The 57,671-nt window shown below is 50.8% G+C and carries 56 protein-coding genes (1 of these 56 running past the window's edge); 24 read left to right on the top strand and 32 right to left on the bottom strand.

From position 1 onward, the window contains the following. The 6 genes from IEY39_RS25480 to IEY39_RS25455 form a co-directional block, all read left to right on the top strand. A protein-coding gene (locus tag IEY39_RS25480) for a SusE domain-containing protein (RefSeq protein ID WP_188937042.1) crosses the window boundary here: on the top strand, positions 1-581 show its 3' portion. 292 nt of this gene lie to the left of the window's left edge; only the last 581 of its 873 coding nucleotides appear in the window; its start codon lies beyond the left edge, outside the window; its stop codon occupies positions 579-581. 11 nt (positions 582-592) lie between these two features. Continuing rightward, positions 593-2,041: a SusE domain-containing protein gene (locus IEY39_RS25475; protein ID WP_188937041.1), complete on the top strand. Its 1,449-nt coding sequence runs from the start codon at positions 593-595 to the stop codon at positions 2,039-2,041. A gap of 18 nt (positions 2,042-2,059) precedes the next feature. After that, on the top strand, positions 2,060-4,951 hold the full coding sequence (locus IEY39_RS25470; protein ID WP_188937040.1) for an alpha-amylase family glycosyl hydrolase: 2,892 nt from the start codon (positions 2,060-2,062) through the stop codon (positions 4,949-4,951). A 72-nt stretch (positions 4,952-5,023) separates the two neighbouring features. Continuing rightward, positions 5,024-5,452, top strand: coding sequence for a helix-turn-helix domain-containing protein (locus tag IEY39_RS25465; RefSeq protein WP_188937039.1), 429 nt, complete (start codon positions 5,024-5,026; stop codon positions 5,450-5,452). A 59-nt stretch (positions 5,453-5,511) separates the two neighbouring features. Then, entirely contained in the window at positions 5,512-5,919 is a 408-nt protein-coding gene (locus tag IEY39_RS25460) for a VOC family protein (RefSeq protein ID WP_188937037.1), read from the top strand. A gap of 11 nt (positions 5,920-5,930) precedes the next feature. Then, a complete protein-coding gene (locus tag IEY39_RS25455) occupies positions 5,931-6,371 on the top strand; it encodes a DUF1569 domain-containing protein (protein WP_188937035.1) in 441 nt (146 codons plus the stop codon). Here the strand turns inward: IEY39_RS25455 and IEY39_RS25450 are convergent. Together IEY39_RS25450 and IEY39_RS25445 are read right to left on the bottom strand one after the other, a co-directional pair. After that, entirely contained in the window at positions 6,368-6,826 is a 459-nt protein-coding gene (locus tag IEY39_RS25450) for an SRPBCC domain-containing protein (RefSeq protein WP_188937033.1), read from the bottom strand. The two genes, IEY39_RS25455 and IEY39_RS25450, sit on opposite strands and share 4 nt — an antisense overlap. Further along, positions 6,810-7,163, bottom strand: a complete 354-nt coding sequence (locus IEY39_RS25445) for an ArsR/SmtB family transcription factor (protein ID WP_188937030.1) — start codon at positions 7,161-7,163, stop codon at positions 6,810-6,812. The genes IEY39_RS25450 and IEY39_RS25445 overlap by 17 nt, the downstream gene beginning before the upstream one ends. Before the next feature lie 230 nt (positions 7,164-7,393). Here IEY39_RS25445 and IEY39_RS25440 point away from each other — a divergent pair, with 230 nt between their 5' ends. After that, on the top strand, positions 7,394-8,272 hold the full coding sequence (locus IEY39_RS25440; protein WP_188937028.1) for an AraC family transcriptional regulator: 879 nt from the start codon (positions 7,394-7,396) through the stop codon (positions 8,270-8,272). Between the two features lie 15 nt (positions 8,273-8,287). Continuing rightward, positions 8,288-8,848 (top strand): DsbA family protein, encoded by a 561-nt coding sequence (locus IEY39_RS25435; RefSeq protein ID WP_188937026.1) that lies wholly within the window; start codon positions 8,288-8,290, stop codon positions 8,846-8,848. 75 nt (positions 8,849-8,923) lie between these two features. Here IEY39_RS25435 and IEY39_RS25430 read toward each other — a convergent pair whose 3' ends face one another. The 7 genes from IEY39_RS25430 to IEY39_RS25400 form a co-directional block, all read right to left on the bottom strand. Continuing rightward, positions 8,924-11,830 (bottom strand): TonB-dependent receptor, encoded by a 2,907-nt coding sequence (locus IEY39_RS25430; protein ID WP_188937024.1) that lies wholly within the window; start codon positions 11,828-11,830, stop codon positions 8,924-8,926. A gap of 224 nt (positions 11,831-12,054) precedes the next feature. After that, positions 12,055-12,915, bottom strand: coding sequence for an alpha/beta fold hydrolase (locus tag IEY39_RS25425; protein ID WP_188937023.1), 861 nt, complete (start codon positions 12,913-12,915; stop codon positions 12,055-12,057). 10 nt (positions 12,916-12,925) lie between these two features. Beyond that, the gene (locus tag IEY39_RS25420) at positions 12,926-13,786 is read right to left on the bottom strand and encodes an alpha/beta fold hydrolase (RefSeq protein ID WP_188937021.1); all 861 of its coding nucleotides are present in this window, start codon (positions 13,784-13,786) and stop codon (positions 12,926-12,928) included. 139 nt (positions 13,787-13,925) lie between these two features. Further along, complete coding sequence (locus IEY39_RS25415) at positions 13,926-14,474, bottom strand: TetR/AcrR family transcriptional regulator (RefSeq protein WP_188937019.1); 549 nt, start codon at positions 14,472-14,474, stop codon at positions 13,926-13,928. Between the two features lie 96 nt (positions 14,475-14,570). Next, positions 14,571-15,161, bottom strand: a complete 591-nt coding sequence (locus IEY39_RS25410; RefSeq protein ID WP_229689093.1) for a Crp/Fnr family transcriptional regulator — start codon at positions 15,159-15,161, stop codon at positions 14,571-14,573. A 108-nt stretch (positions 15,162-15,269) separates the two neighbouring features. After that, positions 15,270-15,995, bottom strand: coding sequence for a hydrolase (locus IEY39_RS25405; RefSeq protein WP_229689092.1), 726 nt, complete (start codon positions 15,993-15,995; stop codon positions 15,270-15,272). 33 nt (positions 15,996-16,028) lie between these two features. Then, on the bottom strand, positions 16,029-16,418 hold the full coding sequence (locus IEY39_RS25400; protein WP_188937017.1) for a nuclear transport factor 2 family protein: 390 nt from the start codon (positions 16,416-16,418) through the stop codon (positions 16,029-16,031). A 142-nt stretch (positions 16,419-16,560) separates the two neighbouring features. On the opposite strand from IEY39_RS25400, the gene IEY39_RS25395 reads away from it, so the two are divergent. Next, positions 16,561-17,499, top strand: coding sequence for a SphA family protein (locus tag IEY39_RS25395; protein WP_188937015.1), 939 nt, complete (start codon positions 16,561-16,563; stop codon positions 17,497-17,499). A gap of 24 nt (positions 17,500-17,523) precedes the next feature. Continuing rightward, complete coding sequence (locus tag IEY39_RS25390) at positions 17,524-18,777, top strand: epoxide hydrolase family protein (protein ID WP_188937013.1); 1,254 nt, start codon at positions 17,524-17,526, stop codon at positions 18,775-18,777. A 13-nt stretch (positions 18,778-18,790) separates the two neighbouring features. On the opposite strand, the gene IEY39_RS25385 is transcribed toward IEY39_RS25390, so the two are convergent. Then, positions 18,791-19,372: a Crp/Fnr family transcriptional regulator gene (locus IEY39_RS25385; RefSeq protein ID WP_188937011.1), complete on the bottom strand. Its 582-nt coding sequence runs from the start codon at positions 19,370-19,372 to the stop codon at positions 18,791-18,793. 75 nt (positions 19,373-19,447) lie between these two features. After that, positions 19,448-21,460 (bottom strand): alpha/beta fold hydrolase, encoded by a 2,013-nt coding sequence (locus tag IEY39_RS25380; protein ID WP_188937009.1) that lies wholly within the window; start codon positions 21,458-21,460, stop codon positions 19,448-19,450. A gap of 422 nt (positions 21,461-21,882) precedes the next feature. On the opposite strand from IEY39_RS25380, the gene IEY39_RS25375 reads away from it, so the two are divergent. From IEY39_RS25375 to IEY39_RS25315, 13 genes are all read left to right on the top strand, one after another. Then, positions 21,883-22,605 (top strand): polysaccharide biosynthesis/export family protein, encoded by a 723-nt coding sequence (locus IEY39_RS25375; RefSeq protein WP_229689091.1) that lies wholly within the window; start codon positions 21,883-21,885, stop codon positions 22,603-22,605. Beyond that, positions 22,602-24,965 carry a GumC family protein gene (locus tag IEY39_RS25370; protein ID WP_188937006.1) on the top strand — a complete coding sequence of 788 codons (2,364 nt, stop codon included), beginning with the start codon at positions 22,602-22,604 and terminating at the stop codon, positions 24,963-24,965. The genes IEY39_RS25375 and IEY39_RS25370 overlap by 4 nt, the downstream gene beginning before the upstream one ends. Positions 24,966-25,074: 109 nt before the next feature. Then, a complete protein-coding gene (locus IEY39_RS25365) occupies positions 25,075-25,611 on the top strand; it encodes a UpxY family transcription antiterminator (protein ID WP_188937004.1) in 537 nt (178 codons plus the stop codon). A 2-nt stretch (positions 25,612-25,613) separates the two neighbouring features. Then, positions 25,614-26,939 carry an O-antigen ligase family protein gene (locus IEY39_RS25360; RefSeq protein ID WP_188937002.1) on the top strand — a complete coding sequence of 442 codons (1,326 nt, stop codon included), beginning with the start codon at positions 25,614-25,616 and terminating at the stop codon, positions 26,937-26,939. A gap of 10 nt (positions 26,940-26,949) precedes the next feature. Next, positions 26,950-28,404 (top strand): lipopolysaccharide biosynthesis protein, encoded by a 1,455-nt coding sequence (locus IEY39_RS25355; protein ID WP_188937000.1) that lies wholly within the window; start codon positions 26,950-26,952, stop codon positions 28,402-28,404. Positions 28,405-28,418: 14 nt separating this feature from the next. After that, the gene (locus tag IEY39_RS25350; protein ID WP_188936998.1) at positions 28,419-29,522 is read left to right on the top strand and encodes a glycosyltransferase family 4 protein; all 1,104 of its coding nucleotides are present in this window, start codon (positions 28,419-28,421) and stop codon (positions 29,520-29,522) included. A gap of 21 nt (positions 29,523-29,543) precedes the next feature. After that, positions 29,544-30,128: a serine acetyltransferase gene (locus IEY39_RS25345; protein WP_188936997.1), complete on the top strand. Its 585-nt coding sequence runs from the start codon at positions 29,544-29,546 to the stop codon at positions 30,126-30,128. Further along, a complete protein-coding gene (locus tag IEY39_RS25340) occupies positions 30,073-31,161 on the top strand; it encodes a glycosyltransferase family 4 protein (RefSeq protein WP_188936995.1) in 1,089 nt (362 codons plus the stop codon). The genes IEY39_RS25345 and IEY39_RS25340 overlap by 56 nt, the downstream gene beginning before the upstream one ends. Positions 31,162-31,183: 22 nt before the next feature. Then, on the top strand, positions 31,184-31,741 hold the full coding sequence (locus IEY39_RS25335; protein WP_188936994.1) for an acyltransferase: 558 nt from the start codon (positions 31,184-31,186) through the stop codon (positions 31,739-31,741). Between the two features lie 19 nt (positions 31,742-31,760). Further along, the gene (locus IEY39_RS25330) at positions 31,761-32,537 is read left to right on the top strand and encodes a WecB/TagA/CpsF family glycosyltransferase (protein ID WP_188936992.1); all 777 of its coding nucleotides are present in this window, start codon (positions 31,761-31,763) and stop codon (positions 32,535-32,537) included. 27 nt (positions 32,538-32,564) lie between these two features. Further along, positions 32,565-33,959: an undecaprenyl-phosphate glucose phosphotransferase gene (locus tag IEY39_RS25325; RefSeq protein WP_188936990.1), complete on the top strand. Its 1,395-nt coding sequence runs from the start codon at positions 32,565-32,567 to the stop codon at positions 33,957-33,959. After that, positions 33,949-35,748, top strand: a complete 1,800-nt coding sequence (locus tag IEY39_RS25320; protein ID WP_188936986.1) for a right-handed parallel beta-helix repeat-containing protein — start codon at positions 33,949-33,951, stop codon at positions 35,746-35,748. The genes IEY39_RS25325 and IEY39_RS25320 overlap by 11 nt, the downstream gene beginning before the upstream one ends. Positions 35,749-35,814: 66 nt before the next feature. Next, positions 35,815-37,587 (top strand): T9SS type A sorting domain-containing protein, encoded by a 1,773-nt coding sequence (locus tag IEY39_RS25315; protein WP_188936985.1) that lies wholly within the window; start codon positions 35,815-35,817, stop codon positions 37,585-37,587. Positions 37,588-37,652: 65 nt separating this feature from the next. On the opposite strand, the gene IEY39_RS25310 is transcribed toward IEY39_RS25315, so the two are convergent. From IEY39_RS25310 to IEY39_RS25235, 16 genes are all read right to left on the bottom strand, one after another. Next, positions 37,653-39,857 carry a glycoside hydrolase family 44 protein gene (locus tag IEY39_RS25310; RefSeq protein ID WP_188936982.1) on the bottom strand — a complete coding sequence of 735 codons (2,205 nt, stop codon included), beginning with the start codon at positions 39,855-39,857 and terminating at the stop codon, positions 37,653-37,655. Between the two features lie 119 nt (positions 39,858-39,976). After that, positions 39,977-42,193: a T9SS type B sorting domain-containing protein gene (locus IEY39_RS25305; RefSeq protein WP_188936977.1), complete on the bottom strand. Its 2,217-nt coding sequence runs from the start codon at positions 42,191-42,193 to the stop codon at positions 39,977-39,979. 63 nt (positions 42,194-42,256) lie between these two features. Continuing rightward, on the bottom strand, positions 42,257-42,508 hold the full coding sequence (locus IEY39_RS25300; RefSeq protein ID WP_188936975.1) for a hypothetical protein: 252 nt from the start codon (positions 42,506-42,508) through the stop codon (positions 42,257-42,259). A 71-nt stretch (positions 42,509-42,579) separates the two neighbouring features. Then, the gene (locus tag IEY39_RS25295) at positions 42,580-42,861 is read right to left on the bottom strand and encodes a hypothetical protein (protein ID WP_229689090.1); all 282 of its coding nucleotides are present in this window, start codon (positions 42,859-42,861) and stop codon (positions 42,580-42,582) included. Continuing rightward, the gene (locus IEY39_RS25290) at positions 42,858-43,532 is read right to left on the bottom strand and encodes a hypothetical protein (protein WP_188936969.1); all 675 of its coding nucleotides are present in this window, start codon (positions 43,530-43,532) and stop codon (positions 42,858-42,860) included. The genes IEY39_RS25295 and IEY39_RS25290 overlap by 4 nt, the downstream gene beginning before the upstream one ends. A 7-nt stretch (positions 43,533-43,539) precedes the next feature. Continuing rightward, entirely contained in the window at positions 43,540-44,025 is a 486-nt protein-coding gene (locus tag IEY39_RS25285) for a DUF4138 domain-containing protein (RefSeq protein ID WP_188936968.1), read from the bottom strand. Then, positions 44,022-45,269 carry a conjugative transposon protein TraM gene (traM, locus tag IEY39_RS25280; protein ID WP_188936967.1) on the bottom strand — a complete coding sequence of 416 codons (1,248 nt, stop codon included), beginning with the start codon at positions 45,267-45,269 and terminating at the stop codon, positions 44,022-44,024. The genes IEY39_RS25285 and traM overlap by 4 nt, the downstream gene beginning before the upstream one ends. Before the next feature lie 34 nt (positions 45,270-45,303). Continuing rightward, positions 45,304-45,927: a conjugative transposon protein TraK gene (gene traK, locus IEY39_RS25275; RefSeq protein WP_188936966.1), complete on the bottom strand. Its 624-nt coding sequence runs from the start codon at positions 45,925-45,927 to the stop codon at positions 45,304-45,306. 12 nt (positions 45,928-45,939) lie between these two features. Then, a complete protein-coding gene (gene traJ / locus IEY39_RS25270) occupies positions 45,940-47,070 on the bottom strand; it encodes a conjugative transposon protein TraJ (RefSeq protein ID WP_188936965.1) in 1,131 nt (376 codons plus the stop codon). 5 nt (positions 47,071-47,075) lie between these two features. After that, positions 47,076-47,705: a TerB family tellurite resistance protein gene (locus IEY39_RS25265; protein ID WP_188936964.1), complete on the bottom strand. Its 630-nt coding sequence runs from the start codon at positions 47,703-47,705 to the stop codon at positions 47,076-47,078. After that, positions 47,702-48,286, bottom strand: coding sequence for a hypothetical protein (locus IEY39_RS25260; RefSeq protein ID WP_188936962.1), 585 nt, complete (start codon positions 48,284-48,286; stop codon positions 47,702-47,704). The genes IEY39_RS25265 and IEY39_RS25260 overlap by 4 nt, the downstream gene beginning before the upstream one ends. Further along, positions 48,283-48,942, bottom strand: coding sequence for a conjugal transfer protein TraI (locus tag IEY39_RS25255; RefSeq protein ID WP_188936960.1), 660 nt, complete (start codon positions 48,940-48,942; stop codon positions 48,283-48,285). Before IEY39_RS25255 ends, IEY39_RS25260 begins: the two co-directional genes overlap by 4 nt. Then, positions 48,939-51,410: a TraG family conjugative transposon ATPase gene (locus IEY39_RS25250; protein ID WP_188936958.1), complete on the bottom strand. Its 2,472-nt coding sequence runs from the start codon at positions 51,408-51,410 to the stop codon at positions 48,939-48,941. Before IEY39_RS25250 ends, IEY39_RS25255 begins: the two co-directional genes overlap by 4 nt. A 6-nt stretch (positions 51,411-51,416) precedes the next feature. Beyond that, a complete protein-coding gene (locus tag IEY39_RS25245) occupies positions 51,417-51,752 on the bottom strand; it encodes a DUF4133 domain-containing protein (RefSeq protein ID WP_188936956.1) in 336 nt (111 codons plus the stop codon). Further along, positions 51,749-52,093, bottom strand: coding sequence for a DUF4134 domain-containing protein (locus IEY39_RS25240; protein ID WP_444544443.1), 345 nt, complete (start codon positions 52,091-52,093; stop codon positions 51,749-51,751). Before IEY39_RS25240 ends, IEY39_RS25245 begins: the two co-directional genes overlap by 4 nt. 80 nt (positions 52,094-52,173) lie before the next feature. Then, the gene (locus IEY39_RS25235) at positions 52,174-52,557 is read right to left on the bottom strand and encodes a hypothetical protein (RefSeq protein WP_188936955.1); all 384 of its coding nucleotides are present in this window, start codon (positions 52,555-52,557) and stop codon (positions 52,174-52,176) included. Between the two features lie 89 nt (positions 52,558-52,646). On the opposite strand from IEY39_RS25235, the gene IEY39_RS25230 reads away from it, so the two are divergent. After that, entirely contained in the window at positions 52,647-54,209 is a 1,563-nt protein-coding gene (locus tag IEY39_RS25230; protein WP_188936954.1) for a hypothetical protein, read from the top strand. Positions 54,210-54,244: 35 nt separating this feature from the next. Here IEY39_RS25230 and IEY39_RS25225 read toward each other — a convergent pair whose 3' ends face one another. The 5 genes from IEY39_RS25225 to IEY39_RS25205 form a co-directional block, all read right to left on the bottom strand. Further along, positions 54,245-55,216, bottom strand: coding sequence for a hypothetical protein (locus IEY39_RS25225; RefSeq protein WP_188936952.1), 972 nt, complete (start codon positions 55,214-55,216; stop codon positions 54,245-54,247). Positions 55,217-55,236: 20 nt separating this feature from the next. Then, entirely contained in the window at positions 55,237-55,566 is a 330-nt protein-coding gene (locus IEY39_RS25220; protein WP_188936951.1) for a DUF6922 domain-containing protein, read from the bottom strand. Positions 55,567-55,656: 90 nt separating this feature from the next. Continuing rightward, entirely contained in the window at positions 55,657-56,439 is a 783-nt protein-coding gene (locus tag IEY39_RS25215; RefSeq protein ID WP_188936950.1) for a ceramidase domain-containing protein, read from the bottom strand. A gap of 78 nt (positions 56,440-56,517) precedes the next feature. Then, the gene (locus IEY39_RS25210) at positions 56,518-57,090 is read right to left on the bottom strand and encodes a hypothetical protein (RefSeq protein ID WP_188936949.1); all 573 of its coding nucleotides are present in this window, start codon (positions 57,088-57,090) and stop codon (positions 56,518-56,520) included. Between the two features lie 203 nt (positions 57,091-57,293). Further along, positions 57,294-57,671 (bottom strand): ABC transporter permease (locus IEY39_RS25205; protein WP_188936948.1); only part of this gene is annotated, 378 nt, incomplete at its 5' end.

Below are 57,671 nucleotides of genomic sequence, written 5' to 3'. Positions count from 1 at the left end.
TGCAGACAGTGCAGGTGAGTCCCGATCTTTCAAAGTCTTTTACGGTTGATGCGTTGAACAGCCTCGTCGCCAACGGGCTGCAATTAGCCTTCGACCAGCCCCACAACATCCAGGTGAGGGTAGTCTCACAGCTTGCGCCGTACACTTCCGGGTCGCCGACCATCGCCGCACTCAATTCCAATGCGCTGAATTATACCGTCACCCCCTATGCGCCCCCACCCGCTGTTACGCCACCTGCTTCCGGAACCCTTGTACTTGTCGGCGGCGATTCCAAACTGGGCGGCTGGGCCAATCCGGTGCCGGCTTCGCAGCAGTTTACCAAGATTAGCAATACCGACTATCAGCTGACGATAGCGCTCTCCGGTGGCGATCCGACAAATGGGTCGGACCAATACCTGATCCTGCCCGTCAACGGCAGCTGGAGCCACAAATATGCCTGCGCGAACACCGCCTCCCAGCCTTTTTCCGGCGGAACATTCGGCCTGGACAAAAGCGACAATTTCCCTGGACCGACCGCAGCGGGTACATATAAGTTTGATGTCAATTTCCAACTAGGTATAATCACCGTCACCAAACAGTAAACAAAAAGATTATGCAATCCACTATAAAGACATTATTCATTGGTTTCGCGCTCTGCCTCGCAGGGGTGGCCTGTACGAAGGTTGGCGATCTGCCCTCCCGTACATTTGCGAACGGGAAGGCGCCGGTGTTGACGGATTCGGCCAAGATCATGACTCCCCACCTCACCGACTCCAACAGCGTCGCCCTGACGCTTAGCTGGTCGAATCCCCAATACGCCACCGACTCGGCAACCCAGAAGTACATCATCGAGATCGATTCTTCCGGCCGCAACTTCGCAAAGGAAGCGACCATCGTCGTCAGCGGCGCGCTGCATTATGCTTTCACTGCAAAACAGTTTAACAGCATTTTATTGGGTTTCGGATTCGCGTATAATACGGCATACAAGGTGGATATTCGCATCACTTCATCCTATGCGAACAACAACCAGCAATTACAGTCCAATGTGGTGACGGTGAATTTTACCACGTATGTGGTGCCGCCCAAGGTTGCACCGCCCGCCTCCAAAATGCTGTTCCTGGTTGGTAGCGCGTCATCCGGCGGATGGAATAATCCCGTCCCGACGCCGGCCCAGCAGTTCACGCTGGTCGATTCCGTTCTGTACCAGGGCACCTTCTTCCTCAATGGCGGCCAGCAATACCTGCTGTTACCCGTCAACGGGGACTGGAGCCAGAAGTATGCAGTTCAGGACAATACCGTTGCCGGGCTTAGCGCGGGCGGTGCCTTTGGTTATTATTCGGGCGCTAACCCCTCGGTCTACAACTCGAATTTCCCCGCGCCGGCCAAGAGCGGTTTGTATACCATCACGGTCGATTTTCAGCAGGGGACATTTACGTGTACCCTGGTGAAACAATACGGCCTGCTCTGGGTACCGGGAGACTACCAGGGCTGGACACCCGCTTCGGCTGCGACATTGGGGTCACCCAAAAACGACGGCAACTATGATGGCTACGTCAATATCCCTGCGGGTGGAACCTATCAATTCAAGTTCACCGGCGAGGCGGATTGGAGTGGCGCTATCTACGGCGATACTGCTGCCAATGGGCACTCAGGGGTGCTCAGCCTGGGCGGCGGCAACAATTTGACAGTACCCGGTGCGGGGTATTACGAGATCACTGCCAACACCACTGCCGGGACATGGAAGGCGACAGCCACCACCTGGAGCCTCATCGGCAGTTTCGCGGCCAGCGGCTGGAGCAATGATGTCAACATGACCTATAACTCCGGTTCGAATTCCTGGACGGGGACGATCACGACGGCTACCGGCGATCAGTTCAAATTCAGGGCTAACCATGCCTGGACGATCAACCTGGGGGATGCCGGTGGCAGCAACGTGGGAAGCCTGTCCTATGGTGGGAACAATATCGGCGATGCAACGAAGAATTTCGCCGTCCCGCCGGGAACGCACACCATCACCTTGTATCTGGGCAACCCCGGGTACTATTCATATATGATAAAATAGCAGCACATTCTGACACACATGAGAGGATTTCTTCTGGCTGTGCTTTCCTGTTTTGCCGGTCACGTCGCGACGGCTCAATTGCTGACAACACAGCCCCTATTCCCGGTGGATACGAGTACGGTGACGATAACGGTTGACTGTTCAAAGGGCAACCAGGGTTTATTCGGGTACTCGTCCACGGGGGATGTTTATGTCCATGTTGGGGTGATCACCAGCCAGAGCACCGGCCCTTCCAATTGGCGCTATGTGCTCTTCACCTGGGGAACCACCAACCCCGCGGCCCACGCCACCTACCTGGGGAACAACCGGTACCAGTACACCATCAGCAACATCCGTAGCTTTTTTTCCGTGCCCGCGGGAGAGCAGATCCTCCGCATCGCCATCCTTTTCCGGAATGGAAGTGGCTCCCTGAAACAAGCCAACAGTGATGGGTCGGATATGTTCGTTCCGGTATACGATGGTTCATTGGCCACCCGCTTTCTCCAACCCCCTTTTCAACCGACCTACAACCCTATTCCGGAGCCGATTCACAAGACGGCAGGCGATTCGCTGCCAGTGATCTATGCCGCCAGCAAGCCCGCCAACCTGAGTCTGTACTTCAATGGGACGAAGATCGATTCGGTCACTGGCCAGGATTCGGAGGTGACGACCCTGCATCTCACCACCGCTGGCGCCCAACAACTCATCGCCCGGGCAAGCGATGGGACGACCACGCGCGCCGATACGCTTAGCTTTTATGTGTCGTCCGCCACCACTATCGCCAACCCTCCTTCAGGCACAAAAGATGGCATCAACTATCTTCCGGGAGATACTTCCGTCATTCTCTTATTGTATGCACCGCATAAGAATAAGATCGTTGTGGTCGGTGACTTTAACAACTGGACGCAGCAGACGGCATACCAGATGAACGAGACGCCCGACAGCAATTATTTCTGGCTGCGCATCGATCACCTCCAACCGGCAACCGAATACGCATACCAATATGTCATCGACGATTCCATCACCATAGCCGACTACAACACCGAAAAAGTCCTCGACAAGGCTGTAGACCCCGGCATCCCTGCATCTACCTATCCGGGGCTGCGCGCCTTTCCCGCAAATGCCGCCGGCAACCTGGCTTCGGTGATGCGTACGGCCCAGCCACAGTATAGCTGGAAGGTTACGTCCTTTCAGCGACCGGCCCCCGCCAGTCTACGCATCTATGAATTACTGGTAAGGGATTTCACTTCGGCAGGAACATACCAGGCCCTCATCGACACGCTGGCCTATCTGCAACGGCTTGGCGTCAACGCCATCGAGCTCATGCCCGTCGCCAATTTCGAAGGCGCATCCAGCTGGGGGTATAACCCGAATTTCTATTTCGCCCCGGACAAGGTGTACGGACCGGCGAATACCCTCAAAGCCCTCATCGACTCCTGTCACGGCCGTGGCATGGCGGTGATCATGGATATGGTGCTCAATCATTCCTTCGGCAGCTCGCCGATGGTGCAAATGTATTGGGACCGTATCAACAACATCCCGGCCGCAAACAGCCCCTGGTTCAGCCCCTATTATACCCATGACTTCGATGTGGGCTACCAGTTCAATAATGTAAGCCCGGCTACGGCTGCTTTCAGGGAAAGAGTTATTGCCTACTGGCTCACGAATTATCATATCGACGGCTATCGCTTCGACCTGGCCACCGGGTTTACAAAGATCAACTCCTGCAATGCCACCGGTGGCGCCTGCAATGACGCCTTGTGGAATGCCTACGATACGACCCGGATCAACATCTGGAACACGTTGTATGCCGCGCAACAGGCGGCCTCACCTGGCAGTTACTGTATTTTGGAAATGTTCTCCGCCAACAACGAACGGGCCGTATACGGCGCGGGCGGGATGATGGTTTGGAATAACATGAGCTATAATTATCAGCAGTCTACCATGGGCTACAACACCGGGTGGGATTTGAGTGGCGCTACAAGTGCTGCCACAGGCATCGCCCAGGCCGGCATGGTCAACTACCAGGAGAGCCACGACGAGGAAAGGTTGCAGTACAAGAATGAACAATACGGTAACAGCGGAGCTTCCTATAACATCAAGGACACCGCCACCGGCCTGCATCGCGACGAACTGGCGGCCGCATTCTGGGCGATGATCCCGGGACCCAAGATGTTATGGGAATTTGGAGAATTGGGATATGATTATTCCATTAATTGGTGCACTTCGGGAAACGTAGATCCTTCGGGGGGATGCCGCCTCTCGCCCAAGCCCGCTCGCTGGGACTATCTGGCAGATGCGCGAAGAAAGCACTTGCATGATGTATACGCCTCCTTGTTCCGGCTCAACGATAGTTTTCCTTCACTGGCTTCATCGGGTCAGGCGCAGTATTCCCTGTCAGGGGTCTTTCGGACGCTCCGGGTTTCGGGTAATGGGTTAAGCGTCGTAGTAGTTGGCAACTTCGATGTGGGGTCGCAGACCGGGCAGGTAACCTTTCCCCTCTCCGGCCAGTGGTACAATTATCTTGGCACGGACTCTATTCTCGCCACGGGCAGTGCCCAAAGCATTTCCTTGAATGCGGGTGAATATAGGGTGTATACGAGCAAAAATCTACATGATACGGCAAGCGGCGCTCCTGTGACCCCGATTCCCGGGGGCGCGGGGATTCGGGTCGATCCAAACCCTGCAACGGGCAGTGGGTCGGTGATCCGGTATTCCTTGCCTGTTGCCGCCGATGTGGCTATCTCGGTATACTCCATGATGGGAAACAGACTCGGCGCTGTCGACTTGGGTAGGATGCCGGCGGGTAGCTATACCCTTACACCCGCACAGTTGCCCGTGAATTTCAACACGCTTGCCCCGGGGATCTATGTGCTGCGCCTGGATTACGGCCAGCAGCATGTCCACAGCTCCTTTTTGGTGGTCCGGTGAGCCTTGGGTTACCCCCGGTTTGGGCTACCGCCCGGAAGAACTTTTTTGTACATTACATCGAAAATTGCCTCGATGGAAGGTCCGCAATACCCAAAGATGTACTTATACCGACGACTCGTCCAGGCAAAGCTTTTTATCGATACTCATTATGCCGAACCCATCGACCTGGATGCCATAGCCGACGAGGCCGCCTTTTCCAAATTTCACTTTATAAAACAATTCAAGCACATTTATCGCAAGACGCCCCACCAATACCTCATCGCCGTAAGAGTCGAAAAGGCGATGCAATTGTTGAACGATGGCCTCCCGGTTACCGAAGTCTGCTATAGCGTGGGGTTCGAAAGCCTGGGGTCCTTTAGTAGTCTTTTCAAGCGCGTTACAGGCATCACCCCCTCCACTTATCTCGCCCGGCAGCAGGCACTCAAAGCACACCAGGCAAGCGCTCCCCTCAACTATATCCCGGGCTGTTTCGCCGAAAAGAAAGGCTGGCTTAAAAAATGACAATTTTCGAGAAATGAGTTCCGCGCTGATTGCCGTCCTTTGGTGAACAAAGAAAAGGAATGATAACAAAATTGACACATGTCAACGTCTGGGTCATCAACCAGGACAGCGCCTACGACTTTTACACCAACAAATTGGGATTCAAAGTCAAACTCGATTTGCCGATGGGCCAGGATGGCCGTTGGCTTACCGTTACGCCACCGGGGCAGCCCGATCTCGAGCTCGTCCTGTTCCCTGTGTCGAGAAGCGTGTTCTCCGGGGAAACGATCGATTCCTTGAAACATCTGGTGCAGAGCGGGACGTTCGGCGTAGCCGTTCTTACCTGCGATGACATTTTCGCCACCTATGAAGAGCTGTCAGCCAAGGGAGTCGAATTTTCCAAACCTCCGACAAAGGAGTTCTATGGCACCGAGGCCATCTTCAAGGATGACTCCGGCAACTGGTACTCGCTCGCACAACTCACTTAACCACCATCATCATGAAAACGATTTTCGACAAGACTACCAGAGATCAACTGGTAGCCAGAATCGCTTTGCTCACGGACGACAACAAGGCGCAATGGGGCAAAATGAATGTTTACCAGATGGTGAAGCATTGCCGTCTGTTTGAAGAGATGATCCTTGGCAAGACAACCTACAAACGGGCATTTATTGGCCGGCTATTCGGCAAACTGGCGCTTAGAAATGTAATGAGCGAAGGGCCCCTGGCGCATAACACGCCTTCGCTACCTGAGCTTATCATCAAAGACAACGGGCAAATCGCGGTTGAAAAAGAACGATGGGTCGCGCTCATCGAAGAGCATGGCCATTCTTCCGGCGTCACGATCATTCATCCCTTTTTTGGCAGGATGACCCGTGAACAGGTCGGCATCATGGCCTACAAACATACCGACCACCATCTCCGGCAGTTCAATGTTTAATGGGAAGCTACAAAATTTTCCAATCTGTCGAAAGCAGACCCCCAGCCATTGTAAAAGCCCATTTTCTCCTGTTGTTTGCAATACTCTTCTGTCGGATGAATGACACTAAAAGTAAAATTGGTCTTATCGCCATTTTCTTCAAAAAGCGCCTGCAGGATCACCCCTTCCGTCATGGGTTTGAAGTTGGCCGAGGATACTACCTTCTCGAATTCGATGATCTCTGAATAGACGCCTTCAGAAATGAATTCATTTCCGTCCGGCATCAGCATTACATACTTCCAATGGCCGCCTGTTTTAAACTCATGTTGAATGACTTTCACCTCCATTCCCTTTGGGCCCCACCATTGAGCAACATGCTCAGGCCTGGTCCAGGCTTCCCAGACTGTTTTTACAGGAACATTAAAGGTCCGCTTCAAGGTCAAAATTCGTTTGCTGATGTCATTTGGATTTTCCATTTTTTTTGGTTTTTTTTATGTGTAACTGATTTACATATTCTTCAAAGGAGTCAATTCTTTCCTCCCATAACCCCTGGTACTGGGCGATCCAGTCGGCGATCTTCTTTAATTCTTTTGGTCGTATGGCACAAAAGGTTTCCCTGCCTTCTCTTTTTATCTCTATTATTCCACATTCATTCAATATTTTGATCTGCTGCGAAATAGCCGGGCGGCTGATATCAAAATGCTCCGCTATGGCGCCCAGGTTCATGGGTTGGCCCGAGAGAAGACTGATGATCTTTCTCCTTGTCGGATCGGCAATTGCTTGAAACACGTCTCTTCTGGATGCTGTAGTCATAATTAGTAAGCGTACGCTTACACAAATATATAGGTAAGCGTGCTCTTACCAAAATTTTTTTTGTTTTTTCTCCGGCAGGTACGCCTCGACGATATTTCGAAGTAATGGTTTAAAAAAAGCGATATTTCGTAAAATGACTGCAATCTCAGAAACGTGAACGATTAGTTTTCAAAAGATTATCTCCTGGCATATAATTGGAAAGGTATCTAATGGATTTAGAACCTTAGCATATGTCAATGACCTCATCAGCCACAGCACTCCAAAGCGAAGAAAAGGACACCCCGCTTAAAATTCAGACACTACAGGAGTTGTACGAACAAAGGGCCGGCGGGCAGGAGATGCCGCACCGGCATCAGGATACCGAGATCCTCTGGATCAGGAATGGTAAAGGCAGCCTGGAGATCGACTTGAAAAAATACAATATGGGGAGCAATACCTTGTATTGTATCAGCCCCGGACAGTTGCACCAGCTGGAGCCTGGTGAACAGGCAGAAGGTTATTTGATCTCCTTTCCGGAATACCTGGTCAATTCAAGCGGCGACGAAATGGAATTGGTCTACCGGTTCAACCTTTTCCACCTGCTGACAACAAGCCCCGGCATCAGCATGCAACCGGAGCTGGCTGACGAAATGGACGAGATCGTCAGGCGGTTGTATAAGGAGACGCATCACGGTAATGTCTTGAGCAGGGAAATCATCCGCCGGTATACCAGTATCTTCCTCATCTACATCGCCAGGCAGCTGGACGGCGCCATGCAACTGTCCTTACAATCGAGGAATGTGAAACTGGTAAGAAGTTTTATCGAGCTGCTGGAGAAGAACTACATGAACTGGAAACTGGTGAAGAACTATGCCGGCGAGCTTTCGGTGACTGCTAATTACCTCAATGAAGTTGTTAAAAAGATATCCGGCTTTTCCGCCGGGTATCATATCCGGCGGCGGGTGGTGCTGGAAGCCAAACGCCGTGCCGTCTATTCCAACGACAGCATGAAGCAGATAGCCCATTGGCTTGGCTTCGAGGACACCGCGCATTTCAGCAAATTCTTCAAGGCGGTGTACGGAAAGAATTTTAGCGATTTCAAGAAAGAAAATTATTCTCCTATCAGTTAACCAAAACCGAAAGCCATGGCTATTTCCAGGGATGCTCCTGTCATCCTCCCCAAAGACGTATTGATCGGCCATCCCAAAGCGCCCGTCACCCTGACAGAATTCGGCGACTATGAGTGCGAGAGCGCCCTGCACAATAACCTCGTCGTCCGGGAAGTCCTGCGATTGTATCCGGGTACATTCAATTTTAATTACCGTCATTTTCCACAGCTGCGTATTCATCAGCGGGCCCACAAAGCTGCCGAGGCGGCCATCGCAGCGGCGCAAGTAGGAAAGTTCCCGGAAATGCACGATCTGCTGTTGCACAACCGGAGAAATCTGGGAACGGCCAGTCTGGCTTTTTATGCCCGCGAACTGGGCATCGGCGGGCTTCATTTCCTGGATGCGCTGGTCACCGGACGCTTCGGTCAATATGTACAGGACGACTTAGCCGCAGGCATGCGATTGGGCATAAAACAAGCGCCGGCCTTTTTCATCAATGGAAAAAAACTGGAAGGCCGCCTCTCCGTTAAAAACATCTGCGATCAGGCCAAGACATTGTGCAGGCAGTTAAAGTTTCCGACAGGCTATTCTAAATAAGCATTTGGCAGGCGATCACTTCAGGCAGGGTTTTTTAAGTACGACCCGGCAATTGCCGGGTCGTTTTTTTTAGATCTACAGGTTCACAGCCAGCTTCGCAAAGGGCCGCATACCGTTATAGCCCATTTGCACGGCATCCCATGGTCCGCCTGTTTCGCCGTCAAATGATTGGGCATTGGCGCCGGGTACGATCCCCAGATCGGGATGCACATTGAAAATATTGTCCACTCCCCAGAAAAGGCTCACCTTTTTGGAGAATCGGTAGGAGAAGAACAGATCGGATACAACTTTGCCATGGTAGTCAAAGATCTCAGGCACCAGTGGCCCGGACTGGTCCGCCCCCAGGTTGACGACAGGCGTAATGCCTGTTCCGATGAGGTTGGGGTCGCCCTGCTTCCCCGTTCCCAGTAAGGAATTGTCGCCTGAATAGCCATACCCTTCCAGCTTGATCTGGCCGAAATAGGTGAAATGCGTGCCCACCGTGAATTTGTTCACATCGTATTGCAGGTTGAGGCTTACCTTGGCGGGCGGAGCCGAGGCTTTTACAAAATACTGTTCCCTTCCGCTGAAGAAGGTCTGCTGGTGCAGGTAGGTATCGTTCAGCTCGGCCGGGACATTCACCTTGTCGATATTCATGTGCTGGAGATTGCCGGCCAACAGGACACTGAGCTTGTTCCTGCCCCAGGTCTGAGACCAGTCGGCCACTACGTCCAGTCCGTAATTGGTGGTATTGACGGCATTGGCGAAGAATTGCGCACTATTCACCTGCAATGCCTGCAGTGCACTGGTCAATTTGGAATTTAGCGTATTGTCGGTCGCCTGGAAGGTACCGGACAGGACGACCCTGTTGGTGATCTTCACCCAGTATCCGTCCACGGTGAGGGTGAAATTATTCACCGGTTTCCAGGTGCCCCCCACGCTGGCATTCACCGATTTCTCCTGTTTCAGATCGGGAATCCCTGCCGCACGGGTGATGGGGCTATAGTTCGGGGCTATTTTCACCAGCGAAGGGACGCCTGCGATCACGTTACTTTCGGTATTGCTGAAGTTTATCTGCTGCAGCGAAGGCGCGCGGTAGCCGGTGCTCACCGATGCGCGGAGATTGACATGGTTCGGCAGCTTCACCCGGGTGGCGAATTTATAGGTATTGACGAATCCAAAATCCGAATAGTTCTCCAGCCGGACGGCTCCATCCACCAGCCAGGCTTTTGTAATGTCGATCGCCACGTCCCCGTAACCCGCTATGTTGCTACGGGTGGCCTTACGTACATCCGCCGGCTGGAAGCCGGGAAATCCCTGCGCGCCCGTAGCGGGATAGGTAGTGTCGCCATTCGGGTAAGCAACGGGTTGGGTACTGTAGTTCAGATAGGAGGCTTGTTCTCCTTTGTAGACACTATATTGCTCATACCGGTATTCACCGCCAAAGGCGAGAGTCATGCCTTCCGCAACGCTTTTGTATTGCCTTGAGACATCCAGGTTGATCGTATTCTGGAAAAAATAAAATCCACCGTCATCGAAATGGTTTCTGGTTGCGCCTGCCGCTCCCAGGGAGGCATTGAAAGTCCCGTCGCCGTAATAGTGGAAATTATTGCCTCCCGCAGTATTGCTGAGATCCCAGTCCCACTCGGCGATGTCGCCCTTGAGACCGAAGGACAAAGATGCATCCGTAATATGTACATCTTCTTTCGGGTTGTAATAAATATCACTGGCCGAATTGATGTTCACGGGATTGGTGTAGGAAATGGATGCGGGGCCGGCAAAATGCATGATACCCGGTACGAAGATCAGGTTTCCGTTGCCATCGTTGGGAAACCGCTCGGGGTGTCCGGTGAAATTCCTGGAGTAGGCGTAGACATTGGAATTTTTGTAATTGTATCCGCCAAAGGCATAGAAGGTGGTCCTGGTGCCGGCCAGGGGAATTTCTGAATTGATCATGATCCCACCCGATGTGACGGAACCATCGCCCATGGCCCTGCGTACATTGTTGACAGGGAGGGCCTTCGGATTGCTGAATATATTGGTGTCCGGCACCTGCCGGAAAGTCTTGCCCTGGCTCATGAAGTTGAGGGAATAATTGAGGAACCCATTTTGCCTGCCTAGGGAAAACCCATGGTTGAGACCAAAGGTGAATGTTTGCCCGTCAAACCAACTTCCGGTGACATACTGATTCGGCTGTACGCTGTTGAGGGAATTGTATTTATGATCATAATAGGCGGAATAACCAGCCGACACCGCAAGGTGATTCACATCCCTTTTCAGGATAATATTCATTACCCCTGCTATGGCGTCTGACCCATATTGTGCCGAGGCCCCGTCCCGCAAGATCTCGACCCGGTCGATCGATGCTTCCGGGATGGCATTCAGGTCGGTTCCGGAATTACCCCGGCCGCGTGTACCGAAGAGTGCTACAAAGGCCGTCTGATGGCGGCGTTTACCATTTACCAGCACCAGGGTTTGATCGGGCCCCAACCCCCGAAGAGTTGCCAGGTCGATGGCATCGGCGCCGTCACCGCCGCTTTGCTTATTGTAATTGAAAGAGGGGGCCGTCATATTCAGCAGGGAGGTCAGCTCCATTTTGCCTGTCGGCAGCCCCACCTGGTTTACTTTGATGACGTCCACCGGAACAGGGGTTTCCGTTTTGGCCCGCCCTGCGCCCCGGCTCCCGACGAAGACGATATCCTGCAAGCTGCTGGCGGCCGGTTGCAGGGCAAGCGTAACTTCCGATTGACCATTGAGCGGGAAGGATTGGGGGCTGTACCCGATGATGCTTATTTCCAGCACATCATTGGAGCCCGCTACCTGCACTTTAAAGATGCCATCATTGTCGGTGGAAGTGCCTGCCTTGCCGAGCCGGCTCTTTACACTGGCGCCTGCGAGCGGGGTCCCGGTCTTGGCGTCGACCACTTTACCGGTGACTATTTTCTGGGCAAATAACAGGTAGGAATTGAGGATAAGACATACCAGTAGCAGTGCTTTTCTCATACAGCAGATTTTCGTTACTTTAAGATAACCATATTATGGGACGTAAAAAACTAAATTACCCGGATCAGGGCTATGCCTGGCACCATCAAACAGAAGGCCTGAAGGAAGACCCCGCTATATAAGATTGCTATGAACTTGTTCGGTTGCGTTAGGACGCCCAGGGTTCTCACGACTCCGGGCATCCTGTTGCTCAGTAGCGGTAATGACAATTGTCATGAGAGGCTTTATGATAATGACTTCAGGAAGATGCGAATCCCTTCACCAATCTCCCGGACATGTGTTTCCAGTGCGAAGTGCCCGGTATCGTAAAATTTCACGATGGCCTTGGGAAGATCTTTTTTGAATGCCTCTGCACCTGGAGGTAAGAAGAATGGGTCCTTGTCGCCCCACACAGCCAGGAAGGGCGGTTGATATTTTTTGAAATACTGGTGAAAGGCAGGGTACAATGCGACATTACTGGCGTAATCCTTAAACAGATCGAGCTGCAGCTCGATATTGTCTGCGCGGTCGAGCAGAAGCTGATCGAGCATATAAGACTCCGGCGCCACAAGCGTCTTATCGCTCACCCCGGTGAAATATTGCCATTGGGTCATTGCGGCGGTGGTCATGGCCCTGAGATTATTACGATTCTCTTCGGACGGGTCTGCCCAGTATTTCTGTATAGGATTCCATCCATCGCTGAGGCCTTCTTCATAGGCATTGCCGTTTTGGGAGATGATAGCTGTGATCTTTTCAGAATTGGCCATTGCCAACCGGAATCCGACCGGGGCGCCATAATCGAATACCTGGATAGCGAATTTGTTCAGTCCGAGCAGGTCGATCAGCCCCTGCACATAGGAGGTGAGGTTGTCGAAGCTATACCGGAATTGGGTATGATGCGGCGCATCGGAAAAACCAAAACCGATGAGGTCTGGCGCGATGACATGGAATTCCTTAGCAAGCATCGGGATCAGGTTACGGTACATATGCGAGGAAGTAGGAAAGCCATGGAGTAGCAGGATCACAGGCGCCCCCGCGGGACCCGATTCCCGGTAAAAAACGTTCAGATCATTAACCTTGACGGTCCGATATTTTGGCGTATTCATATGTTTTGTTTTAATTGTTAAGGAATGCATGAATGTTCTTCGCGATCTCGAGGTGAAATTCTTCGAGGGCCAGATGACTCGTGTCGTACACATGTAGTTCTGCCCCCGGTACATCACGTTTGATGGCCTCGGCCGCGCTGACGGGGAAGAACACATCATTCCTGCCCCATACAAGTAGCATTCGCGGCTGGGTGGTTTTGAGCCATTGCTGCCATTTTGGGTATTCCGCCAGGTTGTTACGGTAATCGTAGAGCAGATCGAGCTGGATATCCTGCTGGCCGGGCCGGCTGAGATAATATAGCGCATCGTGGTAGTGATCGGGATTGACTGCCTGCTGATCTTTTGCCCCATTAAGAAAGAATAGCTTGATACCGTCGAGGGTCAGCAGTGGCTTGACCAGCTTCTCGGTCTCGGAGTTGCGGTTGCTGAGATAAGGGGCCGCATCGTGCATGGCCGGGCCAAGCCCCTCTTCATAAGCATTGGAATTTTGCAGGATAAAGCTGGCAAACAGCTTGGGCCGGCGTAATGCGATGCGAAAGGCGATAGGTCCGCCATAGCCGAGCGCATACACATGCGAGTGCTGAAGGCCCAGTTGATCCATGAAATGTTCGATCGTCACCGACAGATTGTGGAAGGAATAGTCATACCTGGTTTTGTCGGGCGCCTCACTGTTACCAAAGCCCGGAAAGTCAGGGGCGATGAGATGGAATTCTTCCTTAAGGTCGTTCATCAGCTCCTGGAATGCGCCGGAGGCATTGGGGACACCGTTGAGCAGAAGGATGGTTTGTCTGCCGGGTTCTCCGGCTTCCCGGTAAAAAATGCTGAGTCCATCGACCGGGATGTACTTGTAACGAAAAGTTTGCGTGTTCATCGTATTGTTGGTTTTTGCGTGAAAACAGACCGACTTGTTTTATTGACGATTCAAAGATAGGAGAGATTCTACAAAACAGACAAGTCTGTTTTCTTATTGATACAAATATTTTTTCTATGGTTGGGTAAAGTGTTGATAATTAGATCAATTTGGAAACGATTCGTTTTGCTGTCTCCACCGGCCAGACGGCGCGGTGAACTTTATTGGCGATGAGCGCCCCTTCAAACAACAGATAAATCTCGTCTGCAAGAGACTGTTTACCAATAGGTTCGAGCAATTGAGCAAATAGGTGGCGTACCCCGTTCTTCTGTTTTCGGATCTGTTGCATAACCCGTTCATTCTCCAGCGGTGTCTCGGAGATTATATTGAGGAACTGGCATCCATAATATTCCTTTCCCTGTACCAGGCCTATGAGGTAATCGAATACGGCCAAAACCTTCTCTTTTGGCGTACTCTTTTGATCCGCAGCATCTTGCAATGCTTTATCCGTTGCCGCACCTGTGGTTTCCAGATAGGTCATGAGGATATCTTCCTTTGTCCGGAAGGCCGTATAGACCGAGGATTTCACTACCCCGGACTCTTCGATGATCTGGTTGATGCCTGTATTGGCATAGCCCTGCTTATAGAAAAGCCGGGAGGCGGTGGCGATCACCGTATGTCTAATGGAGTTCTTTCTTTCAGCGGGCATGTGGCAAAATTACACAATTGCCCGGACAGACAAGTCTGTTTTCGCCTATTTTTCCTTTTTTCTCGCCCGCATCTTCTCTATGCCCAGCTTTTTTTATTACTTACTGGCGGCAGATTTTCGGACCCGGCTCAAGGTTTCCCGCGTAATGCCAAGAAAGGATGCGATCATATTCTTCGGGATACAAGCGGCAAAACCGGGATACACCTCCAAAAATGCCAGGTATCTCTCTTCTGCGCAATGACTGATAAAGGACAATATTCTTTGCTGTGCAGCCATAAAGCTTCTGTCAAGGATAGTACTGATCATCTCATTGAAAGCCGGGATCTCTTTCAACAACCTGGTGAAGTCCCGATCCCTGATCAGGATCACTTCACTTTTGATTACCGCATCGATATTGAATTTGGATGGTTTCCCCGATTTTAGACTCTCCCGGTCGCCGACCCACCAATTATTGACCCCGAATCCGACAATATGTTCCTTGCCCTGCTCGTCGATCGAATAGGTACGAAGGCAGCCTCTTACAATGAAAGCATGCAACTTCCATACATCGCCTTCCTGCAGCAGATACTGTTGTTTCCGTAATTTCTTATAGGTACATACCGATTCTATCCTCGCCAATTCCTCATCGGTGAGTTTTACATACCGCCTCGTGTATTTTTTGAATATTTCGAATATTGTGCTGTCCATATCTTTGCGGAAATAAAAGAAGCCTGGATGATCGATGCCACCCAAACTTCTTTCGCTGATTCTTCCAACAGGTGGAATACGAATTGCCAGCCTGACAATATAGCCTGCCTATTTCTTTTTCGACGCAGCCTCCGTTAACTGAGCTTCCCAAGCTATGTTGGTGCCGATATTACCCATATGTTCGATCAATATCGGTACAAGCTGACCTGCTGTTTCCGTCCTTGCCCAGTCACGTTGCAGTTCGGCCTGAAATACATTGAAAGTGATAGGCACCACTCCCCCCATGATCATGCGCTGGATGGCCATTTCGTGAGCCTCCACAGTTACACCGGCAGATGCATCGGTCACCACATAAACCTCATACCCCTCACCGGCGGCTTGTAAGGCAGGCATAGCTACACATACCTCCGTCCAAAGTCCGGCAATGACAATTTTCTTCCTGCCGGTCTTTTTTACCCAGTCGACGACTCTCTTATCTTCCCAGGCATTGATGTACGTACGGTTGATGGGAGTCTGCTCCGGCCAGATATCGGTCAATCCCTTGACGATATACCCGCCTCTTTCTTCTACCACCGAGGTCAGCAAAGTGGGCACTTTGAATACCTTGGCTGTTTTGCCCAATCCGATAACATTGTTTAAGACCAATTGACTGTTGTGGCTTCCTAAAGTGCCGAACTGGAAAGGCTGGTGGTCGATCAATAAGAGGGCGCAATTGTCCGGAGTGAGTAATGTTCCAAGGCCATTGAATTTGTTGCTTTGCGCCGAAACAGTCGATAAGCTAATAAACATAACTACCCCCGCGAGAAGGCACCTGCTGATGGATGATACTTTCATTTTTTGAAATATTAGATGGTGATATAAAGATTATCAATCGTGTGATTTCAGGACAGGATACATATTCATCGCTTCCCGAAGCAGCTTGATCTTTCCGTTCTCAGCTACCAGGCGACCCATATACAGCTGTTGATAAGGTTTGCCATTAAACGTACCGTCTACTTCGTATTCTGCAAACACCTGCTCAGGGGTTTCTATATAGTACTTAATGTTGATGAATTTAAAATCCGGGGCCATTTTTAGAAGTCCGGCTATCATGTTTTTGATGGCTTCCGGCCCTTCGGTCCGCCAGGGCGCACCTATCGAGGCTAAATAAGGAAGTTCGATCGCGCCATCTGCGGCAAACAGGGACGCTGCTGCAGCCGGATTTTGGTCGTTGACATTACTATGATAAGCTTGCATTAATTCTTTTGCTGTTTTCATTGTTTGATTTTTTGTTACAGCAAATGTCTAATGATTGCCCATCACCAGCATTGATATTTGATAAATAAAAGCGTGACAAATGTCAAAACATTATGTGCCTTAGATCAATTTTGGTCCTGCGATGTGCGGGTATATTTGGGGCATGAAAAGAATAATAACAATTTTCTTTAGTGCGATCATCAGCGCCAATATATATTCACAGCCTCCTGCACTCCCCCCGACAAACCTTGGGTTGGCCAACATATACGATGGTGTTGCCGGCAAGCCCGGATTCGTTTACCAGGGCTATGCTCAACTCTACCAGACGAACCGGATCTACAATGCGAATGGGGATAACACGGGTTCATTGCTTAAAGTAAATTCTCTGTTATCCTTGCACCAGCTTATCTATCTCACCCCGGTGAAGGTCTTGGGTGGGAATTTGGGGTTTACCGTTTTGGTGCCGATAGTGAGAATTACGGCTACCAATACAGCCGGGCCGGCTCCTTCAGTCAATCCGGATGCAGTAGGGGACATCGTTCAGGGAACAGCTATTCAGTGGAGTGATAGAAAACTGTTTGGAAAGGTTTTCTGGCACCGCCTGGAAGCAGATGTCAATATTCCCACTGGATCATACAATTCCAATTATGCGATAAATGCATCTTCTCATTTATGGGCTATCGGGGTATACCATGCTTTTACGCTGTTCCTGAACAAAAATGTCACCCTCAGCGCAAGGAACCAATTCAATTATAATTTCCGCATTATTGATAAGCCGGATAAACCCGGCGCCTGCTACAACGGCAACTATTCGATCGATGTTTCGCTATTGAAGGATTTTAAGTTGGAAGTCGCTGCGTATTATCTCACGCAGATCACCGAGGACAGCTATGATGGGGATCACAATTATTATCAGAATAGGTATCAGCTTTCCACTACAAAGGAGAGGGTACTGGGTTTTGGCCCCGGCCTCGCTTATTTTCTTCCGGGTGGAATTTTAATAGAAGGAAAGGTATTTTTCGAAGCAGCCGCTAAAAACACTTCGCAAGGTACAAGGCCGACCTTGCGGATAGCCATTCCATTTCCTGGTAAAGAGAAATAATTTACTTACCTATAATATAGTAAAATGAAAATTAGAATTTTTCTTGGACTACTGTCTGTACTTGCAACCGGATTCCTCCAGGCGCAAAACAACTCAGGCGACGCAGAATTCGCAAGACCCGATCTGGTGCATCGTTTCCAGATCCACATCTCCCAGGCCAAACTGGATTCCGTCATGAAAAAGGTTAAGGCTGCAACATTGCCTCGACAAATGCCGCCCCGGGACAATGCTTCCAATTGGGAAACGGGAATGGACATGAAATGGCTGAAGGATCTCCAAACGTATTGGATCGATTCTTTTGATTGGAGGAGACAGGAAAAGCTATTGAACAGTTATCCTCAATTCATTGCTAACGTGGATGGGTTCGATATCCAGTTTTATTATATCAAGGGAGAAGGAAAAAATCCTTTGCCGCTGGTACTCACCCATGGGTGGCCTGGTTCGACATTCGAATTTTTCAATGTCATCGGCCCACTTACGCACCCGTCCAGGTATGGCGGAAAGAGTGAGGATGCTTTCACCCTGATAATACCGGCGCTTCCAGGGTTTGGGTTTTCTTCCCTTCCGTCCAGGCCCGTAAATGCGAATACGACGGCAAAGCTTTGGCATAAGCTCGTAACAGAGGTGATTGGCTACAAACAATTCGTGGCGCAAGGGGGTGACTGGGGCGCCGGTGTTACAGTACGATTAGGTTATTTTTTCCCCGATGATGTTAAGGCTATTCATTTGAATTTCTTTCCAGGGATAACCGTACCGGAGAGTGAGCAATCCGAGGCAGAACGAAAGTACTTCGCAACCATCAATGCATGGCGGATTGGCGGGTTCGACTATTGGCGCCTTCAGGCCGATAAACCCATGATGGCGGCCGTTGCTTTGGACGACAGCCCATTGGGCACCGCAGGCTGGATAGCGGAAAAATTCTGGGCATGGGCAGATCATCATGGGAATCTCGATTCTGTGATCAGCAAAGACCGGTTGCTGACGGACATCATGCTTTATATAGTAAATCCTGGCGGTATCGATGGGAGCTTTTGGTATTACCGGGGGGCGCTATCCGAGCTTAATGCCAGCACATGGCCGGGTTATGTAAATACGCCTACATCCATTTCCAAATACCCGGGGGATATGCCCGTTACCCGTCCACCCATAGAAACCGCAAGGCGAGGCTATAATGTTGTTCGATTCACTGATATGCCACGAGGCGGACATTTTGCTGCGATGGAACAACCTGAACTATTCGTCCGGGATATCCGTGAGGTGTTCCGACCTTACCGGTGATGTCAATTCAAATTCAGGATTTTTTTCCCGATTTGTGCCTGATCCGGCTTAGTGTTTCGCGTGTAATGCCAAGATAGGAAGCAATCATGCTTTGAGGTACCCTGGTGGCAAATGCAGGATACCGCTGAATGAAATTCGCATATTTCTCTTCGGCCGGAGTGCTGATCGCATCGTGAATGCGCTTTTGCGACGCAACAAAACTGCGGTCGATAATAGCATTTTGCATGTCATTGAAAGCCGGTATCTCCTTGCAGATAGTCTCAAACTTCTGCTTTTCTATGAGAACTATTTCACTATCCTCGATCGCATCGATATTGAAACGCGAGGGCTGGCCGGATAGCAGGGATTCCCTGTCGCCGGTCCACCAGTTCTCCATCGCAAATGCGATCACATGCTCATCTCCCTTTTCGTCAACAGAGTAGGTTCTTACCAATCCTTTTGAGACAAAGGCATGATTTTTCCAAATGTCGCCCTCTTGTAACAAATACTGTTTTTTGCGTAATTTTTTCACCACGCATTTGGAGGAGATCCACTCGTGCTGTTCTTCCGTAAGAGATATTTTGCTGTCCAAATAGTTCTTAAATACTTCGAGCACAGCGGTTTTTGGGAACTAAAATAATAAAATTCGCAGACAATTCAGCGCAACACATCATCCTGGCCCTCGTAAGCCCTACCTGCGCATCACCTCTCTATAATCTTTTACAATGGCGTTGATCACCAGGGCAGGATTGTCATTGAATATTAAATGTCCGCAACCGGTGGCCAGGATACCGGTGCGGTTGGATGACGCCGCGGCGAATTCCTGGTGACAGCGTTTCCAGTCATTGATGTCTGCACTATCCTGGAAGGGGGGATGGTCTGCAACAAGGTCTGTCACCGGGATCGTGTTTGGAAAGGCGAATTCGCTCACCAATACAATATTATTACTAAAATCCGCCCCCTGGTAGTAAGTGCCGGGATGCGATGCTTTTACCTCGTCCGTGTTTCCTTGGTCGATCATCTGTTGCGTTGCGGCGAGCCTTTTTTCATTGTAGAAGCAGGTCGTTGTAGCGTCGATGAGTACGGCCGCTTTCACCTCGTCCGGGTGCCGGGAGGCGTAGAGCTGTGCGTATAGCCCGCCCTGGGAGTGGGCAACCAGCATAATATCACCGGTGTAACCTAATTTTTTCAGCCCGGTTTCCAGGCCGATCACTCCATCTGCGATCCCATGCCTGGTGTTGTTGAACGTGCTTTTGCCGAACCCCGCTCTGTCATAAGTAATTAAGGTAGTTGCCGTGCGCTCGGCAATAGGCCGGATGATCTTATTCCAGCTGGTAGCATCTTCCCCACCACCCGCATCAAAAAGTATCGGGATGCCTTTGCCTTGGAAAATAACAAAATGCAGTTTATAGCCACCCACGTCGACCAGCGTGTCCAGTGTTTGCCCTTGAAGGGAAACGCTATTGCTGTTGCCGTCAAAGCCGGCGATCTTCATCGGGGCAAGAACGTCCCATTTATTCGGCTGGTTTGCCCGGATAGTAGCATCAGGTGAGCCCTTTCCGTTCCAGAGGACGAAACCCTTGTTCCGGCCCCATACCCAAAGATTGCCCTTGCTATCTTCTGCGAAAGCATAGAAGGCATCGCCGATGTCTGCGAACAGCTTCACGAAGGACACCCCGGCGGGATTGATCTTAAGGGGCTTGTCAACCCAAAGTCCGCCGCCGCCCCACGGTGCGACGAAATTGTCGAATTTCGCTTCCTTGCCGTTCCCGATCGCGGCCTGCGTATTGTCTCCCCACGCGTATGCATCACCGTTTGACATCAGGGCATAAGTTGCCTGAGTACCGACGGTCAACTGCACCGGGTTGCCCGGGAGGCCGAGGGTTTTTGTAAGATTGAAGGGAGTATTCCGCCCACCGACATTCGGGCCGAGGCCGAGAAACCGGGTATTGTAGGCAACCCCGTAAATGGCGCCGCTCTTGCCTTTGAAGTAGGTGAATGACCCGCCACCGGCAAGATCCACAATTGGCTCCGGGAATTTCATGGCGCCGGGCCGGGTCGGGTTAGGATTGTCGACTCCGCGGCCCAGGACATAGGTCGGATAGTATTTGAGCCGCGTTCCACCCCAGCTGTCGACCGTTCCGTCCGTGTAGAGGACATAGACGAACGACCCGATCGCGACTTTTTTTACAGGTTTTCTGATTGCCGTTACCACGTAGGGCGCGGGCTCCGCCACATTGCCTTCGGTCCCGTCCCCTCTGAATCCCGACTGGGTGTTGCCCAACAAGATCAGCTTATTGTCATTGGTGACGACAGCGAATCCATATCCCATGCCTTCCACTGCACCGCCTCCGCCGTTAGCATAAGCAACGATTTGCCGGGCGTTGGAGATAGCCGTTTTCGTCGCCCCGATCGATTCCGCCTTTAACCCGAGTCCGGAGATGTTACAGAAATTTACCCCCCACACATACGCGTACCCGTCAACACCAATGAATCCGGCCGTGTGCAGCGACGCGGAGCCCTTGCCATCGCCGTCGGCAATGGGAGGAAGGCCGGCCACCGGGTCGGTGCTGCTGGCAACAATATCATACACCCGTTTGCTTTTCGGATGGCGTACCCAATTATCGTATTCCCCGGGATAAACCTGGTACTTCTGTGCATGTAGCGCGAGCGGGAAGAGAAGGAGAAGAAGAATTTGTTTCATGTTTCTTTTAAGTTATACAAAAATATATATTGTGGAACAAAATCTACATTTATGTGGTGGCGAGACCTCAAAGGGCGGGTTGCTTCGTTACGTGTTATCCTGTAGAAATGTCCTTGGCACGCTAATTGGGTTTTCTTTAACGAATCTTAAGGATCCAAAGGCCATTTTATAACAAAAGTAATTCATGTCATGGCTCATGGATTGGTCGTTTGTCCTTAAGATTTTCCCGCTTCGATTGCAATAGCCAATTTCACTTAAAAGCCTGACTCTCTTTCCTTTCATTTGTTGACTATCCTATTACTTAATTAAATCTAAATAAGTTTAAGTAACACCATAGCATCCTTATGCGTATACATGACCTAGGCCCTAACATTAGTTCGGTTATTGTTTCATTATCGATCATGCTTTCTTCATGCGTCGACATGCGAAAGACAACCTATTTCAATGATCTGCGGGATGGTGAAATAACATCTGTTCCACCCGCCATTCCATTGATCCATAAAAACGATATTTTAAGTATTTCGGTAAGCAGTTTGAACCCGGAGGCTTCGTCGGTATTCAATGCTCCAAATTTACTTCCAACCGCGTCCTCCACGGTACTCGGAGCAACTTCACAATTAGTCGGCTATCTGGTAAATGAAAAAGGCGATATTCTTTTCCCCGTGATCGGAACGGTGCATGCGGAAGGTTTGTCTACAAGACAGTTAAGCGACAATATCGCAAAAATATTGTCCGATAAAAAGCTCCTTGTGGACCCCATCGTCTCGATACGTATCACCAATTTCAAAGTCACGGTCCTTGGCGAAGTGGGGCATCCGGGTGTTATCTCCGTCCCAAGTGAGCAAATAAACATCCTTGAAGCATTGGGTTTTGCGGGCGATTTGACCATTTACGGCAGGCGCGACAATGTATTATTGATCCGGGAAAAGGGTGGAAAAAAGATTGTTCAGCATATCGACCTTAACGCAACGGACATTCTCAGCTCCCAATTTTACAACCTGGAACCAAATGATGTTATATATGTTCAGCCGAATAAGGATAAAGCGAGGAGTGTTAACAATACAAGACAGCTATTGCCTGTGGCATTTGCAGCCTTGTCTTTCCTGGTGGTTGTAGCCAGTCTCGCCGTAAATAAGCAACTATGAACAGAATGAAACTTTCCAAAAGTGCTTACATCGAAAAAAAGGAAACCGACCTTTTGCAGCAAGCCCTTTTTCGATACCTGCCTTATTGGCCCCTGTTTCTCGCGGCGGTGCTTTTCGCACTGATCGTAGGGTTTATCTATCTGAGATATAAAACGCCTTTGTATGAAGTGACCGCGTCGATACTGGTAAAAGATGAAAAAAAAGGGCTTGATGATTCAAAGGTCGAAGATGCCCTCAATCTCTTCGGCGAAAAGAAGATCATCGAAAACGAGATCGAAGTGATTCGGTCAAGATCCATCATTTACCCGATCGTTACCCGTTTGGATCTGTATGCGCCGGTCGAGGAAAGATCGGGATTTTCTTATCGATCCGCTTATCTTACAAGCCCCGTCAGGGTCGAACTGGAAAAACCCGAAGATCTGCCGTGGGAGGTAAGCCGGGTAAAATTCCGGTATAATGGCCAGACTCAAACCGTCGCTACAAAGGACGCTGCTTACCCGTTGGACCAGTGGGTCGTTTCCCCCTGGGGTAAGATCCGCTTCTCGAAGAACCCACTTGGCGCTTCGGTCGATACGGGAAGATCGTTTTTCTTTTCCCTGGTCAATTTGCCGAAAATGATCAACCAACTGCAAAATGGCATCGAGGTCTCTCCTTCGAGCAAATTATCCACTGTTATCAACATCAGCTATAAAGACGCAATCCCCCTGCGCGGAGAAGCTATTCTGAATGAATTGATCGATTGTTACGAACAGGCGGCCGCAAACGATAAAAATTCGACGGCCGCAAACACGCTGGATTTCGTCGAAAAGAGGTTGCAACTGGTCAGCAAACAATTGGACGATGTCGAATCGAATGTGCAAAAATTCCGAACGGAGAACGGCATTGTCGACGTTAGCCAGCAGAGCAACCAGTATTTGCAGAACGTAAGCGAAAACGATCAAAAGATGAGTGAGATGGACGTACAGCTTTCGGTGCTGGACCAGATAGAATCATATATTCGATCCAAACAGGACCAGCCCGGTCTTGTACCGACAACCCTTGGGATCAAGGACCCAATGCTCTCGCAATTGTTGGAGAAATTATATGATTCTGAAATTCAATATGACAAATTGAAGAAGACGACGGCCGAGAATAGCCCGATCCTGTTATCGGTAAAGAATGAGATCGCCAAGATCAAACCAAGCATACTCGAAAATGTGAGGAATCAACGGAACAGCATTCAGGCTGCAAGGAACAAGCTCGTTTCAAGGAGTTCACAATATAATTCTTTGCTGAATACGCTGCCTGAGAAAGAACGACAATTGGCAGAGATCAGCAGGCAGCATAATATAGAGAATAGCATTTACAGTTTCCTGCTTCAGAAAAAGGAAGAAGCAACCCTGGCATTCAGTGCTGGCGTATCGGACAGCAGGATCATCGATAAGGCGCAATCATCGATACAACCCGTAAGCCCCAAACCGTGGATGGCCTATATGATCGCGCTGGTCCTTCCCATCCCGCTTATCTCGGTTGCGATAAGCGCCAGGGAGTTTCTTGGAAATAAGGTGCTGTTCAGGCGCACGATAGAAGAGTCCACCGTGCTCCCGATCATCGGGGAATTGGGGTACGAAACATCAAAGAAACTCTTGGTGATCGAAAAGGGTGAAAGGACCTTTATTACAGAACAATTCAGAAACCTTCGCGGGTCGGTTGCATCGGAATTGGCAAAAAGAAAGGGGAAGACCGTCATGGTCACCTCTTCCATTGCAGAGGAAGGAAAAAGTTTTGTCGCGATCAATCTGGCAGTGGTTTTTGCCGCCGCCGGGAAGAGAACGGTGCTGGTAGAAGCCGATATGTACAAGCCAAAGCTCGGTTCGGTCTTTCAGCTGAAGGAAGACGCCGGATTAAGCGGCATTTTAAACTGTCCCGATGTCCGGGCCATGTGGGCTTCTTCCGTTGATCGAGCGACTTTTTATGACAACCTGTTTGTCTTTCCTTCGGGCAAGACGCCGGACAATCCTTCAGAATTATTGATGAGTAACCCTTTCAATATACTGATGAAGGAGTTGCAAGATCATTTCGACATCGTAATAATTGATTCCGTGCCGGTGAACCCGGTGCCCGATGCCTTTACTATTGCCAGATTTGCCGATATCACCCTGTTTGTAGTCCGGCATGGCGTTACGCCCAAAGAGAATCTACTACTGCTCGATGAAGATATCAAAATGCAAACCCTGAAAAATGTGAACATAGTGTTTAATGGGATCAAGAGGAGAGGCATTGCCACTTCGGGCTTCGGTTATTTGTACGGATACGGATTCAGCACCAAAACAGGTTACGGGTATTACAGTGTGGAAGAAAAGAGGCCGGTTTTGTTCTGATACAATAGCAAAACAGTTTTCGACATAATTCGAATGAAAGGCTACCATACGCTGTATGGGAGTGGATCAGCGAAGCTTTACCTTAAAAACAACTTTATATCCCTGCGTAATGGAAACCTTAACAAAGTGGTACGCCCTCTACACGAAACCCCGGTGGGAAAAGAAAGTGGCCGACCTGCTGTCAGCCAAAAATATCGAGAGCTATTGCCCTGTCACCAGGGTTCCCCGTCAATGGAGCGACCGGAGAAAGATGATCACCGTTCCGTTGTTCACCGGTTATGTGTTTGTCAATAGCGATGAACAAAGAAAAACGGCAGTGCGGTCCACGACCGGTGTCATCAATTTTGTCTATTGGTTGAACAAACCCGCGATCATCCCGGATGAAGAAATAACCCTTATAAAGAAATTTCTCAACGAAAATGAAAATGTGCAATTGGAAAGGGTCGAGATCCGGAATAACGATACGGTGCGTGTAACGCATGGAGTGCTCCTGGGCTTCGAGGGCACGGTATTATCGGCCTCCAGGAATGTGATAAAAGTTCTCCTGCCATCCCTTGGATTCATGATGACGGCCGAAGTAAAAGCATCACACGTTGAATTGGTACAACGAAATCAATCTCAGTCAACCTCTCTATTACAGGTTTAATTATGATGCTCCAAATTGTATTGGCTGGGTTCACTTTATTCTCCTTTTTTGTATTTTTCGTCATAAACAAATACTCCCGTGAGTCCTATTTGTTGTTCAATGGCTATTTCCTTCCTTTGATGTGCCTTGGAGTGACACCGGAAGCCTTTGGTGGGTTAAAGGTCTTTGATGTGCTTTCCTATTTTGCCTTCCTTTTTTTCGTTAAAGACTTTATTTTTATTTGGAATAGGAATAAGATCTACTTCTATCTGTTCATAGCCCTGATGGTAATTGTATTGGCGGGAAGCCTTCAGTCCGAGTTCGTCGGCAACTCTCTGCTAAGCATACTGTCTGTCTTGCCGATATTTATTTTCTCCCGGTTATTGCTCAAAGAAGTGTCCGTCCATCCGGGGTTGATCGACAAAATGACCCGTGCATTTCGATTCTCGTTCTTTATAGCCGCTGTTTTTATCCTGATGCAGGTGATAATGGGAATACGGTTCACCTTTTATCCTGATCTGAACCCCAATGTAACCACCGATGACGGCATCCGGTATCCCGGGTTTTTCATGGATTCTCAAATGAACTCGCAATTCCTCGGTATGCTCAGCTTTCTGTTCCTTATCAACTTCAGAAATATTCTAAAGCCTGCACTATCGAATTACCTGTTTTTCACCCTGGTCATTATTTCCATGTTCTTTTCGGGCGGGCGATCCGGTTTTTTGGGCTTTGCAACGGGCTTTGTTTTCCTCTTGCTCTTTTTTGGGCGGCGGATGGCGTATTTCATCGGCATCGGGGCGCTGGCTGTGGTCGTAGCGATGCCTTTCATGAAAGATTCGTTCGTTCTTTTCCGGCGCATTGACAGTTTCGACGATTCTTATGTGTTCCGCGCATATATATGGAAAGAGGCCTATGACATTTATCTGCACCATAAATTGTTGGGCATTGGCATTGGGAACTATAAGGATTACGTCGATCGGTATTCGTCCGATCAATACTATGTGTTGAAAGACAATACTATCCTGTTGCTTGATCAGCCAGAGAGCGGTTATCTGAAGGTGCTGACCGAGATCGGCGCCATCGGGTTTGTGGTCTCCTTTTTACTCATCCTTCTACCCGTTGTGAAGGCGGTGTATGCCCACCTTAAAAGGAGGGACAATTACCTTGCGCTTTTCTTCATCGCATCCATCATTTGCTGGTTTGTTTCTTTTAATTCGCTTTATACATTAACCGACAGGAGAATTGTCATTCTATTGACGTCACTCGTCTGCTTTGTCATCACCCCTGTCAGGTATCCATTTTCGCATTATGACCCGTTATTCCATAAACAAGATGTCCTCGCTGCATAGATCGAAACTGATGCGCAATAGCTTTTGGGGCCTTGCCGCAAACGTATCGCAGTCGCTGTTAATGAGCCTGTTTTACGTGATCCTGGCGAGGAAATACACGACGTCTGATTTTTCATGCTTCCTGATCGCCAACTCCCTTTATCAGTTTTTGGCCACGATCTCCAACCTGGGTCTTGGCCAGTGGTTCACCCGAGAGATCGTGAGCGCCGGGAATGGCGCGAGACCCAATAATGACTCGGGCGCCGGGAATGGCGAAGGCCTCGTCGGTAAGTTCCTCAAATTGCAACTGTATTCCGGCGTGAGCTTCTATCTCGCCAATTGTTTGCTCGCGCTGCTGTTATATGACAATCACGAGATACGGTTGCTCACGGCGTTGATGGGAATTAACATTGTGTTCGATAATCTTATCTATGTCGTCAAGTGTCTGAACATTGCGAAGTCTGCCCAAAGCATTACTTTTAAGATCATCATTGTCGATTCGGGGCTGAAATTCCTGGGGATCCTTCTTTTGTTGTTCTTCCCTTTCTCCATTATGGTTTTGTCGGCCGGCCTCATCGGGATCAGGTTCTTAACACTGAATTTATTTCTGAGATACGGTTCGGGAAGGACCCTTGATTGGAGAGTGCTGGTGAATTACAATATCTCTATAAAGGAAGTCACCAACATAATACTTGCCAACTGGCCTTTTCTCGTGATAGGAAGCGTCTCAATCGTTTACTGGCGCATCGGGAATATCATTATCTCTAAAATGCTCTCGCTTTTGGATGTGGCTGTCTACGAGATATCCTTTCGGGTATTTTCCGTCTTTCAGATCCTGCCGGTAATCGTCTCGGCGTCGGTGTTCCCCCACCTGGTGGCTTTATACAATTCGGGTGATACGATGCAATTCAATGCTGCTTACAAGAGATATTTTTATTCGTTTTTGTTCTATGGCTTGTTCGTATACACCTTTATGTATTCATTTTCCGGCGAGATAATGCCCTTTCTTTTCGGGCACAACTATGCAACGGCGGCCGCCTATACAAGGGAGATGTTCCTGACTATGTTGCTTTTCCCAACCGGGGTGCTTCAGGCAACGGTTCTGATATCTATGAAGCTCGAAAGGGTGGATATGATGATAAATATTATCAGTCTTATTGCGAGCGTAGCGCTGATATGCACCGGTCTTGCATTCGTTCGATCGCTCACGATCGTAAATTATTCCATTTTTATTTCATTTTTGCTGTTTCATATTTGCCAGGACTATATCCTTGTCAAGAGAAAGATATTGACCGTCAGGAATGTCGTCAATTTCTATTTTTTCACGACTGCACTTGTTGTCGGCTACGTTCTCCTGTCTCCGCGCTTCCGGCCGATAAGCTTCTTCGCCTGCGCCTGGGGCCTCGCAGCCGTTGTGCTTGGCGTCACGCAACGGGTAAAGACGGTCAGATCGCAATCCACCTTTGCAGAGACACACACATCCTAATATTTGTTTCGACAATGAGAATATTTTATTTGTCTTCCACCGACGTAATCGACACCGACATGAATGTTCTGCCGCATCTCAGCAAAGAGCATCAGATCACCTTTGGAGTGCTGATCCCCAGGCTCAGCCGCAGTCATTGGGAGAAGGAACTGGAACCGGCGATCGCCGGGAATAAGCTCATTCAATTGAAAATTGTCCATTTGAGATACCGAAGAAGAAATCCACTTAACATACCTGTTTATATAAAATTGATCCTGGCGATGAGGAGAGGTAATTATGATGTCATATATCTTAATGATTTTGAAGACATTTATTTCAGGACATTATGTATGGCCTTTATCAGAAAAGCCAGGACCATTTATGGCATCCATGATGTCGTACACCACAGCGGGTGGAAACACCATGTTCTATTGAAGAAGACGAAGGAAATGTTTCTCCGGAAATTCGATACCGTTCTTACCTTCTCCGCATCCCAGGCGAAACTGATCGAGCCGAAATGCAGCCGGGTATTTTCGGTGCCGATGTCCCTTAAACATTTTGGGGCTGGCCCGGGCGGGCAAAAGAATTACGATATCATTCAATTCCTGTTCTTCGGCAACATCGCGGCATATAAAGGACTGGGTATGCTGATCAAAGCGGTCAGGCGATTGTCCCTGAAATATGACAATTTCCGCCTGACGATCGCTGGCAGGTGCGCTGAATGGGAGACCGTCTATGCGCCGATGATCGCCGGCATCGAGTGTATTACAGCTGATATCCGGTTTATTGAGAATGCCGAAATACCCGGCTTTTTTTCCTCCGCTCACTATTTGGTCCTGCCGTACAGGGATGTAACCCAAAGCGGTCCGCTGATGATCGCCTACAATTACGACATACCCGTCATCGCCAGCGATCTTGACGGATTCAGGGAATATATCGAGGAGGGCACTACAGGATTTACTTTCGACGCCGGCAGAGGAGACCAGTTGGAAAAGGCCCTCGAGAATGCGATCCTCAGGAAAAGAGACGCGTACGAGCAGCTGGTGGCGAAACTAAAGAGCTTCGTTTCAAAGCAATATGCCGCGGAGAATATCGCATCGCAGTACAATAGCGTCTTTGAAAAGGTTTATGAGAATTGAACGTACCAAAAACAGTGTTGAATGCATTTTTTTTCATTCATATTTCAGGACTGGAAAGCGAACAAAGGGAACCCGAAAGGAAGGACGATCATGCTTCTTTTCAGGATAGCTAATTTTTGTTCGGCACGCAGGATATACTTCTATTTAGGCCTGCCCTACCTGGTCTTTTACCGGATACTGGTTGAATGGTTCTTCACGGTCGAGATACCCTGGAAGGTCAAGATCGGGAAAAATTTGGCCTTGTATCATGGGCAATGCCTTGTAATGAATAGCGAAGTAGTCATCGGAGAGAATTGTACGCTGAGGCATTGTACGACTATCGGCCATAAGCAACTAAAGGGTGGGGGCTTCAGCGGATCGCCGGTCATCGGTGATAATGTAGACATGGGCAGCAATGTTTGCATCATCGGGGATATCCGTATTGGGAACAATGTGAAGATAGGCTGTGGCGCCGTCGTAACCAAAAGCGTAAGCGATGATCAAACCGTTGCCGGGAATCCTGCAGTGCCCATCTCCCGATCGTCAATTACAAAACCAAAAGATAATCACAATGAAAATTTTGATCGGAATAAACCCGAAGGGGCATTCCCATTTGGCAATGGATGAATTGGATGGCCTCAACAAGATCGGCCTGCAATGCAGGTCCGTGAGGTATGGAAGAAAGGATTTTTCAGTAAATGGGCCACTCGGAAGGGCGATGGACGCGGTATTCAATTCTTTCAACATAATTTCAGCGTTGTATAAATTCTCCCCTGACATTCTATACCTGAACTCACGGCTGGAGCCTGTCGCATCTGTCAGGGATTTTATTACGGTATTTCTGATAAGGAGTTTTTATTATGGAAAATTGAAGATCGTAATCAAGTCACACGGATCGGATCTGTCCGTTTTGACGACAAGGTCTTTTTTTTACAGGCGGATCATCATTCCTTTTCTTACAAAACAGGTCGATCTGTGGCTTTTTCTGTCCAAAGAAGAAAAACGTCTCGTATGGAGCAGCAATCCGCGCCTGGCCGGGAGAATATTCGTCACCTGCAATATCATCGAGCCTTCGAGGCTTACTTCCAGTGTTGATTTCAGGAAGAAATATCAGCTGAATAACGACAAGTTGAAGATCGCTTTTATCGGGCGGGTGATAAATGAAAAGGGCGTGTTTGAGTTTTTGAAGGCCATACCATTCATCGGGCGTAAAGATCTGTGTGATTTTATCCTTGTCGGCGATGGCGATGCGCTTGCCCAGGCCAAAGAGCTAGCCGGGAAACTAAATGTGTCGCAATACATACGGTTTTTAGGATGGGTGGACCAGGACGAGGCGGAGAGCTTTTATGACAGTGTCGACATTCTGGTTTTCCCTACTTTTTTCGGCGAAGGATTCCCGATGGCGCTGTTCAAATCCGTTGTTTCGGGATTGCCTGTGATCACGACCCGGATACGCGCCGCCATCGATCATCTGACCATGCCGGAAAACGTCATTTGGGTGGAGCCAAGAAGCGAAAAACAAGTTGCAGAGGCGATCAATGAGTTGATTTGCAACGAAGAGCTCAGAAGATTCATGAGCAATAATAATAAGAGATTGGCGGATCGATTCTCGCAAGCCAAAGTTTGTGATGAAATGAGTGAAGCATTTATGTCACTATAACCCTCACCAAAAGTAAAAGTATATGAACATCATTAAACCACTAAAAAAAGTAAGGAACGAACTCCTTAGAAAAGTCAAATACAGAAGGTATACCATCGGAACGGGCTTTTCTTCCGGCACCCGTGTACGGTTATGGGCTAAGCGAAAGCTAGTCATCGGAAAGAATTTTTATATCGGCAGGGATGCGCTGATCGAAACCGACGCGGTCATCGGCGATAATGTTATGCTCGGAAATCGAGTTGCCGTTATTGGTAAATATGACCACAACTATCAGCAAATAGGCACTCCCATAAGGCATGCGATTCAAATGAGGGACGCCGGTTACGACTGGAAAGGCATCCGGCTGACTACCATCATCGAAAACGACGTAATGGTAGGTCACGGCAGTACCATCTATGGGGGCGTAAAAATTTGCGAAGGAAGCATCATCGCGGCCACCAGCCTGGTGACAAAGGATGTCGAACCCTATTCGATATATGCGGGATCACCTGCCAAAAAGATCAAAGGCCGTTTCGATACGGTGGAAGATCTTCATAAACACCTGGAATTGGTAAAATCAAAATACGTCGGCATCCTGTAAAGGATACAAAAGTTACCTCATGCAGCGAGATAAATTGATCCATTTCGACCTTTCGCTCGGTGAATTTTCGTCGTTCCTGCCCAACATGATCGATCTTGCCAGGCAGAGGTCTTCAGCAACGGTGTGCGTCGCGAATGTCCACATGTTCGTGGAAGCTTATCGTGACCGCGACTTCAGCAAGGTCATCAATAATGCCGACATCGTCACTCCCGACGGAAAACCCTTGACATGGGGGTTGCGCATCTTAAACGGCATCCGGCAAGAGAGGGTTGCCGGCAGCGATATCCTGCCCCAACTGTTGCGGGAATGTGAAAAGCAACAGCTCTCGGTGTTCTTTTATGGCGGCTCGAAGGCTCTGCTGGACGAAACTTCGAGGTTTCTTGGGGCCCGGTATCCGGGCCTGAAAGTGGCGGGTTTTTACAGTCCCCCCTTCAGGGCGTTAACGGAAGAGGAAAATGCAGCCGTCATAAGCAGGATAAATGACGCGGCCCCCAACGTCGTAGTAGTTGTGCTCGGCTGCCCCAAACAGGAAAAATGGTCGGCCTGTATGAAGGGAAAGATCAATTCCGTGATGATCGGCTTTGGAGGCGCCCTGCCATTGCTTATCGGAACGCAAAAAAGAGCGCCTCTCTGGATGCAGCATTCGGGCCTGGAATGGCTGTACCGGTTGTACGTCGAACCAAGACGGTTGTTCAAAAGATATGCGGTGACCAACACTCTTTTCGTATATATCATTCTAAAGGAGTTCGTTCGCCTGAAAGTACGGCGAACCACGGCTCGGTATAATAAGGCTTGATCCTGCTTTGGTCCAAATTCAAAACAGATGGATAAGAAATTGTTGCTTTTAATGCAATTGGTCCTGGTAGGGCTTGATCTTTTATTCCTAAACGCAATTTTTTGTTCGGCCTGCTACTATTTTCAGGCGCAGTTTGTAAAAGGATTATACTTCTATTATGCCGTATTCATGCTGTATTTGAACATTGCGTGGCTGTGCACGGCCCTGGTGGTGAATCAATACAATGAAAAAAGCATATCTTCCTTTGAAGGCTTCGCAAAGCGGAGCGTCCGGGCATACGTATATTTCCTTCTACTGGGGGTAATGTATCTGTTCTTCTCCAAACAGGTATATATCTCGAGATTATTCACAATAGTGGTGCTCCTGAGTTTTGCGCTGGCTCTGCTTTTTAACCGCTTTTTATATATTTTCTTCTTTAGTCATTCCAGGCGGATCGGAAATAATTTGAATAAGGTCGTGATCGTTGGCTATAATGATGTTTCAAAGAAATTGGCGTCCTATCTGGAAATGGACCTCTCGAGCAAAAGCATCGTGGGTTTTTGCGAGTCTTTGGAAAACATAAAGGAATTGTCCCATTACCCTATTTTGGGCAATATAGAGGATGTCCTCGCCGTATGCGAGGAATACGGGGTTTCGGAAATATATTCCACGATCGCGCCTCAGCAAAACCCGGAGATCAGCCGGCTGATACATGATGCGGATTTCAATTGTATCCGTTTTAAGGTCGTTCCCGATCTTGGTTATTTTATGTCACGTCCCGGTCAGATAGATTATTTGAACGACCTGCCCGTAATATCCCTGAGATCCGAGCCACTGGAAGACGTTGGCAACAAGATCAAAAAAAGGATATTTGATATTGCCTTCAGTTCTCTTGTGACTATTTTTCTGATGAGCTGGCTTTTTCCACTCATCGCCATTCTAATAAAACTCAGCTCTAAAGGTCCCGTTCTTTTTATTCAAAAGAGATCGGGCAGGAATAATAAGGTATTCAATGTTCTTAAATTTCGAACACTTAGACATGAAAAAGAAGAACCAGGCTTTCAACAGGTAAGCAAGCACGATAGCAGGGTCTTCGCTGTTGGAAGGTTTTTGCGAAAGACAAGCCTGGACGAGTTACCCCAGTTTTTCAATGTGCTTGCCGGCCAAATGAGCGTTTGCGGGCCGAGGCCACACCCCATACCCTTGAATGATGCCTACAAGTCGATAGTCGATAATTTCATGGTCCGGCAATTCTTAAAGCCCGGCATCACCGGCTGGGCACAGGTCAACGGACTCCGGGGAGAAACGGAGAATAGGTTGAAGATGGCCAGAAGGGTCGAAGCCGACCTGTGGTATTTGGAGAACTGGAGCTTTTGGCTCGATGTAAAGATCGTTTTTCTCACCGTATTCAATGTCATCAAAGGGGAAGAAAATGCCTTCTAAATACCTGCTCCTGCTGGTTCTGTTGGTTTCCTCTCCTTTTTGCACAAGGGCAGCCAATTATTATTTCTCTTCGGTGTCCGGCGATGACTCAAGAAGCAGCAAGCTGGCGCAGCATGCAAACACGCCGTGGAAAACGGTTGCCAGGCTGAATTCCATTTTCAGTGATCTACGGCCGGGGGACTCGATATTATTTAAAAGAGGAGAAACATTCAATGGTACCATCGATGTAACAAGATCGGGGTCTTCCTCATTCCCCGTTGTTTTCGGCGCTTACGGGTCTGGTCCCATGCCGGTGATCTCCGGTCTTGCTCCTGTTTCGTTATGGACGGAAACTTCCCCTGGGATCTTTAAAGCCGCTTCCCCTTCGCATTTGCCGGAGATAAAAATGCTGGTACTGAATGGCTTTCAGCAACCCATGGGCCGCTATCCGAATTCCGGGTATCTCATCTATCGATCGCATGTCGGGATCACTTCGATAAAAAGCGATCAGTTGGCGGCAATGCCTGACTGGAGGGGCGCCGGCATCGTCATTCGAAAGAACCGATGGGTCCTTGACAAGGGAAGCATCGGGTCGCATAAAGACGGCATAATAAGTTATACGGGCGGCTCGAAAAACATGCCTACCGACGGCTATGGTTATTTTATTCAAAATGATCTGCGGACATTGGATTCATCGGGTGAATGGTATTTTGATCCTTCAACGCGGGAGGTGTACGTTTTCTTCGGGAAAAAGGGACCGAACACCTGCAACGTGAATGTGAGCGACCGGGATTTCCTTGTCGTCATCAATAACCAGCAATTCGTAAAATTCGAGAACCTTGCGTTTGAAGGCGCAGGTGTCAGCGCCTTCACTATTTCAAACTCGAAAAATATAAGTATCCGGGATTGCCGCATCGATCTGTCTGCAACCGATGCTATCCGTGCTTCCGGGTCGTCCTATCTCGGCATTGAGAAATGCTATATCGATCACTCCCAGAACGATGCGATCAATTTGGATATGGGGTGCGGCTTTGCGACGGTGAGAAATAATAGCATCCGGAATACCGGGTTGTTGCCCGGTATGGGGGAAAGCGGTACGGGGTCCTACCAGGCGGTAACGCTATTCGGCGATAGCAGCATCGTCGAGGGAAATGACATCGACAGTACGGGTTATAATGCGATTTATTTTGGCGGGAATTCGACGATCGTAAAAAACAACCGGATCGCTCATTTCTGCGCTGTTAAAGATGATGGCGCCGGGATCTATGTCGGTGATTGGCGGGTGACGACCCGGAAAAAGATAACCGGCAATATCGTATCCCATGGGATCGGCGCTCCGGCGGGAACGAGGTCCTTTGAGCCCGGGCCGCCCGTTGAGGGCATTTATATCGATGACAACAGTTCCGGTGTCGATGTAGAGGCGAATACGATATCGGATTGTCCTGATGCCGGGATCAAGATCCACAACGCCCACGAAGTAAAGATAAAAGGTAATACCTCGTTTGATAATGCCATCCAGCTCCTGCTCGCGGAGGATACCTTTTCTTCTCATAGCGCCGTAAGGAATATCCAGTGTTATGGAAACCGGTTTCGTTGCCGATCGGCCGGGCAACTATGCCTGAACATCATTTCGACGGCCGATGATCTTGATTCCTTTGTCCGGATGGATGGCAACTACTACTACCCGCCGGATAAGAGCCATGAAGTGATCCGCCTTGTGTCAAAAATATGGTCCGCATCGAGTGTGACCGAGAACCTTTCCCTATCCCGGTGGCAGGAATTGTACAAGCAGGACCTGCACTCTCTATGAATGAATCGCTGCCGACTTTCGGTTTCCTATTCCAGGCCATTTTACTAAAACTTAAAAATTGTGGTTATGAAAAAAAGTTTACAGATCGCCTTTATGGCGGTGATTGCTTTGCTGTTTTCTTCTTTTTCTGGCTCCGGCCAGTCTTGCCCCCTTTTGACCCACAATCCCTTCACCAATTTCAATTCTACTCCCAACCCCGGCACGGCAGCCAGCGCATGGCTCGCCATTCACACGAAGCTCACCAACACCGATCTGACGGCCAATGGTGACTTTCTTTTATTCTCCGGCGGTACGATCTCTTTGACTGGGGTGACGTCAACGCCGACGGTCACCAATGTGGCTATCCCCAATGGACAGATAGTAGCCGATGCTTCGGTCAGCACCCCGGTGACGACCTTCGATATCACGACGAATACGTGGACAACAAGGGTTCCACCCGGGTTCAGCAGCAGTGACATTTTCATTTCCGGGGCCATCATCAATTCGTCCACCGGCTTCTCGGTCTCTGCCGGTAAAGAATCCACTGTTACCGGGTCTTTTTTTAGCAACAAGCCTTCCTTTAGCTCTTCCTGGTTTTATGGCATCGGAGCCTATGAGCCCGAGTTCAGTTATTCGGCGATTGCCGGTGCGGGCCAGGTATCCTCCGTGGGCGGGGGTGTCCAGGCAGGCACGCCGATACCCGAAGAGTCGCACCTGGTTGCCGGCGGTTCGGGTGGGGGTGGGAGTAATTTCACCGGTTCGAACAGTTCGACGGACAATTTTACCACCTGCCAGAAATCCGTTGTCTGTAATCTAAGTGGGACGATCCAAAAGACAGACGTTACCTGTTTTGGCGCTGCAACCGGGAACGCGACCATTACGCTCACCGGTGGCACTCCTCCCTTCAGTTTTAACAACGGAGAAGGAGTGTTCTTAACAACGTCCAATGCAGTGACCAATTTCCCGAACATTCCTGCCGGGACTTATCCGCTTATCATCACCGATGGCGCCGGCTGTACCATCAACCTCAGCTTGACGATTTCGCAACCTCCCGCCATACAAGTTTCCGGAGTAGTCGTAAATGCCGGCAACAATCAATCGAATGGGTCTATTACGGTAACGGTCTCCGGGGGTACGCCGCCCTATACTTTCCTTTGGAATACGGGCGCCCAAACACAAAATTTAAGCGGGATAGGGCAGGGAACGTATACGCTGACGGTAACGGACGCCAATGGTTGCACAAGCACGCTTACGGAGAATCTCACCGCACCGGCTTGCACATTTACCATGTTCAATGTTGCAGCGACTGCCTTGAAAGGGAGTTCTCAAAATGCATGTGATGGGGCTGCGGCCATCAACGTATCCGGGGGAACTGCGCCTTATACCTACGCCTGGAGTGATGGGGTAACGACTGCCGCCAATACAAGAACGGATCTTTGCGGTCTTACGGCCACCGGAAATCCCTTTATATATACGGTCGTGGTTACGGATGCCAACAAACTCACTGCCAGTGTCTCTTTTTCGCTTTGTGCTCCGGCTGTAGCCACCACTGCCGGTTCACCCCTGGCAACGGGTGCAGGAGCTAAACTATCGCTGGAAGCAGCCGGTACGTTCACTGCAAAAGTTTATCCCAATCCGTCCGACGGATTAACGTACTTATTGATAAATTCTCCGGAAAGATCAAATGCAGCAGTCAATCTGATCGATATGGATGGAAGGGTTATAAAATCTTATATAATAAGCCTTGAGGCAGGAACAAATAACAAAGAATTACAAATTCCAACTCATGCACCAGGTATATATACGATTCAAATTAAAACAGATAAAGATTTTAAGACCTTACCCATTATGTTACACTAAGAGGAATTAAAAAAAGGCCGGTTAGCTTTCTAACTGGCCTTTTCAATTTTATTCCTCAGCCGGCCTTAGTTTTTGACAAAGCCCAACACTTCGCTCCCCGCATGGATATAGTACACTCCATTCGCAAGGCCGCTTATGTCGATTGTCGTGGTGAGGGTGTTGCCAGAGGACTGCAAGGGTATGACCCGAACCTGGTGTCCGGCCGCATCGATCACCTGTAGCATGACCGGTCCTGGGGGCAGGTGCAATTGAACGTTCACCACGTTGTGCGCCGGGTTCGGGAAGAGGGTAAGGGCAGAAATGCCGTCATACCGGACAGGCAGGATCTTGCTGTACCCGTAGTGACCATCGGTATCGATCACCTTAAGCCTGTAGTAATCAAGGGAAGGCATGGGCTGACCATCGACAAATTCATACTCCTTCTCCGAAGCATTCCCGGCCTGGCCCGCCGCGGCAGGCACCATTCCGATCTTCGTGAAGGCGGCGCCATCGGGGCTCCGTTCTATTTCAAAGGAAGACAGGCCGGCTTCCCCGGTGTCCGTAAAATTCAGCAGCACGCCCTTATCACTTTTTTGGGCGGTAAATGCGAGGAGGCTAACGGGGAGAGTCGTTGTAGCACCGGCGATCAGCAGGGAAGTGATCGACAAAGGCGCAAGGGTCACCTGTAGGGTATTATTGACCTGCGGCATAATACTGGCGGTTTTCAATGCATTATCCGCATGCGAAACAAAGGTTTCGATGCCTGCCGGGAGGTTTGATAGTGTGAGGGTTGTGACCGCCTGGCCGGCAAGCAGGAAATTCGGAAAGTTAAGGGTAACGGTCCGGGATTCGGCGGGCGACCGGTTAACCAGTGCCACCGTCATGGAATCGTTAGCGTTGTCGATCGTGGCATAAGCCGATACATCCTGCTCGTCACTGGACACGGCCTGTACGCTGTTGTTTTTATTGTACCGGCTGAAAAGATGAAGGGTTTCCCACATACCAGGGTCCCAGAACCAGGGGGAGAAGTATTCCACGCCGTGGTTCATGAACTCCCCCATCGTCGAAGCATACCAGACGGCCAGCGCGTTCGGGTCGTTATGGAGCTGGGTTCCCGTTTCAGAGACCCCGAAAGTGACCCCGTTGCCCGGTCCCATATATTGGTCGAGCCAGTGCTGGCATCTTCCGAATATATCTTCTATCTGTATCGAGTTATCCCATCCGCCGTTGACCACCCTCACCCCATTGGCCTCAGGGAAATGGTAGGTGCTGTCAAAAAACACGCGGTGATATTGCACGACATCCGAAGCCGAGGAGCTTGAGGGGTAAAAATGGAGATCGATCACATCCAGCAAGCGGATACCGGTGCGCTGTTGTTCTTCGGCGACCCGTTTGATAAAATATTCCAGCCAGGGGTATTGTTTGCCGTCGGATGCCGTGACCGTGGTATTGTTCCAGTTGTACCACAGCCACTCGTTGGCGCTGACCGGGCCGGTCAGTTTGATGCCGGGAAAAAGCGCCCTCGCTTTTTTGGCAACCGTGAAATAAAGCTGCATGAACGTCTCGGCACTGGGTTGCACCGGCATCACATCGTCATGGGTATTGGACCAGATATCCGGCTCATTATCCATGTTCCAGTATCTCATCTTCGTATAGTCGAGCCCCAGTCCGCCGTTGCCGAACCAGTGGGGGAGGATGCCGGTGGTGGAATCCGCTGTCCAGGGTTCCAGGTAGAGGCTGGTATCCCCGTTGACCAGGGCCTTGCTGCCGCCGGCAGGATTGATGACCCCCCCACCTGCCAGGTTCTGTTCCGTGCCCGACCATGGCTGGGAGCCGTTGAAGGCCCAATCGTCGAAATTATGCGTATTGGTCGAAGCCGCCATGCCGATCAGTTGGAATGCCCACATGCTCTGTGCTGCGGGAATATTCTGGTAAAGGGTTTGCGCGGCATAGTCCCAGTCGGAAGCATACACATTGTTATACCACTCCGAATGGCTGGACAGTTTGCGCCGCCAATTGTATTTGGTAAGGTTATTCCCGCCGTTCTCCCGGAAAAAATTCACCCCGGCATCGGTATATTGTTGCCAGGTGCCGGCCGAAACCGGATTTGCCGGATCGTCGGAGAGGGAGTTGTTCTGTCCGAAGATGGTGTTCCGGCCATAGATGTAGGGAGAAACTGCTTTCCTGTTGTGAAGGATATCGACGGTCACCTGGACGTTCTGGGCGCGGAGCGCGATATGTAGGCATAGAAATAATCCTAAGGGGAGTATCTCTCTCTTTAGTCTGGGCATTCTGATAGATATTGGATCCTGCGGATAGCGTCCGGGAGTCTAGGTATTGACAAATTAAATGCCAGGCCTTTTGTTCACCGCGCTCACTTCCAATTTGTTTTCCACATTAAAGGAATCCTTTACCGGATCAAGATCAGCGTCCCCCTTTCGGTCTTCTCCGGCTCATCGACAAACTGGTAGCGGCTGACCCAGATATAGGTTCCCGCCGGCTGGGCGATATTGTTCACCCGGCCATCCCATCCCCCGAAACAATCCTCGGTGGCGAAGACCATTTGCCCCCAGCGGTTGAACACCTGCAATTGGTAATGGCTGATATTACCAAAGCTGTGCGCGCGGAAGAGGCTATTGGTGCCGTTGCCGTCCGGGCGGAAGGCGTTGGGGAAGTAAATGTGAAACGAACATTGGTTCACCGATACCTCATCGCTGCTGCTTGTCCCACAGCCATTGGTCACCGTTACCGTGTAGACACCGGGTTTGGTGACCGCCAGCGTGTCGGCGACCGACCCATCCTGCCAGAGATAGCTGCTATAGCCTTTGGCCGGTCGTAGCACCAGGACGGTGTCGGAGCAGAGGTAGTGGTCCCCGCCCAGCGAGACGTGCCTGGTAGCAGTCGTCACCGTCAATGGCGCCGAAGCACTCAGGTTGCTGCAGGTGCCCGTCATCGCGGCGGTGATATCCCCCTGGTGATCGTTGCGGTAGATGATGCGGATTGCCGTGTCATTCAGCAGCTGATAGGACTGGACATCGGTCGTATCGAAGAACCAGAGTGGTCTGCCGCCGCATCCGGTATTTCGCAGGGCCGTGAAGACGACCGGCGAGCCCGGGCAAACGGAATCCTGGTCTACCGCCAGCTGAAGCGAACGACAAAAAGAGGTCGAGGCACAGGCCAGTTGCTGCACCGGATTCCCGTCCACCGGTGGGGGCATGGGCCGGTCCGTTCTGCGGAACGTGTTGCTGACAATCGATCCCCAATCCGATCCCCGGTACGGCCGCATGGCAAACGGCTCCACCCAGCTGGCGAGGGTATCGATGCCGCTACAGACACTGCTCGTGTCGCTGTCATGCAGGCGAACGAATTCCTGGCCTGAAACATTATTCACCGGGTCACCGTAGGATTGAATGACAACATCCTCGTTGCCGGCCACGTTGACGAAATTCGAGGTCCAAGTGTCCGAACGGTTTTGCTGGTGCAGGACGCTTTCTTTCGCGATCTGCCCCTGTTCGACGGCGCCGTAAAAGATATCCAGGTCATTTGCGGAGATATACTTCAGATACGTATAGGAAATTCTGCCCGACGGGTGCTCGGTGATCCGGGTATTGCTATAGTTGCTCCGGATATTGGATCTTATCATCCAACCCCGCAAATAATTGAAGGAAGGATCGAATTCCGCGATCACTCCATGGATCAGGGGGGTGGTGGTCTGCGCAAAATCCGACAAGGGAGGCCCGCAGACACTGATATTTCCGTTGGCCAGCAGGCGGGCCGATCCAACGGAAGAGAACGAATACCAGGTGGTGCCGGCGCCATAGTCCTGGACCCAGGTTTTTGACCGAAGGGTATCGCCGGTAGCCGGGTCGATGGTAAGGCACCACAGGAATTCCGTATTCGTCCCGTCGAAACCGGAGCCCACTATCGCCAGCTGTGCTCCGGTCCAGATCATGCCAAAACAGGACGAGAGTCCCGATGTAAAAGTCTTATCCCACTGGATATTCCCGGCGAGGTCCATTTTCAGCGCAAAACTACCGGAGATGGTTGCGTCGACAGTCCGCTGATTTCCGGCCAGGTAAATATTGCCGGCGGGGTCCTGCTGCAGATCGACCACCTCCAGGCTGCCGCTATATTGTGCCCAGATGGAGCAGCTGTCGGTTTGCACCCAGATCATGTTCCCATTGGCATCGAGCCGCCACATGGCCATCTCGTACCTGCCATTGACCTTTTCCGGTATGCTCAGTAGCCCCACCAGGAGCAGGGAGCCGTCGTTCAGTTCAAAACATTTATAGGCGTAGGCATTGTTTTGGGGATAGATGCCCAGACCGGCGAAGGATTTTGACCAGAGTATCGTACCCTGGGGAGTATATTTTACCAGGTAGGGAAAGGTATAAAAAGGAGCGGTGACACTCCACTGGTAGCCGGGCGCGAGGATATTCCCATCGCGGGTTTTGGTAATATAGTCGACGCCGAGCATCGAGTTGGTCTCTGTCGTCAGGATATGGCCCATGGTGTCGGTACAAATAGCAGGTCTTTCGCGGGTGACGGGTGGCGCCTGCGAAAAAGATGGCAAGCTGTAGAAAGTCAAAACTGCCCAGATCGCCGGGAAACGGAAGTACTTGAGCATCAAAAAAAGCCTGGAGTATGATATTTCAATAAACATGCCGGGGCTTTAACAAGAAGCTATGCTCTATACAGGCCCGAGATCGGTCTCAGATGAGGCTCCATCATGTGATTTCGCGGAATTTTTTCCCCAAACCAGGGGCATTGCCTCTATTTTCTCCTTTTCGGTAATCAGGCTAAAGATCAAGATCAGTCGTTTCCTTTTTTCTTCCAATTCATGTGTGGCGGAGCTGTCGAGGCACTCCACAAATGCTTTTACTTCCTCGATTAGAAGGCTTCGAAGGTTAGAAGCGGACAGTTCTTCCAAGGGTTTTTTCATAGCAATAGTAAGGTCATTTCAAAATCAAATTCTATTCCAAAAAATGCAATGGGAATACTGAAGGTCTCCCATCAGCTACCCATCCTCACTCTGCTCCCACTCTTTCCATTCCTCGACGCCCAATACTCTACAAAGCCAATTTCAGCCAACTCTCCCATTACCCGGTAGTACGTCCTCCGCCCTTTTATCTTCGCCAACCGCATCACTTCGTCCCGCTGGATGTGGAACCACCCCTTCCGACCACCCCCACATTGCAAAAGGGCCAGGTACACGCATACATGCACCGGGCCCACCCGTTCGTCCGACCGCAGCGGTTGCAACAACTGTTCCAGCGTTATAGCCAACTCCTTCATTTGCGCTTCAGAAAGACGTCCCACCAGTTTATCTTCGCTGGTTTCCCCTGCACATTGGTAAGTACCAGTCTTTCGTGCGCCAGGTCCACCTCCATGAAAAAATCTTTTCCCACCAGGTGCATCTTTGCCCTGTCGCCCAGATCGAGCTGGTCGGCAAGAACATTCCGGTCGGCTGCCCCCAGCCGTTTACCGAACAACGCATCATCCAGGGCCGCATGCGTATTGAAGGTGCTCCGGTTACGCGCTAGGGTAAATTCCCCCTTATCTGTCTTTTGCCGCAGCTCGAGCCAGTATCCTTGTTGCAATGGATCGAACCGGTAGTCCCGGAATACCGGGCGCCCATGCATCAGGTTGATGGCTTCCCTCAGCCCCACCGAATACCCTTTTACCCGGGGGAAACTACATTTCACTGTCAAAGCATTCACCTCACCCACCAACGCCACGTCAAAGGAGGAAAACCGGTAGGCATCATTCACCAGCAGCTGCTGGAAATACAGCACCCCTTTCAGCGAAAATCCAAATGCCTTGGTCTCATATTCCACCAGGAATCGTTCCCGCCATCCCCAGGGCATCTCCTGCCGCAGGTCCCAGGTCACATCGTCCGGGAATCCTGCCAGCTCCAGTTCCACCTCGAGCATCCGGAGGTTGGCGTCGTATAATTTTCGTTCCATCTGCATCTCAATCTAATTTTTTTGCTTTCAAAATAGCCACAGCCGATAGCCGTAACCGCATTCTCCGATCCCCATTGTGTTCCCCGTATTCCAGCACCAGGTCCTGCCCCTTCGCCGGTAGTCGCGGCGCTAGCCCATAACAAAGCGTCACCGAAGAATCCGATCGCACTAACAAGGGCTCCCGCCGCAATAGCACCGTCAACGGCAACTCCTGTCTTGCCTTCCGGCGCAACACATGCCGGTCGCGGATGGTGAATCGCAGGGAGTTAGCCCGGAAATCGATCACCGACCCATTGGACACCCGCAGAGAAAACCACAACAAGCCCTCCAGCACATACAGGCCGCGCAATTCAAGCCGGACTCCTTCCACCCTCACATTTCGTATATCCACCGGCCGCGCAGCCAGCACGCTGTCGATCTCCGCCTCCCGATCCTGCGCCTTCACCACTGATAACAGTAGTAGCCCGATACCTATTCCGATCATCCTTTTCATAGTGCTGCATTTTTAGCGTGAAGCAATACGCGATAGCCCGCCGGGATCGTTACTTTCACCGGCCGCACCTTCTTGCCGATCAGCGACCGCGCCAGCACAACTCCTGCCCCGGCCGCCTGTCCTGCCACGCTTGTGGCCAGGGCTCCCGGTCCCAGCGACCCCAACTCCTGACCCGCCGACTCCCGCAAGGACTCTGACACCGGCGCCCCGGGGATATAGATACCCGGCATCCCATCCTCGTCATCCACTTCCAGGTTCACCGGCAGCAGCCCTCCTTGAACCGCTATCGAGCCGATCCCTACCCGCAGCCGTTCGCCGCTTAGACTTACAGTACCGAACAGTGGAGTCCCTGCCGGCACCCGTTGCCGGCCGATCTGCACGTCCCGCACCAGTTCCAGCCGCATCTCCGCCCCGCTCACAAGCACCTGTCCTTCCGGAACCAGCGCCTCGATCACACTCGAATCGAATCCCCCCGCCGTATCCGCTTCATCCGGCAAGGCCCTCACCGTCAACACCGCCTGCGCCCCTTGCATCCGCATACCCGCTTTCACCTGCTCCCGCTGAAACCGCTGCGTCGCCACTCCAGGAATTGTCTCTCCCGTCATCCCCGTATCCCCACGCGGCTGTTGCACTGCCAGTAGCTTTTCCACCACGGCACTCAGTTCCCGTATCTCCCCATTGCTGGCCTCGTCCCGTTGCAAGACATTCATCACCTTCTCCAACCGTTCGATCTCCGGTGCCCGATCCGCTTGCGTCCGCAAGCCGCCCCTGGCCAAACCTTCGCGCAGCCCCCCCGAACGCAAACTTTCCCGCAAGTCCGTCCCGTCGACCGCCTTACCCGCCACCACCCGCTTCAATTCTTCCAGCTTCTCTTTCACTTGTACCACCTTCGTGTCGCTTTCCGACCTGCTTCCCCCAGCAAGCACTACTCCTGGCTTCCCATTCGAACTCTCCAACCCCAACTGCCGCGCATAATTTTGTTGAATAGCCAGTCGCTGTCGCTCTGCCACCGAATCCCGGTGCGCCAGATCATAATATCCCATCTTATCCAACCGCGTCACCGGCGCCACATGCGCCCCCGGCAGCCGCATCAGGAATCCCAATGCGGTCACGGTCTCCGTCTTTCCCCTGCCGCCCCCAACGACCCAGAACAACAGCGTCAGCAGCGGTAACACCACCGCCGGCATCCACAGCAACACTTTTCGCACCTGCGAATCTCTCTTCGTCAAAACCTTCTTTTCCATAAATTTTTTTTTGAATGAATAACCAACCGCTTCCTCACCGGCTGATCGTTTTTATTTCTATATTGGTCTCCACCTCGAAGCGTTCGATCATAAATCCATGCGGATTGTTATCCGACCGCTCCACTCCCGTCCTTCGCAGAAAACCCCTCGTCACGATACTCCTGGTCGTCAGCCTCGTCGGGCGAATCAGCGTCTGCAACCCTGTGCACCGGAAAGCATACGGTTCATGGTCCGTATCCAGCCAGATACTGTCCAGGACTACCGACTGGGTGATATTCCCGCTGATCAACCCGTTGATGAACCCGCTCTCCAGCAGGTTATCGTACAACACCTTCGCCGACCCGTCCGCGAGATAAAAGCTCCGGTCGAGATTCACCTTTATCGCTTTTTCATCCGGACTCAGGTCGAAGAAATAGTGGTGGAAATTGCGCAGATGGTCCCGAGCCTCCACCGGCAGGTTCTCCTGCGGGTCCACCGCCATTGCCCGCATGGCCTTTCCGTTAGATAAGACGTAGATCCTTCCATTGGCTTTATCTACTGCCCGCATTGCCTCAAAGACTACCCATCCGCTGATCGCCAGCGATCCAAGCGTCACTACCATTGCAAACAGCCGCACCTTCCGGAGTCCCTCCTCAATGGACTTAAATCTCTTGAACATATCATCTCCTTTTTATCCTCCCGCAATCTTATTTCTGTGACTTCCTCCCCGGCCGCCCGCACTCCCGCCGCCGGAACCTCCCTTGCCACTCCACCCGGAACCCGAACGGCTCCTGCCGCCGCCGGCAATCACCCCGCCGACGCCCATAACCCCACCGGCCACGGCTTTACCAGCGGCCATCGCACCACCCACGACCATCCTGGCGCCTGCATTGATCTTGCCCAGCAAGGCATCGCTTCCCGCGGCCTGCACGATATAGCCTGCCACCGACGGCACAGTGAAATACCCGCAAATCCCAATGATCAAAAAGATCATATACCCGGCGTCCGTGCTGCTGAAAGTGGTTGCCCCGCTCGCCTGAAGCTGTTGGATATCCAGTTGGATCATCTGCGCCTGGATGTTCGCCAGGATGGCCCCGAAGATATTGGCCACCGGCAGCCAGAGGAATATCTGTATATAGCGCGCCAGCCAGGCTTTCAGCGAATGGCGGAAGCTGTCGAAAACACTCAACCCCAGCACCAGCGGTCCCAAAATGGCCAGCACCAGCAGGTGAAAGGTCCTCACCGTATTGATGCATAGCGCCGCCGCCTCGTACAACAGCTGCAAAATCTCCGACAACCATACCTTTATCGAGTTCTTGAGATTGTAATAGGCCTTCGACAGCTGAAAGAAAAAGGCCGATGTCAGCTGTGATAGAGGGTCGGCTGTTACACTCCCTGTATACGTATCCCACAGCGCCTCATTTCCACTCCCATCCGCGCCTACATACAACTGATAGGGTAATGTGTTCTTCAGCGCATCTTCTTTCTGTTGCAAAAGCGTCGCAATCGCCGCATTGGCATTGGTCACCATATCTGCGGTTCCCTTCACCGTCGGACTCAACACCCCGTTGAGCAGGTCGACAAAAGCCGGATAAAAAAAGATCACCAACGAGATGGCGAAAGGACGCAGCAGCGGAAACACCTCCACCGCCTCGGCCGCGGCAATATGCTTTCCTACCCTGATCCCGATATACGTCAGCGCGGCCAACCCCGCCAGCGCCTGACCCACACCGATCAGATCGCTGCACATCGGCAGCATGTTGGTGTACACCTGATCCAATACGGTCTGTAAACCCCCAAGTAGCAAAAAATTCGTCTCCATATCCTTCATTTTAATCCAAACAATTGTTTCAATATGCTCACATCTCCCATCTCCCCGGCGCGTTGCAGTGACAGCAGTGCCGTTTGATTGCTCACCCGGTCGACAAAGGAGAATTTAGCCCGCACCCGATAATAGATCGCATCTATCTCCTGCATCCGCTCGGCATCGCTCGCCCGCAATACGTCTGCCGTCACCAGCAGGACGAGATCGTTCAGGTCATCCAGGCATCCTGCGATCACCCCGTCATACACCTGGCCCAACAGCGCCAGTTCATCCGGTCGCAGGTTGCCGTCCTGCCGGAACCGGCTCCAAGCCGCCTGGTAACGTTGCACGATCTTCACTTGCAGGTCTGCGATCTCGGCTATCCGTTCATAGCTCAGCACCGTCGGACTCACCGCCAGCAGCCCATCCAGAAAAGCCTTATGCAGGTTGAAGCTGCCCCGGGCGACATCCCGGATCGTCGAATACCCCGACTGCAACACCTGGTAGCCCTCCTTCAGGTCCTGGAGGATCTGTTTCAGTTCCCCCAGCTTTTCCACATCCAGCAACAGCTGTTGCGCATAGAACCCCTGCGCCCGAATGCCACTCATTAACACCAGGGCGAAGATCATCGTCAGGCAAATCTTCCTTTTCATACATTGGCTTCTTCTAATAATCCCAACAAAAAGATCGATTTTCTATACAAGCTCCGCAGCTCCCTGCTGATGGTGTCCAATCGTCGCAATCGCTCGGCATCGTTCAGCTGCAATCGATCATCGGTGCACAGGTCTGCCGCCTGCTTTTGATAATCTTCGACAGCCTCCTTGATGTCCCCGGCGACCTCCCGGCCCATCACCGGGAAGTTCGCTGGTGTTGCCGGCAGTGATCCACTCGCGGCCGCAATATCGTCAGCCGCCATCATCAGCAGCTTGCTGTAGGAGGCTATCGTTCCCACCACCCCATCTTCGGTCACTGCCGGGCTCACCCTGTCCAGCGATGCAAAATGCTCCGTATGCATCGCCAGGTCGGTGGTATCGATCGTATCGATCTCCCCCAATCCCGTCTGCGCCACCGCATATCCTTTCTCCAGCACCGACCCATATCCCCGCAATGCGGCGATCTGTTCGGCCAGGTACTTCAATTGTGTATGGTTCTGCCGGAACCATTCGGAAAAGGTCTGCGCCATCAGCTGGCGGCCGATCAACAGCCCGCACAGCACCAACAATACTTCTTTCATTGTGTGTACAGTTTTAATATGAATGAATAATCGCTCTCGTCTTTTGCCCGTTGCAGACTCAGCAGCTGGTTCTGCTGCGTATACCGTTGCAGGTCCCGGTAATCGTGGTCCATCCCGTCGGCGGCCGCGTCGATCATCGCCATTCGCTGCTGGTCCGTCGCCTGCAGCGAAAAGGCTGCCACCGCCTTTGTGAGTTGTTCCAGGTTCTTTTCGCTGTCCGCCAGGATGCCGTCGAACACGGCTTCGATCTCGTTCAGCTCCGCCGCACTGAAATGCGCGTCCTGCCGGAATTGGCCCAGCCCGCGACGGTAGGCCGCCACGATCGCCTCCTGCCGCCGGATGGCTTCGCTCACCCGGTGATAGCCCGAAATCACCGTCTTCACCTGCCACAACTCCTGGAAGTATCCGGCGTACAGGTCTTTCTGTTGCTCCACCCAATTGCGGATATCATCCAGCTCCAGCGCGCTCATCGCATTCTCCACGGCCTTTTGCGCCTCCTGCAACACGATCGTCCTGGTCTGTATCCGCTGGATTTGCAGGTCCACCGCGCGTATCACTGTCGTCACGCCGGCGCTGATGATCCCGCCGATATCCTGCGCGGATGCACCCAGCCCTGTCGCCAAAACAATCATCATCGCCAAAGCCATCCTTTTCATAGTCCCTCCTTTTTTGCCTGTAGATCGGCCACCAACCGGCTGATCGCCGTTTTGACATCTCCATACCGGTCGATATACTGCCGCACCAGCACCTTGTCCCGCTGCTCCGAGGTATAGGTGTAGTATTCCTGCTCGGACACTTCCAACCGGTAGACCTTCGAATGCATAGCCCCGAGCCCGATCCACAAATCTTTGTAAAGCCGGCCCGGCTCATGTCCCTTGTTGATGCTGAGTATCTCCGCCTTTTGCTTCTCCGTGATGCCTAGCAGCGTCTGTATCTCATCAAACTTGTTCTGGAATTTGCTCTGGTCGAGCAACACTTTGATGTCGGAATTATTCACAATGGCTTGCCGGATGATCTCCGAAGACACGATATCCTCCACTTCCTGGGTCACGACAACAGCCTTGGCAAAGAACTTCCGGGCCGTTTTGAACAAAAATTTGATGTACTCCGCCATCCCCTCCTGGGCTATCGCTTTCCACGCCTCTTCCACAACGATCATCTTCCGGACACCCTTCAGCTTCCGCATCTTGCCTACGAACAGTTCCATGATGATCAAGGTCACGACGGGAAAAAGGATGGGATGCGACTTGATGTTGTCGAGTTCGAACACGATGAACCGTTCCTGCAACAGGTCCAGGTTGGCCCGGGCGTTCAGCAGGTAGTCGAATTCTCCACCCTTATAGAAAGGGCGCAATACATAAAGGAAATTGGCGAGATCGAAATCCTTGTCTTTTACTCCATCAGCCGCTAGTACCACGGTAAATTCGTCCTTCAGGTATTCGTAGAAACTGTCGAAACAGGGAAAGATCGTTCTTTCCCGCGCGATCTTCTCGAAATACCCTTGCAGCGCGTTCGAGAGGGCCACGTATTCCGCCCGGTTATGTCCTTCCGACGATTTCTTCCAAAGCGCCAGTAGCAGCGTCTTGATGCTTTCCCGCTTTTCGGTGTCCAGTACATCTCCGGCGCCGATATAGAAGGGGTTGAAGCAGATCGGGTCATCCTCCCGGTAGGTGAAATAATACCCGCCGTGCAACGCACACTGTATTTCATAACTATGGCCTACGTCGACCAGCACGATATGCGTGCCCCGGTCGTAATACTCCCGCACGAGATGGTTCATGAAAAAACTCTTGCCTCCGCCCGATCCCGAAAGCACAAACATGTTCCCGTTCGCGATCAACCCTTCCCGCCGGGGCTCGTCGTCGATGTCGACATGCACGGGCCGTCCTGTCAACCTATCCCCCAACCGCAGGCCGAAGGGACTGTGGCTGCTCCGGTAATTGGCTTCCTGGTTGAGGAAACAGGTCGCGACCTCGCCGAATGTCCGAAAGGTCTCGTTCATCGGAAAGTCGCCCTCGTTCCCGGGCAGCCCCGCCCACCATATCTGTGGCGCCCCCACCGTTTCCAGCCGCGGAGTCGCTTCGAGTTGCGCGATCGCGCTCCCGATCCTGTTACGGATATCGCCTTTCTCCGCCGGGTTCTCCGTCCAGGCCAGGATGTTGAAATGCGCCCGCACGGGCAGCCGCTGTTCCTCCACGGCTTCGTTCAAAAAAGCGTTGGTAGCCTCTTCGCTCACCGCATTCTCGCGGGAATAGGCCGCCAGCGATTGCAGCCGGAGCCGTTTGGCCTCCAGCTTCTTCAGCACGGCTGCCTGGTCGTCAAGGAAGATGTATTGGTTGTAAATATGGTCGCAGGGTAGGAGAGGGCCCAGGGCGCTGGCAAATCCGATGGAATACCGCGTCCGGTCGGTGCAGTAGGGGGCATAGTCGATCCGCGGCCCACAAAGCCCCGGCAGGTCGTCTGCATCTGCCAGCGTAAAGAGCAGGCAATGTCGGTCCCCGATCTGCAGCTCCGGTTTCCATTCGATATCCCTCAACACCGGCTGGTTTTCCCGGCTCAGGGTGCAATAGCTTTCGATCAGCCCCGCCCGTTGGGGTCCGCTCCACAAATCAGCCGTATCCATCCATTCGGCGTTTATCAATCCCCCGTCCTCCAGGATACGTATGAACTGGGCCACCTGGTCTTTGAATGCCTGCACCGTTCTTGGGTCGATCGCATCGGCCGGCAGCAGGCTGCCGCGCAGCAGGCTCGAGAACGCAGAGGTCGATTCCTGCCGTCCTTTCGGCCTCCGGGTGAGGAAAAGATAGGATTCCTGCCGCAGCCAGGGGCTTTCGTTAAAAAAACGTTCGCTACTGTGTGCCAGAAAGCTCTTCTCATCGTCTTTGAAATCCGCCGTATATCGATCGGTCAGGAACCAGTCCTGCTGGTGCAGGATGGTATGCGGCGGCAGCACCCGCATGGCCTTGACATAGGACTGGTGCAGGCTCTCGTACTGTTCAGCCGAGAGAGTAAAGATCTCCGGCTTCGTCAAGCGGAAGCCAATGGTATAATCCCCTTTCTTACTCAAGATACAACCCTCATCCACCCCATAGATGGGTAGCAGGTCAGCAAGGTTTCGTTCCATAAAGGTTCAATTCTTTTGTCGCATATTCCCTTCCCGAAGGAAGGGCTTTCTTGTTCCGGCCCTTATCCGGTTGGGCAGCCTTCGCGCCGCTGCTTTCTTCATCAGCCCGTGCTGGCCGTAGGTCCGGCTCATCCGGTACACCTCGCGGAAGAGCACCGTTCCCGCAACAGTGATGATCCCCAGGCATACGAAGGGGTTGAGGCCGAAGATGTACAACACCGCAAATAAAGCCAGCATCGACACGATCCCGCCGCCCAGCCACCAGATATACTGCGCCTGCAAGCCGCGAAACTCGACAGCACGGTTCACGCCTTTGTTGATGGTATACACCTCTGTCTTCATAGTCCGAAAAAACTACGTATCAAGGTGGCCACCACTACCAGGAAGACGCAGCTTCCGAACCAGCTCGCCGCGACTTTCCCCGTGTCATGATCGCCGTGCGACCATTTCCCATAGACTCTTATCGCCCCGATCAGCCCCACGATAGCGCCCACGGCATACATCAGGTTTACGGCGGTGTCGAAATAACTTCGCACCATCGTGTTGGCCTGGTTGATCCCCGTATTCCCATCCTGGGCCGCGACCCTCACCGCCACCAGCATCAATGCCCACAAATACATTTCTTCCAAAACTCTCTTTCTCAATGGTAACCATCCTCTCCATCTCCCCATTTTCCACTTCATGACAACCTGTTTTTAGAATGATAAAAAAGGGCCCCACCGGCCATGGCTATCCGTCCCACAGCCCATCGACCACTTTAGTGTCAAGCCGGGTGAGGCCCAGCTTCTCCAAAACCCGAACCATGTTGTCCGATATCCGGATTTGCAGCCATTGCCGGCGCTGGCGGGGGCTGCGGCGACAGCGGTTCTACCGCTTCCTCCTTTGCAGCCGTGACGTCTTTCGTCCCCACCATCACCTCCTTCGTCCGTTCGCCGGCTGATGCTGTCCCGTTTTTATCAACCGGCGGTACAACTATTTTCGGCAAATCATATAGTCCCGCCAGCCGCCCATCGGCCTCCCGCGATCCCGGCTTCGGCAACCCCCATCCCAGGCTGGCGGCATATTTCACCGCCCACCAGCCATAATATAGAAGCAGCGTCCCGCCGCTCAGCAACCCATATTCTTTCCAGGAGATCGTCTCTAACATCTTTGTTCGGATTTATAGGAACAAAGATGCACCCGCGAAAAGGCGAGACTTCAGAAGTTATGCATAACTTAGGTCAAATAATTTCTCGCATGGAAGGAGAAAGGACCCAGATGCCCGAAGCCGTATTGAATAATATAATAAAGTCCAGGTTTTTGGAATTTAATGGAGGCCCCGTCCATATCACCAATAAGACAATAACGATTCCGATCGAACTGACGACCGCGTATTCCAACTACAATGCTGTCCCGCTCATTTTTAATAACTGCCTGTTTCAACAAAAACTGATAACCGGAAACCCGGATGTTTCGGGAAAAATTGCATTCGCAAACTGCATTTTCCAAGACGAAGCATTCTTTGGAGCAACAAGCAATTTAGAGTTCCGAGATACCAATGAGTTTCGGTCGCGCGTATCTCTTCAGACAGATACAGGTTTACAGATTGACAACCTTGTCCTGGAGGGCTCGCTGGAAATAATGACTCACAGCGTGAATATAATAAAAATTGCTAAGGTAAACTCAGGCAGAACGCATTTGGGTGCTGTATTTATCCGGGGCGCATGTGATACCATTTCTATCCATGCTGTAAAGGTTGAGTCGATTGGCATTGATGCTTCTGTTAAACACCTTATCGTAATGGGTTCTGTGGCTGATAGATTTGGACTGCATAGATCAAGCATCCATAATGAAATGTTTATTTCACAATGTGAGTTTACTATTTTTGATCCGGACGTCAACTTGTCGAATCAAATTCCCATTGCATTTATCGATCGGTCCAACATAAAGATTTTTCGGGTTCGCTTGAATGATTTCCGAAGGGCTGTGTTTACGAATTGCAGTGTAGATTCGTTCTCCATTTTTGGTGAAAACGAAAAAGACGATTCTGTTGTCGTTTCCGACTTCAGCCTCGGTCAACTGGTTTTCGAACCATTCACAAAAAATCGCGGCTTATTGGATTTTCAGGAAGTCGGGATCCCAAAAGGCGGGGCTTTGAGAATAATCAGAACCGATCTGGGTACAACCAATTTTATCCTCTGTAAATTCCAGGACGCTATACTGGATTTCAGTAGCAGCAAACTGACGGAAATATTTGTGGCCGACACAGATTTCCCTGAGATCGTCCATTCAGGTGGTGGAATTGACCACGTTCAAGCTCAACTGGCATTCGGTCAGTTCAGTACTGCCTTTCAAAGGCAGGGCGATACCGTCCGGGCGTTGGAATATCAGTCAAGAGAAATAAGCGCTCATTTTGAGCAGCTGTCTTTTTTCCCCAGTGGATTCAGGAGCTTTAGCTTTACAAAGGTCAGCTTATGGCTGAACAAATGGTCCAACGATTTTGGCCGCAATTGGGGAAGAGGTATCGCGTTCACCTTTGCATCAGGCGTTATTTTCTATCTCTTGCTGCTTTGGTCTGCGAATGGGTTACAACTTTTTTTCAAACGGGGGTGTACAGGAAATCTCGTTGCCTCTTTCCTGAAATTTATGAACCCCCTCCGGTTCTTCGAAACGGAAAGCCTCTTCAAGATCAATGCCGATAAGCCTTACCTGACACCTTCCCCCTGTTCCTATATCGTTGATTTTATCTCGCGAATAATAATTGCCTACGGATTTTATCAAACCATCCAGGCATTTCGTCGCTTTGGCAGAAAACCATAACGAGCTACTACTATTTACGAGAATTTTATTGCAATTCAATGAGCGCGCAACCGTTGGCGTATATCCTCGCTCATACCGATAGCCACTCCATCCGTCCCAACATAGAACCGTTGCCCGGCTACTTCAGGCAGTCCTTCCTTTGGAAGCGGGCCCACTGCTTCTACCGATGGTAGGTTTTGCTGACCATACGCCTGGTAAATGGACGTGAGTAGGCCAATGGTAATACCCAAATCAGGATAGGAATACAACGTATAGCCATTGCTTTCAAATGGTTCATGGGTAGATAGCACCATATATACAAGTCTGTAATAGAGTGATAAATACTCGTCAGGAGTGGTATTGAGATCCATAGCATCTTCCACGCTGCCTTCAGGGTCTGCCCAGTCGAAATGAAGTTCGTTACCCTTGAAATGGGTGACCGCAGATATGCGCAGATGGGGAGTCCGCCCTCCGATTGCTTGGATGGTACGGGTTTGGGCCTTCCCCTTGTCTAATAGATTCCGAGGTAGGGTATTGGCTCGCCCTTTACTTTCAAGAATAATCCAATCTCCAAACTTGGAACGCCCAAGAAGGTCAGGTTTCTGCCGGACACCGCTGGCACTTGTCGTGCCCAGTTGATTCCGATACACATCAAAGTGCAACAACCAGGGGACGTCTAGCAACTTCTCAGCAAATACCTTGCTTACGGTCAGTCCTATAAAATACGAGATAGCACCTTTCTCAGAAGGGTCCAGGTGATGGAAGGCGGCAGACTTGATGAGCTTGTTTTTTCCGCCTATGGTCAGATTGGCGAGAATGATGGATAGCCGGTAAATCAATTCGTATTCGGAATACCTGCCATGCGACAAAACATCCATAAGATTTGCTCTCCCTACGGTAACAGCCCCCCAAAGTAACTCTTCGGGCTTAAGAATAAGATCGCCTTTGGCCTTAACTGGTGATCCGGATGGAAAATCATGGCTACGATAGGGAATAATGAATATGTCGCCCGAATTTACATTCTGCATACCCTAAAGTAAAGAATTTATCAAAGCCACCCATGCCCCCTCTCCACTTTCCGTTTATAGCACACCGTATCCTCTTTATTTATCCCAAAAAGCTTACACGCCCGTTCGATACAATGATCCATCAGGTAGATCGGTCGATCCTTCAACACCATCAAAACCTTATCCCATCCATAGAAACGGATCAACTCTTCGATTTCATGATCATTTCCACGATCCAGGACTCTTTCGATCACCGTTTCGTAACCTGTTTGCCATTTCATTTTTTCATATATAAATTCCCAAAATAGCCTTGGAGGCAGATTCGGATTCTCAGACTTTGCTTCGTTTTTGGGTGAAAGAGTATTTTTCATTGAATCGCTTTTTCGATCTATTAAGATTAGACTTATTTGAATAATTACAAGGGCATTTTGGAGCACCAGCAGGAATTAAAGTCACACTAGTTATCCTTTCAAAGTTATGCTCGGATAGGTTTTTGATGAGTATTTCTTCCGAAAGAGAATGACGAAATACCCCGTCGAGACCGCTGCCGCCAAATGCTTGAGCGTGTGCCCGCTCATACCTATGGCCTGATAAATAGGATAATCTAATTGCTCGAACACTTTCGCGATCACGTACCAGAAGATGATCCAAATAAGACTTGGGAGTATCACCTTTATCGACGGTGTATAGTACAACCATAAGAGCAGGAGAATGGCAAGCATCGGATAAAATTGCACCCAAAAGTAAAGCCGAAGGTCGCCCCTGCCCATCATTTCCGTATAATGCCACCAGAGGACGCTCCCTGCCCCTACGGCGAGCAGGGGCGCCAGGAGCCGGGCACCAAGTGGCCGGCTGACCAACTCCGCTACCGTGGCTGAGAGGAAGGACATAAAGACAATGGTCATAGGGATGCGATCCCAAACGAGGGTGTCATTATTGGGATGCCAGTGATAATACGCCGATCCAAGGCCGGTCAGCACAACGCCTGCAAACAACAGCAGATTAATGCAGCGGATTGCCGCCGGTACAGAAGCCCTTGCCACCCGGATCAATCCATAGATGCCTATCACAAGAAAAGGGATATTGCTCACGACGTTACCAAAGTTCGGGATGCCCAACAGGGTCCGGCTATCGGCAAAACGATGGAATGAAAGCGGTTGCGCGATGGGAGGGATCAGAAAGATGATAATCAGCGTCATCATCGTGATCGCTGCTATTAGTCCAAGCCTTTGAGAAGGGGTCATAAGATGGAGTAACTGTAGGGGTAAAGATAAAACTTTTAGGCGAAGCTATAAATAGACCACAAGAGCGGTGCCCTATCCCTACCTATACCGAAAATATTGCTGCCCGTGTCTCCATAGGCTGGCGAGTGATTCGAGCAAAGTTACGCTCATCATCTGGCAGAATGCGTCGAAATGGTCGGGGCTTCGCAACCTGGTTTTGTAGTAGAATGCCCTTCCACCTTGGGAGGCTTTCCAACCGATGTGTTGTAGCGCACAGGTCGTCCACTCTGCATTTAGGTGGCGGTCTGCCGGTTCGATCAACCGCAGCGTACAGCTGATGCCGTGGCTGGTCTTCAGCTTTCGAATCTCCAGGAGACGGATAGTGACATCACTCCAATAATCCTTTATCTGCGTCCACAACTCCAGGACGGTACAGGTGTCATCCGTCAATAAGCTTGAAAGATAGAACTGAAAGTCGCGTGGCGTCGGCCGAACCAACAGCAGCCTCTCCAATCGTTCGATCTCGGCCATCACTCCATAGATTAGCGGCTGAATCCGGCCTGCCGTTTCATAATCCGGCGACTCGATCCCTGTTAGCGCTTCGTTCAGCTCCGCCTGCAAGCCCTTCAGTTCGGCTTGTTTTTCCCGTATAATGAATTCTAGTTTATCCAATGGGGTTGGGGTGTGGACTCAAAGATAAGAAATCCAGGTCCGTGGCATCAACGACTTCCTTTTTTCAGACATAGGCAACGGTTATTTTACCCAAGTTATGACATAACTTTATCTTCTCATCATATAACGTGTATTAGTCACGACTAGGCCCAACAAATAGGAGCTGAAAGTAAAAAGTTAATCTTACGAATCTAAGTTCAAAATCATTCTGCCCTCAGACTTTCCACCGGATTGGTGGTCGCTGCTTGAAAAGCCTGGTAGCTCACAGTCAGCAGTGCAACACCAATCGCGCAAGCACCTGCTATCGCATAAATCGACCACGATATTGGGATGCGATAGGCAAAATCCTGCAGCCATCGATGCATAAAATACCACGCGATCGGCGAGGCGATCAGAATGGCCATCACGACCAGCCGCACAAAGTCCTTTGACAACATCGTTACAATATCCGCCACCGTTGCCCCCATCACTTTGCGGATGCCGATCTCTTTTCTCCGTTGCTCGGCAACAAAGGCCGACAGCCCGAACAACCCCATACAGGAGATAAAGATCGCGACCCCCATGGCAATGTTCATGATCTC

This window comes from Puia dinghuensis (genome assembly GCF_014642875.1).
Classification (GTDB): Bacteria; Bacteroidota; Bacteroidia; order Chitinophagales; family Chitinophagaceae; genus Puia; species Puia dinghuensis.
The sequence above is the reverse complement of the archived record's forward strand: the minus strand, read 5'-3'. Positions and strand labels throughout refer to the sequence as shown.

What these genes read in the sequence shown, in the direction of transcription:
- IEY39_RS25475 (WP_188937041.1), top strand. Translation starts at nt 593, where the DNA reads ATGCAATCCACTATAAAGACATTATTCATTGGTTTCGCGCTCTGCCTC.
- IEY39_RS25470 (WP_188937040.1), top strand. Translation starts at nt 2,060, where the DNA reads ATGAGAGGATTTCTTCTGGCTGTGCTTTCCTGTTTTGCCGGTCACGTC.
- IEY39_RS25465 (WP_188937039.1), top strand. Translation starts at nt 5,024, where the DNA reads ATGGAAGGTCCGCAATACCCAAAGATGTACTTATACCGACGACTCGTC.
- IEY39_RS25460 (WP_188937037.1), top strand. Translation starts at nt 5,512, where the DNA reads ATGATAACAAAATTGACACATGTCAACGTCTGGGTCATCAACCAGGAC.
- IEY39_RS25455 (WP_188937035.1), top strand. Translation starts at nt 5,931, where the DNA reads ATGAAAACGATTTTCGACAAGACTACCAGAGATCAACTGGTAGCCAGA.
- IEY39_RS25450 (WP_188937033.1), bottom strand. Translation starts at nt 6,826, where the DNA reads ATGGAAAATCCAAATGACATCAGCAAACGAATTTTGACCTTGAAGCGG.
- IEY39_RS25445 (WP_188937030.1), bottom strand. Translation starts at nt 7,163, where the DNA reads ATGACTACAGCATCCAGAAGAGACGTGTTTCAAGCAATTGCCGATCCG.
- IEY39_RS25440 (WP_188937028.1), top strand. Translation starts at nt 7,394, where the DNA reads ATGTCAATGACCTCATCAGCCACAGCACTCCAAAGCGAAGAAAAGGAC.
- IEY39_RS25435 (WP_188937026.1), top strand. Translation starts at nt 8,288, where the DNA reads ATGGCTATTTCCAGGGATGCTCCTGTCATCCTCCCCAAAGACGTATTG.
- IEY39_RS25430 (WP_188937024.1), bottom strand. Translation starts at nt 11,830, where the DNA reads ATGAGAAAAGCACTGCTACTGGTATGTCTTATCCTCAATTCCTACCTG.
- IEY39_RS25425 (WP_188937023.1), bottom strand. Translation starts at nt 12,915, where the DNA reads ATGAATACGCCAAAATATCGGACCGTCAAGGTTAATGATCTGAACGTT.
- IEY39_RS25420 (WP_188937021.1), bottom strand. Translation starts at nt 13,786, where the DNA reads ATGAACACGCAAACTTTTCGTTACAAGTACATCCCGGTCGATGGACTC.
- IEY39_RS25415 (WP_188937019.1), bottom strand. Translation starts at nt 14,474, where the DNA reads ATGCCCGCTGAAAGAAAGAACTCCATTAGACATACGGTGATCGCCACC.
- IEY39_RS25410 (WP_229689093.1), bottom strand. Translation starts at nt 15,161, where the DNA reads ATGGACAGCACAATATTCGAAATATTCAAAAAATACACGAGGCGGTAT.
- IEY39_RS25405 (WP_229689092.1), bottom strand. Translation starts at nt 15,995, where the DNA reads ATGAAAGTATCATCCATCAGCAGGTGCCTTCTCGCGGGGGTAGTTATG.
- IEY39_RS25400 (WP_188937017.1), bottom strand. Translation starts at nt 16,418, where the DNA reads ATGAAAACAGCAAAAGAATTAATGCAAGCTTATCATAGTAATGTCAAC.
- IEY39_RS25395 (WP_188937015.1), top strand. Translation starts at nt 16,561, where the DNA reads ATGAAAAGAATAATAACAATTTTCTTTAGTGCGATCATCAGCGCCAAT.
- IEY39_RS25390 (WP_188937013.1), top strand. Translation starts at nt 17,524, where the DNA reads ATGAAAATTAGAATTTTTCTTGGACTACTGTCTGTACTTGCAACCGGA.
- IEY39_RS25380 (WP_188937009.1), bottom strand. Translation starts at nt 21,460, where the DNA reads ATGAAACAAATTCTTCTTCTCCTTCTCTTCCCGCTCGCGCTACATGCA.
- IEY39_RS25375 (WP_229689091.1), top strand. Translation starts at nt 21,883, where the DNA reads ATGCGAAAGACAACCTATTTCAATGATCTGCGGGATGGTGAAATAACA.
- IEY39_RS25370 (WP_188937006.1), top strand. Translation starts at nt 22,602, where the DNA reads ATGAACAGAATGAAACTTTCCAAAAGTGCTTACATCGAAAAAAAGGAA.
- IEY39_RS25365 (WP_188937004.1), top strand. Translation starts at nt 25,075, where the DNA reads ATGGAAACCTTAACAAAGTGGTACGCCCTCTACACGAAACCCCGGTGG.
- IEY39_RS25360 (WP_188937002.1), top strand. Translation starts at nt 25,614, where the DNA reads ATGATGCTCCAAATTGTATTGGCTGGGTTCACTTTATTCTCCTTTTTT.
- IEY39_RS25355 (WP_188937000.1), top strand. Translation starts at nt 26,950, where the DNA reads ATGCGCAATAGCTTTTGGGGCCTTGCCGCAAACGTATCGCAGTCGCTG.
- IEY39_RS25350 (WP_188936998.1), top strand. Translation starts at nt 28,419, where the DNA reads ATGAGAATATTTTATTTGTCTTCCACCGACGTAATCGACACCGACATG.
- IEY39_RS25345 (WP_188936997.1), top strand. Translation starts at nt 29,544, where the DNA reads ATGCATTTTTTTTCATTCATATTTCAGGACTGGAAAGCGAACAAAGGG.
- IEY39_RS25340 (WP_188936995.1), top strand. Translation starts at nt 30,073, where the DNA reads ATGAAAATTTTGATCGGAATAAACCCGAAGGGGCATTCCCATTTGGCA.
- IEY39_RS25335 (WP_188936994.1), top strand. Translation starts at nt 31,184, where the DNA reads ATGAACATCATTAAACCACTAAAAAAAGTAAGGAACGAACTCCTTAGA.
- IEY39_RS25330 (WP_188936992.1), top strand. Translation starts at nt 31,761, where the DNA reads ATGCAGCGAGATAAATTGATCCATTTCGACCTTTCGCTCGGTGAATTT.
- IEY39_RS25325 (WP_188936990.1), top strand. Translation starts at nt 32,565, where the DNA reads ATGGATAAGAAATTGTTGCTTTTAATGCAATTGGTCCTGGTAGGGCTT.
- IEY39_RS25320 (WP_188936986.1), top strand. Translation starts at nt 33,949, where the DNA reads ATGCCTTCTAAATACCTGCTCCTGCTGGTTCTGTTGGTTTCCTCTCCT.
- IEY39_RS25315 (WP_188936985.1), top strand. Translation starts at nt 35,815, where the DNA reads ATGAAAAAAAGTTTACAGATCGCCTTTATGGCGGTGATTGCTTTGCTG.
- IEY39_RS25310 (WP_188936982.1), bottom strand. Translation starts at nt 39,857, where the DNA reads ATGCCCAGACTAAAGAGAGAGATACTCCCCTTAGGATTATTTCTATGC.
- IEY39_RS25305 (WP_188936977.1), bottom strand. Translation starts at nt 42,193, where the DNA reads ATGCTCAAGTACTTCCGTTTCCCGGCGATCTGGGCAGTTTTGACTTTC.
- IEY39_RS25300 (WP_188936975.1), bottom strand. Translation starts at nt 42,508, where the DNA reads ATGAAAAAACCCTTGGAAGAACTGTCCGCTTCTAACCTTCGAAGCCTT.
- IEY39_RS25295 (WP_229689090.1), bottom strand. Translation starts at nt 42,861, where the DNA reads ATGAAGGAGTTGGCTATAACGCTGGAACAGTTGTTGCAACCGCTGCGG.
- IEY39_RS25290 (WP_188936969.1), bottom strand. Translation starts at nt 43,532, where the DNA reads ATGGAACGAAAATTATACGACGCCAACCTCCGGATGCTCGAGGTGGAA.
- IEY39_RS25285 (WP_188936968.1), bottom strand. Translation starts at nt 44,025, where the DNA reads ATGAAAAGGATGATCGGAATAGGTATCGGGCTACTACTGTTATCAGTG.
- traM (WP_188936967.1), bottom strand. Translation starts at nt 45,269, where the DNA reads ATGGAAAAGAAGGTTTTGACGAAGAGAGATTCGCAGGTGCGAAAAGTG.
- traK (WP_188936966.1), bottom strand. Translation starts at nt 45,927, where the DNA reads ATGTTCAAGAGATTTAAGTCCATTGAGGAGGGACTCCGGAAGGTGCGG.
- traJ (WP_188936965.1), bottom strand. Translation starts at nt 47,070, where the DNA reads ATGGAGACGAATTTTTTGCTACTTGGGGGTTTACAGACCGTATTGGAT.
- IEY39_RS25265 (WP_188936964.1), bottom strand. Translation starts at nt 47,705, where the DNA reads ATGAAAAGGAAGATTTGCCTGACGATGATCTTCGCCCTGGTGTTAATG.
- IEY39_RS25260 (WP_188936962.1), bottom strand. Translation starts at nt 48,286, where the DNA reads ATGAAAGAAGTATTGTTGGTGCTGTGCGGGCTGTTGATCGGCCGCCAG.
- IEY39_RS25255 (WP_188936960.1), bottom strand. Translation starts at nt 48,942, where the DNA reads ATGAAAAGGATGGCTTTGGCGATGATGATTGTTTTGGCGACAGGGCTG.
- IEY39_RS25250 (WP_188936958.1), bottom strand. Translation starts at nt 51,410, where the DNA reads ATGGAACGAAACCTTGCTGACCTGCTACCCATCTATGGGGTGGATGAG.
- IEY39_RS25245 (WP_188936956.1), bottom strand. Translation starts at nt 51,752, where the DNA reads ATGAAGACAGAGGTGTATACCATCAACAAAGGCGTGAACCGTGCTGTC.
- IEY39_RS25240 (WP_444544443.1), bottom strand. Translation starts at nt 52,093, where the DNA reads ATGAAGTGGAAAATGGGGAGATGGAGAGGATGGTTACCATTGAGAAAG.
- IEY39_RS25235 (WP_188936955.1), bottom strand. Translation starts at nt 52,557, where the DNA reads ATGTTAGAGACGATCTCCTGGAAAGAATATGGGTTGCTGAGCGGCGGG.
- IEY39_RS25230 (WP_188936954.1), top strand. Translation starts at nt 52,647, where the DNA reads ATGGAAGGAGAAAGGACCCAGATGCCCGAAGCCGTATTGAATAATATA.
- IEY39_RS25225 (WP_188936952.1), bottom strand. Translation starts at nt 55,216, where the DNA reads ATGCAGAATGTAAATTCGGGCGACATATTCATTATTCCCTATCGTAGC.
- IEY39_RS25220 (WP_188936951.1), bottom strand. Translation starts at nt 55,566, where the DNA reads ATGAAAAATACTCTTTCACCCAAAAACGAAGCAAAGTCTGAGAATCCG.
- IEY39_RS25215 (WP_188936950.1), bottom strand. Translation starts at nt 56,439, where the DNA reads ATGACCCCTTCTCAAAGGCTTGGACTAATAGCAGCGATCACGATGATG.